Here is a 57,671-nt window from a genome sequence, read left to right as displayed (position 1 = left end):
CGTACGGTTCCGCTCCTGGTCCGGCTGGACGGCTGAGGCGGGCGGGGCCGGCGGGCGGGGCTGGCCTCAAGGCTGAGCGAACCCGTACGGGGTGGCAGAATCGAGCTGAGGCGTTCATACGCCATGGCGAAATTCCCCGACGATGCCCCCGCTGCTCCGCCCGCCCCCCTCCGCGAAAGCCGCTGATGCCGCTCACCCTCGCCTCGCTCGTCCAGCACTCGGCGCTCAAGCTCAGCGTCCGCGCGGGGGAGAGCCGCCTCGACACCCCGGTGCGCTGGGCCCACGTGAGCGAGCTCGCCGACCCCGTCCCCTATATGGAGGGCGGGGAGCTTCTCCTGATCACCGCGATGAAGCTGGACGCGGAGGATCCGGAGGAGATGCGCCGGTACGTACGGCGGCTCGCCGCGGCCGGGGTCGTCGGCATCGGCTTCGCCGTCGGCGTCAACTACGACGCGGTCCCCGAGGCCCTCGTCGAGGCCGCCCGGGCCGAGGACCTGCCGCTGCTGGAGGTCCCCCGGCGCACCCCCTTCCTCGCCATCAGCAAGGCCGTCTCCGCAGCCCTCGCCGCCGACCAGTACCGGGCCGTCACCGCCGGTTTTGAAGCCCAGCGCGAACTCACCCGGGCCGCGCTCTCCGCCGACGGGCCCGCCGAACTCCTGGCGAAGCTCGCCGCGCACGTACACGGCTGGGCGGCGCTGTACGACTCCTCCGGCGCGGTCGTCGCCGCCGCCCCGGACTGGGCCGCCCGCCGGGCCGCCCGGCTCACCGCCGACGTGGAACGGCTGCGGGAGCGGCCCGCCCCCGCCAGCGCCGTGGTCGGCGGCTCCGAGGACCGGGTCGAACTCCAGTCCCTGGGCACAGGACGGCGGGCCCGCGGCGCCCTGGCCGTCGGCACCGGAGCCCCCCTCGGCACCGCCGAGCGGTACGCCGTCCACTCCGCGGTGGCCCTGCTCACCCTCACCACCGAACGCTCCCGGTCCCTGCACGACGCGGAGACCCGGCTGGGTTCGGCGATCCTGCGGATGCTGCTGGCCGGGCAGCCGGAGCACGCGGAATCGGTGGCCGGAGACCTGTACGGCGGCCTCCTCCAGGCCCCCTTCCGCATGGTCATCGCCGAACCCGCGCTGGCCGGCACCGCCCAGCCCGAAGGACTGGCCCTGCTCGCCGACACGGTGGAGGCCGCCGCGGCCCGCACCGCGGAGGCGCTGCTGCTGGTGCCGGAGCCGGGCCGGCTGGTGATCCTCGCCGCGGACGGCGGCGCAGCGGTCCAAGCCGTCGCCGACCACGCGGAAGCCCTCGAATCCCGGCGCGGCCGGGAGGCGGCCGGGCCGGAACCCGACGAACTGGTGATCGGCCTGTCTGCGCCGGCCGCGCCGGCGGGCGCCGCCGCCGCCTTCAAACAGGCCGACCAGGCCCTCGCCGTCGCCCGCCGGCGCGGACGCCCCCTGGTCGAGCACGAGGACCTGGCAGCCGGCTCGGTCCTCCCGCTGCTCGCCGACGAGGCGGTACGGGCCTTCGCGGACGGCACCCTCCGAGCCCTCCGGGAGCACGACGCCACCGGGCGCGGCGACCTCGTCGCGTCCCTCCAGGCCTGGCTGTCCCGCCACGGCCAGTGGGACGCCGCCGCGGCCGACCTCGGCGTCCACCGGCACACACTGCGCTACCGGATGCGGCGGGTCGAGGAGATCCTCGGCCGCTCCCTCGACGACCCGGACGTCCGCATGGAACTCTGGCTCGCCCTCAAGGCCACCACGCCGCCCACGTAGCCGGGGGCGGGGCCGGACAGTGACAAAGCGGCGAAGCCGGGGTCCGGCGTGCTCCACCGCGGACAAGCGCCCAAAACGGCCCCGCCCCCTACCGTGAAGGGGACGGGCAGAGCAGTACGCCCGCACACACCGCACTCACCGCACACACCGAAGGGCCGGGAATCGCCATGACTTCCACCCACGCCTTCTGGCTCGCCGGCCGCCAGGCCACCGGCGAGGACAGCTTCGACGTCCACAACCCGTGGGACGGCCGTCTCGTCGGCACCGTCAGCGTGCCCACCGACGCCCAGGTCGAGGAAGCCGTGGCCGCGGCGTACGCCGTGACGGCGGAGTTCTCCGCGACCCCCGCCCACGTACGGGCCGCCGCCCTGGACCACGTGTCCAAGCGGCTCGTCGAGCGCACCGAGGAGATCGCCCAGCTGATCTCCGCCGAGAACGGCAAGCCCATCAAGTGGGCCCGCGGTGAGGTCGGCCGTGCGGTGTCCGTGTTCCGCTTCGCCGCCGAAGAGGCCCGCCGGTTCAACGGCGGAGACGCCCAGCGCCTCGACACCGACGCCGGCGGCGTCGGCCGTCTCGCCCTGACCCGCCGCTTCGTCAAGGGCCCGGTCCTCGGCATCGCCCCGTTCAACTTCCCGCTGAACCTGTGCGCCCACAAGGTCGCCCCGGCCATCGCCGTCGGCGCCCCCATCATCCTCAAGCCCGCCCCGGCCACCCCGCTCTCCGGGCTGATCCTGGGCGAGCTGCTCGCCGAGACCGACCTGCCGGCCGGCTCCTGGTCCGTGCTGCCCGTCGCCAACGACAAGATGCCGGCCCTGGTCAAGGACGACCGCCTGCCCGTCATCTCCTTCACCGGCTCCGACACAGTCGGCTACGCCATCCAGCAGTCGGTGCCCCACAAGCACTGCACCCTGGAGCTCGGCGGCAACGCCGCGGCCGTGGTCCTCGACGACTGGTCCTCCGAGGCCGACCTCGACTGGGCCGCCACCCGCATCGCGACCTTCTCCAACTACCAGGCCGGCCAGTCCTGCATCTCCGTGCAGCGCGTGATCGCCGACGCCACCGTCTACGACCGCCTGGTCGAGAAGGTCGTCGCCAAGGTCCAGGCCCAGGTCACCGGCGACCCGGCGGACGACGCCACCGACGTCGGCCCGCTGGTCTCCGAGGACGCTGCCAAGCGCGTCGAGTCCTGGGTGGACGAGGCCGTCTCCGCCGGCGCCAAGCTGCTGACCGGCGGCAAGCGCGAAGGCGCCTCGTACGAGCCGACCGTGCTCGCCGAGATCCCCGACGGCGTCACCCTCGCCTGCGAAGAGGTCTTCGGACCGGTCCTGACCCTGCACCGGGTCGAGGGCACCGACGAGGCCTTCGCCAAGGTCAACGACTCGAAGTTCGGCCTGCAGACCGGCGTCTTCACGCGCAACGTGCAGACCGCCTTCCGCGCCCACCGCGAGCTCGAGGTCGGCGGCGTGATCATCGGCGACGCCCCGTCCTACCGTGCCGACCAGATGCCGTACGGCGGCGTCAAGCAGTCCGGTGTGGGCCGCGAGGGTGTCCGCTACGCGATGGACGACTACACGTACGAGCGAGTCCTGGTCCTGACCGGCCTCGACATCTGATCTCGTACGGCCTAAAAGCCGACGGCCGGAGCCTACTGTGCGGGGGCTCCGGCCGTCCCCCTTTGTTTTTGGGCTCGGTTCGCCTCCGGGGGCGCTTTTGCGGGCTCCAGGAGGGCGTGCGTCCTCAGAAACCGCTCGTTCCTCGCGGTTTCCTCCGGGCGCTCGCCCTCCTTCGCCCGCGCGCCCCCTTCGGCTCACTCGCCCGCGCAGGCTGCGCGCCCCCTTCGGCTCACTCGCCCGCGCAGGCTGCGCGCCCCCTTTGGCTCACTCGCCCTTCGGGTCACTCGCCTGGCGGAGGCCATCGGGACGGGCCTGAATTCCCCCGGGCGGACCGCCTGGCTTTTCCCCGCGGCCGCGGCAGGGTACGACTCACAGGTAGCACCCATCGGTAGCACCACCCCCGACTCGGCGGCGAGGTGAGCCCCCGCATGTCCGCAACACAGCCCGCACAGCCCGCGCAACCGGCCCAGCCAGCCCGGCCCACGCAGCCCACGCAGCCCAAGGTGACCGAGCGCGAGGCACGGCAGGTCGCGGAAGCGGCCCGCGAGGCCGACTGGCGCAAGCCCAGCTTTGCCAAGGAGCTCTTCCTCGGCAGGTTCCGGCTCGACCTGATCCACCCCCATCCGCTCCCCGCCGACGAGGACGTCCGGCGCGGCGAGGCCTTCCTGGCCCGGCTGCGGGAGTTCTGCGAGACGGAGATCGACGGCCGGCGCATCGAGCGCGAGGCCCTCATCCCCGACGAGACCGTCCGCGGCCTCAAGGAGCTCGGCGCGCTCGGCATGAAGATCGACCCCAAGTACGGCGGACTGGGCCTCACCCAGGTCTACTACAACAAGGCGCTCGCCCTGGTCGGCTCGGTCAGCCCGGCCATCGGCGCCCTGCTCTCCGCCCACCAGTCCATCGGCGTCCCCCAACCGCTCAAGATCTTCGGAACGCAAGAGCAGAAGGACACCTACCTGCCGCGGTGTGCGCGTACGGACATCAGCGCCTTCCTGCTCACCGAGCCTGACGTGGGCTCCGACCCGGCCCGCCTCGCCACCACCGCCGTTCCCGAGGGCGAGGACAGTTACGTCCTGGACGGGGTGAAGCTGTGGACCACCAACGGGGTGGTCGCGGACCTGCTCGTGGTCATGGCCCGGGTGCCGAAGAGCGAGGGACACAAGGGCGGCATCACCGCCTTCGTCGTGGAAGCCGACTCACCCGGCATCACCGTCGAGCACCGCAACGCCTTCATGGGCCTGCGCGGCCTGGAGAACGGCGTCACCCGCTTCCACCGGGTCACGGTGCCCGCCGCCAACCGGATCGGCCCCGAGGGCGCCGGCCTCAAGATCGCCCTGACCACCCTCAACACCGGCCGGCTCTCGCTCCCCGCCATGTGCGTCGGCGCCGGCAAATGGTGTCTGAAGATCGCCCGCGAATGGTCCGGGGTGCGCGAGCAGTGGGGCCGGCCGGTGGCCCGCCACGAGGCCGTCGGTTCCAAGATCGCCTTCATTGCGGCCACCACCTTCGCCCTGGAGGCGGTGGTCGACCTCTCCTCCCAGATGGCCGACGAGGACCGCAACGACATCCGCATCGAGGCCGCCCTCGCCAAGCTGTACGGCTCCGAGATGGCCTGCCTGATGGCCGACGAACTGGTCCAGATCCGCGGCGGACGCGGCTTCGAGACCGCCGAATCGCTGGCCGCCCGCGGCGAGCGGGCCGTCCCCGCCGAACAGCTGCTGCGCGACCTCCGGATCAACCGGATCTTCGAGGGCTCCACCGAGATCATGCACCTGCTGATCGCCCGGGAGGCCGTCGACGCCCACCTGTCGGTGGCCGGCGACCTCATCGACCCGGAGAAGGATCTCGGCGACAAGGCGAAGGCGGGAGCCCGGGCCGCCGGGTTCTACGCCCGCTGGCTGCCCAAGCTGGCCGCCGGCCCCGGCCACGTCCCCGGCACCTTCCGGGAGTTCCACCCGCGCGGCCACACCGACCTCGCCGTTCACCTGCGCTATGTCGACCGCTCCGCCCGCAAACTCGCGCGGTCGACCTTCTACGCGATGTCCCGCTGGCAGGGCCGGATGGAGACCAAGCAGGGCTTCCTCGGGCGGATCGTCGACATCGGCGCTGAACTGTTCGCCATGAGCGCGGCCTGTGTCCGGGCCGAGCACCTGCGGGCCTCCGGGGACCACGGCCGCGAGGCCTACCAGCTGGCCGACGCCTTCTGCCGGCAGTCCCGGCTGCGCGTCGAGGAACTGTTCGGCCGGCTGTGGTCCAACACCGACGACCTCGACCACAAGGTGGTCGCCGGAGTTCTCACCGGCACCTACGCCTGGCTGGAGGAGGGCGTGCTCGACCCCTCCGGCGACGGTCCCTGGATCGCGGACGCCAGCCCCGGCCCGTCCTCGCACGAAAACGTGCACCGCCCCATCCGCTGACAGCTGCCGCTGACCTGCACTGACTGCTTGCCTCCCGACCCGCTGCCCGAACTCCTCGCCGCAGCGGGCCGGGGGAGGGGGAGGCCGTGTCCGGGCGCGCGCGAGTTCCGGCAACAATGGGGGGATGAGCGACAGCCCAGCCCCCCTCGCCGATCCGCACCTCCTCTTCGACGCCGCGGCCGGCCGCCGGGACATCGTCATCCTCGGCTCCACCGGGTCCATCGGCACCCAGGCCATCGACCTCGTCCTGCGCAACCCCGGTCTCTTCCGGGTGACCGCGCTGTCCGCCGCCGGCGGACGGGTCGCGCTCCTTGCCGAGCAGGCCCGGCAGCTGCGGGTCGAGAAGGTCGCGGTGGCCCGCGAGGACGTCGTACCGGCCCTGAAAGAGGCGCTGAGCGCCGAGTACGGTGCCGAGCCGCAGCCGGAGATCCTCGCCGGGCCCGACGCGGCCACCGAGCTCGCCGCCTCCCCGTGCCACACCGTCCTCAACGGCATCACCGGCTCCATCGGCCTGGCGCCCACGCTGGCGGCCCTGGAGGCCGGCCGCACCCTGGCCCTCGCCAACAAGGAGTCGCTGATCGTCGGCGGCCCGCTGGTGAAGAACCTGGCGAAGCCCGGCCAGATCATCCCGGTGGACTCCGAGCACGCGGCCCTGTTCCAGGCCCTCGCCGCCGGCACCCGCGCCGATGTGCGCAAGCTGGTGGTCACCGCCTCCGGCGGGCCCTTCCGCGGCCGGACCCGCGACGAGCTGGCCCATGTCACCGTCGAGGACGCCCTGGCCCACCCCACCTGGGCCATGGGGCCGGTGATCACGGTCAACAGCGCCACCCTCGTCAACAAGGGGCTGGAGGTCATCGAGGCGCACCTGCTCTACGACATCCCCTTCGACCGCATCGAGGTCGTAGTCCACCCCCAGTCGTATGTCCACTCGATGGTGGAATTCAGCGACGGCTCCACCCTCGCCCAAGCCACCCCGCCGGACATGCGCGGACCCATCGCGATCGGTCTCGGCTGGCCCCAGCGGGTCCCGGACGCGGCCCCCGCCTTCGACTGGACCAAGGCCTCCACCTGGGAGTTCTTCCCGCTGGACACCGAGGCCTTCCCCTCGGTGGGACTGGCCCGGCACGTCGGCTCCCTGGGCGGTACCGCCCCCGCCGTGTTCAATGCGGCGAACGAGGAGTGCGTCGAAGCATTCCTGGCCGGTCGGCTGCCGTTCACGGCAATCATGGATACGGTCGCTGCCGTGGTCGATGAGCACGGGACGCCGGCGCAGGGAACTTCCCTGCGGGTCACGGACGTCCTCGAAGCGGAGACCTGGGCCAGGGCCCGGGCACGGGAGATGGCGGCGAAGGCCGCCGTGGAGGCGCGCGCATGACAGCTTTCATGACGGTGCTCGGCATAGTCGTCTTTGTCGTCGGGCTGCTCGTCTCGATCGCCTGGCACGAGTTGGGGCACCTCTCCACGGCCAAACTGTTCGGCATCCGCGTGCCGCAGTACATGGTCGGCTTCGGGCCGACCATCTGGTCGCGGAGGAAGGGCGAGACCGAGTACGGGATCAAGGCCATCCCGATGGGCGGCTACATCCGCATGATCGGGATGTTCCCGCCCGGCGAGGACGGCAAGGTCACCGCCCGGTCCACCTCCCCCTTCCGGTCGATGATCGAAGACGCGCGTTCGGCGGCGTACGAGGAGCTGCAGCCCGGGGACGAGAGCCGGCTGTTCTACACGCGCAGGCCGTGGAAGCGCGTGATCGTGATGTTCGCCGGTCCGTTCATGAACCTGGTCCTGGCCGTGGCGATCTTCCTCACCACGCTGATGACCTTCGGCGTGAACACCCAGACCACCGTGGTCGCCTCCGTCTCCGACTGCGTCATCCAGCAGAGCGAGAAGCGGGACAAGTGCGCCGCGGGTGACCCGGCGGCCCCCGCCAAGGCGGCCGGCCTGCAGCAGGGCGACAAGATCGTCGCCTTCAACGGCCGGAAGGCCGAGGACTGGGACACCCTCCAGAAGGACATCCGCGCCACCGTCGGCCCCGCCACCATCACCGTGGAGCGAGCCGGCCGGCTGGTGGACCTGAAGGCGAACCTGATCGAGAACAAGGTCGCCAAGACCGACGGCAACGGCCGCTACGTGGAGGGCGAGTACGTCACCGCCGGCTTCCTCGGCTTCGCCCCGGCCGTCGGCTATGTCGAGCAGTCCTTCGGCCAGTCCGTCACCCGGATGGGCGACATGATGCAGGCCGGCGTGCAGTCGCTGATCGACCTGCCGTCCCGGATCCCGGCCCTGTGGGACGCGGCCTTCAACGGCGCCGAGCGCGAGCAGGACGGCCCGATGGGCATCGTCGGCGCGGCCCGGGTCAGCGGTGAGATCGTCAGCCTGGACGTGCCGGCCGAGCACCGGCTGGTGTTCTTCCTGAACCTGCTGGCCGGCTTCAACCTGTCGCTGTTCCTGTTCAACATGCTGCCGCTGCTGCCGCTGGACGGCGGGCACATCGCCGGCGCCCTGTGGGAGTCGGTCCGGCGGAACGTGGCCAAGCTGTTCCGGCGGCCCGACCCGGGCCCGTTCGACGTGGCCAAGCTGATGCCCGTCGCCTATGTGGTGGCCGGGGTGTTCGTCTGCTTCACCGTGCTGGTGATGATCGCGGACGTGGTGAACCCGATCAAGATCACCTGATCAAGATCACCTGGTCGGGGAGCCGGGCACGGTACGTGCCCGGCTCCCCGCGTTCGGGTGGCTGGCCGCCTCGGCCCCCCTCGGATGCATGACCGGCGCGCTGCTTGGCGTAATCTCGAAGCCTGGAGCCCGCCGATCTCGGGACCTTGATCCACACCTTGGGGTTGCACAGCAGATGACTGCCATCTCTCTCGGAATGCCGTCCGTGCCGACGAAGCTCGCCGACCGACGGGTCAGCCGCAAGATCCAGGTCGGTTCCGTGGCCGTCGGCGGCGACGCACCCGTCTCGGTGCAGTCGATGACCACGACCCGCACCTCCGACATCGGCGCCACGCTGCAGCAGATCGCCGAGCTGACCGCCTCCGGCTGCCAGATCGTCCGGGTGGCCTGCCCGACCCAGGACGACGCCGACGCGCTCGCGGTCATCGCCAAGAAGTCGCAGATCCCGGTGATCGCCGACATCCACTTCCAGCCCAAGTACGTGTTCGCCGCCATCGACGCGGGCTGCGCCGCCGTCCGGGTCAACCCCGGCAACATCAAGCAGTTCGACGACAAGGTCAAGGAGATCGCGCGGGCCGCCAAGGACGCGGGCACCCCGATCCGGATCGGCGTCAACGCGGGCTCCCTCGACGCCCGGCTGCTGAAGAAGTACGGCAAGGCCACCCCCGAGGCGCTGGTCGAGTCCGCGCTGTGGGAGGCCTCCCTCTTCGAGGAGCACGACTTCCGCGAGATCAAGATCTCGGTCAAGCACAACGACCCGGTCGTGATGGTCGAGGCCTACCGCCAGCTCGCCGCCCAGTGCGACTACCCGCTGCACCTCGGCGTCACCGAGGCCGGCCCGGCCTTCCAGGGCACCATCAAGTCCGCCGTGGCCTTCGGCGCCCTGCTCTCCCAGGGCATCGGCGACACCATCCGGGTCTCCCTCTCCGCCCCGCCGGCCGAGGAGATCAAGGTCGGCATCCAGATCCTGGAGTCGCTGAACCTGCGCCAGCGCCGCCTGGAGATCGTCTCCTGCCCGTCCTGCGGACGCGCCCAGGTGGACGTCTACAAGCTCGCCGAAGAGGTCACCGCCGGCCTGGAGGGCATGGAGGTCCCGCTGCGCGTCGCGGTCATGGGCTGCGTCGTCAATGGCCCCGGCGAGGCCCGCGAGGCCGACCTGGGCGTGGCCTCCGGCAACGGCAAGGGCCAGATCTTCGTCAAGGGCGAGGTCATCAAGACCGTCCCCGAGTCGAAGATCGTCGAGACCCTGATCGAAGAGGCGATGAAGATCGCCGAGCAGATGGAGAAGGACGGCATCGCCTCGGGCGAGCCCACCGTCGCCATCGGCGTCTAGCCTCCCCGGCCCGGCACCTCCCGGCCTGCCGCCCCGGCCCCGTTACCGCAGCTCGCGGGCGGGGTCGGGGCCTTTTTGTGACCGCGGGGACAGGGCACCGGCAGGCTCCGGCGGGTACAGTTCGGAGATCAGCAGACTTGCATGGTGAGGCCCCCCACGTGTTGACGCAGACCACCACCCGGGTCCTCGAGCCCAGCGATCTCGCGCTCGCGCTCGAGGTGCTCGACCGCGATCCGGTCGCGAACGCCTTCGTCACCTCGCGTGTCCAGGTCGCCGGACTCGACCCCTGGCGCCTGGGCGGCGAGATGTGGGGCTTCTATACCGACGGCGAGCTCCGCTCCCTCTGCTACGCCGGCGCCAACCTGGTGCCCGTCTGCGCCACCCCGGAAGCCGTCCGCGCCTTCGCCGACCGGGCCCGCCGTACCGGCCGCCGCTGCTCCTCCATCGTCGGCCCCGCCGAGCCCACCGGGCAGCTGTGGGGGCTGCTGGAGCCGCACTGGGGCCCCGCCCGCGAGGTCCGCGGCCACCAGCCCCTGATGGTCACCGAAGCGTCCTCCCCGGACATCGCGCCCGACCCGCTGGTCCGCCGGATCCGCAAGGACGAGATGGACCTGATCATGCCCGCCTGCGTGGCCATGTTCACCGAGGAGGTCGGGGTCTCCCCGCTCGCCGGGGACGGCGGGCTGCTCTACCAGGCGCGGGTCGCCGAACTGGTCACCACCGGCCGGTCCTTCGCGCGCATCGAGAACGGCACGGTGGTCTTCAAGGCCGAGATCGGCGCCGCCACCGCCCGGGCCTGCCAGATCCAGGGCGTGTGGGTGGCCCCCGAGTTCCGGGGCCGCGGCCACTCCGAGACCGGTATGGCCGCGGTGGTCGACTACGCGCTGCGCGATGTCGCGCCCGTGGTCAGCCTCTACGTCAACGACTTCAACACCGCCGCCCGAGCCGCGTACCGGCGGGTGGGATTCCGAGAGGTCGGGGCGTTCATGAGCGTCCTGTTCTGAGGCGGTACCGCGAAGTAAGGTCACCGCATGGTGCCTTCCCCCGCCGGTCTCCAGATCGGCCCCCTGGACCTCGCGGCCCGCGTCGACGAGGCGCTGCGGGTCCAGGCCGTGGCCTTCGGCCTGAGCGAGGAGGAGATCGGCATCCGGCGCTACATCGTGCAGCGCCATATGACCTGCCGGGGCGCTCGCGCGCTCGGCGCGTTCACCGAGGACGGGGCGATCGCCGGATTCGTCTACGGGATGCCCAACGACCGCACCCACTGGTGGTCCACCATCGTCGAGCCCTACCTGCGGGCCGGCGGCCACGACCACTGGCTCGACGAGTCCTTCGCCATCACCGAACTCCACGTCCACCCCGGGTTCCAGGGCCACGGCGTCGGCCGCGAGCTGATCACCCGGATCACCGACACCGCCGACGAACCCCGGTCCATCCTCTCGGCCATCGACACCGAGACCCCGGCCCGCGCCCTCTACCGCTCCCTGGGCTACACCGACCTCGCCCGCCAGGTCCATTTCCCCAGCGCCGGTCGCCCCTACGCGGTAATGGGCGCGACACTCCCCTTGCGCCGCCGCTAGCCTCCCCGCATGGCAACGCACTCCACCTCCACCCCACCCCAGCTCCAGCGGATGTCCCGGCTGATGGTCAGGACCCTGCGCGAGGACCCGGCCGATGCCGAGACCCTCAGCCACCGGCTCCTGGTCCGCGCCGGATACGTACGGCGGGCCTCGGCCGGGGTCTGGAGCTGGCTGCCGCTCGGCAAGAAGGTCCTCGACAACGTCTCCCGCATCGTCCGCGAGGAGATGGACGCCATCGGAGCGCAGGAGGTGCTGCTCCCCGCCCTGCTGCCGCGCGAGCCCTACGAGGTGTCCGGACGCTGGTCGGAGTACGGCGACCTGCTCTTCCGGCTCAAGGACCGCAAGGGCGCCGACCATCTGCTCGGACCCACCCACGAGGAGGTCTTCACCCAGCTGGTGAAGGACCAGTGCACGTCCTACAAGGACCTGCCGGTGATGCTCTACCAGATCCAGACCAAGTACCGGGACGAGGCCCGGCCGCGCTCCGGAGTGCTGCGCGGACGCGAGTTCCAGATGAAGGACTCGTACTCCTTCGACGTCACCGACGAGGGCCTGGCCGAGTCGTACCGGCTCCACCGCGAGGCCTACGTACGGATCTTCACCCGGCTCGGGCTGGACCACCGCATCGTCTCGGCGGTCTCCGGCGCGATGGGCGGCTCGGCCTCGGAGGAGTTCCTGGCCCCCGCGGAGGCCGGCGAGGACACCTTCGCGCACTGTCCGGCTTGCGGGTTCGCGGCGAACACGGAAGCGGTCACCTTCCCGCTGACCCCGGTCGACGCCGGCGCCGAACACCCCGCCCTGGAGGAGCTCGACACCCCGGACACGCCGACCATCGAGACCCTGGCCGGGCTGCTCGGCGTACCGGCCTCGGCGACGCTGAAGAACCTGCTGGTCAAGGTCGATGGCGAGATCGTCGCCGTCGGGGTGCCGGGGGACCGCGAGGTCGACCTGGGCAAGCTCGCCGAGCACCTCGCGCCGGCCGTGGTGGAACTGGTCACCGCGGAGGACTTCACCGACCGGCCCGACCTGGTACGCGGCTACGTCGGCCCGCAGGGCCTGGGCAAGGTCCGCTACCTGGCCGACCCGCGGGTGGCGCCGGGCACCGCTTGGGTGACCGGGGCCAACCGGGCCGACACGCACGCGCGGAACGTGGTCTGCGGCCGGGACTTCGAGGTGGACGCGTACCTCGACGTGGTCGTGGTGCGGGACGGCGACCCCTGCCCGTCCTGCGGGGCGGGGCTGCGCCTGGACCGGGCGATCGAGGTGGGGCACATCTTCCAGCTGGGCCGGAAGTACGCCGACGCGTTCGGCCTGGACGTGCTGGGCCGGGAGGGCAAGCCGGTCCGGGTCACCATGGGCTCGTACGGCATCGGGGTCTCCCGGGTGGTCGCGGCGCTCGCCGAACAGACGGCCGACGCGAAGGGGTTGTGCTGGCCGGCCGCGGTCGCGCCGGCGGACGTGCAGGTGGTGGCGGCGGGCAAGGCGGTCCAGCTGGCGCTGGCCGAGCAGGCGGCCGAGGAACTCGCCGCCGCCGGCCTGCGGGTCCTGCTGGACGACCGGCCCGGCCTGTCGCCGGGGGTGAAGCTCACCGACGCGGAGCTGATCGGCGTCCCGTGGATCGTGGTGGCCGGCCGCAAGTCCGCAGACGGCATCATCGAACTCCAAAACCGCGCAACAGCCACCCGCGAAGACCTCCCCTGGCCCGAAGCCCTGACCCGCCTCACCCGCTAGCCCCCCGGCACACGGTGCCGTGCCTCTGCCCTGCCCGGCGCGGGGCGCGGGCCCCACACACGGCGCCGGCCGAGGCCCTGGCCGGCGCCGGGCCCGGGCCGCGCCCTTGCCCGGGCCGGGCGCAGCCCCCGCACGGGGACGCGGCGAGGCCCTGGCCGGCGCCGGGCCGGGGGCGGAGCCCCCACGCGGGGCTCGGGGCTGGCCCCCATGCAGGCCCCGGGGCGCAGCCCCGGTGTACAAGGCGGCTCGGCGTTGGCCGGGGTGCGGGGTGGAGCCGCCCCCACGTGGGCACGGGGCGCAGGTGCCGGGCGGAGCCCTGGCATACGGGGTCCGGGGCGGAGCCCCGGTTTCGGGAAGGGGCGGGGTGGGGGAAAGCCCCGCGCAGCGGCGGCCCCGCCCCGGCCCCGCTACGCGGCCGGGGCCGCAGGGCTCGCTGGGTCTTCCGGGTCCGGCGGGGCCGAGGCCGCGGCCGGCGGGAGCTCCTCCGGCGAGTCGCCGACGCCGACCGCAGACCGGCCCGGCTCCGCAGCCACCGCTGGCCCCGGCTCCGCCGCCCGGCCCGGCTCCACGGCCCGGCTCGGCTCCGCAGCCACCGCTGGCCCCGGCTCCGCAGCCTGTCCCGGCTCCGCCGCCGGAGCCGCAGGCGCCGCCTGGCCCGGCTCCGCCGCCGGCTGTGCCGCCCGTTCCAGGAAGCGGAGCAGTTCCACCGGGAACGGAAGCACCAGCGTCGAGTTCTTCTCCGCGGCCACCGCCACCACCGTCTGCAGCAGCCTCAACTGCAACGCCGCCGGCTGCTCCGCCATCACCCCCGCCGCCTCGGCCAGCTTCTTCGAAGCCTGCAGCTCCGCATCCGCGTTGATCACCCGGGCCCGCCGCTCCCGGTCCGCCTCCGCCTGCCGCGCCATCGACCGCTTCATGGTCTCCGGCAGCGACACGTCCTTGATCTCCACCCGGTCGATCTGCACGCCCCACCCGATCGCCGGACTGTCGATCATCAGCTCCAGCCCCTGGTTGAGCTTCTCCCGGTTGGACAGCAGATCGTCCAGGTCCGACTTGCCGATGATCGACCGCAGCGAGGTCTGCGCCATCTGGGAGACCGCGAAGCGGTAGTCCTCCACCTCGATGATCGCGCTGGCCGCGTCGACCACCTTGAAATACACCACCGCGTCCACCCGCACCGTGACGTTGTCCCGGGTGATGCCCTCCTGGGCCGGCACCGGCAGCGTCACGATCTGCATGTTCACCTTGCGCAGCCGGTCCACCACCGGAACCACCGTCGTGAACCCGGGCCCGCGCACGCCCTGCCGCAGCCGGCCGAAGCGGAACACCACGCCTCGCTCGTACTGCTTGACCACCCGGGCCGCCGCAGCGAAATAGACCGCGACACCGGTAGCGGCGGCGACTCCCGCCGCCAGCAGTTCTTCGACCATGACGGCCCCCTGCGCGTACGGAACTTCGTACGGAACCCCGTACGGAACCTCGTACTCAACGGTATGCCCTACAACCAGGCCGCGAACTCCAGCAGCAGTTCCGAATCCCGGCGGCGCCCCACCGACAGCGCCCGCAGCCCCGACTCCACCGCCCGGAACAGGGTCCAGCCGCGCAGCCGGTCCCGGTCCACCTCCAGGGAGTCCGCCAGCCGGTTCACCCGGCGCCTGGCGCCCGCCGGACCCGCCGAGGAGGCGACCTGGTCCTCCAGCCGGTCCCGGACCAGCCGGGCCAGGTCGTACGCACGCTCGCCCACCAGCGGCTCCGGGCCCACCGTCAGCCACGGCGCCCGCTCGCCGGCCAGCACCTTGCCCTGCCGGAAGTTGCCGTGCAGCAGCAGCTCCTCCGGGGGTACCGCCGCCAGCTCGTCCCGCATCTCCAGCGCGGTGCCGGCCAGCGCCAGCAGCTCCGCCGGTGCCGCCTTCAGCCCGGCCGACTGGCGCTCGGTACGCTCCGCAACCGACTCGAACCCGTGCCCGGCCGGCGGGGCCACCCACAGCCGCCGGATCGTGCCGGAGGCCTCCAGCAGCGCCTTCGCCTCCGGCAGGGAGCGCAGCGACACCTCCGGCTGGAGGCGTTCCAGCAGCAGGGCGCCGTCCTCGTGACGGGTGTCGAGCAGGCGTACGGCGCCGAAGCCGCCCCAGTGCGCCAGCGCGGCCAGCTCCCGGTCGGGGCGGGCGGCCGGCGGGGCCAGCTTCAGTGCGGCCGGGGTGCCGTCGGGGAACCGGACCAGGACCACCAGACTGCTGCGCCCGCCCGGTGCCTGCACCCGCTGGGCCTGTACCCCGCGCCGGGCCAGTGCCTCCTCGGTGAGGCCGGGGAGCCGGGCCAGCCAGTCCTCGTGCTGCGCCGTGTCCGGCTGTTCGCCGAGCGCCCGTACAAGCCGCTCCGGCGGTTCAAAAGCCATGCGTGCGTGGTCCCTTTCAGCTGTGCTGGGCCGGTTGCGCCTGTCCCGCTCGTTCCGTCAGCCCAGGGAAGGCTACGCCGGTGCCGCGCCAGCGTGCTGCGCGGACCGCCGCCGCGGTCAGGGCGTCGGCCGCCTCCCGGCGCAGCGGACCCTCCGCCGCACGCACCAGATCGGAGTACGCGCCCGCCACCCGGTCCTCGATGTCGGCGGCCAGCCGCTCGGCATCGGCGGGCGTGCGCACGGGAAAGGGCATCCGGTACGCGGCCTCGGCCGGCTGCGGGGCGCCGCCGAGCTCGCGGACCGTCCGGGTGAGCGCATCGCGCCGGGCGAGGTGGCCGCCGTACGCCTCCTTGGCCTCGGCGCTGCGGGCGGCGGCGGTCCGGGCGCCGATCACCCCGTACCCGTACGAGGCCGCGTGCTCGGCGGCGAGGGCGGCCTGGGCGGCGGCCAGGACCCGGTCGGATCCGGGTCCGCGGCCGGTGCCGACACCAGGGGTGGGCGTGGGGGAGGGGGCGGACGTCATGCGGTGGCTCCGGGGGTGGTCAGCAGGTGGTGGTGGACGGCTCCGCAGGCCGCCACCGAGGCGAGCAGCCGGGCCAGCTCGCCGGGGGCCCCGGCCAGTGCGACGGTGCGGTTCTCGGCGAGGCTCCGCTCCGCGTCGGCCAGGGCGGCGACGGCGTCGGCGGGTTTGGGAGGCACCACCGCGCGGGGGGCACCGGACGGCGTGGGCCGGGCCGAGCCGTCTGGCCCGCCGGAGGCCTCGGGCGCACCAGCCGCACCAGCCGCACCAGCCGCCTCCGGGCCCAGTGCCGCCACGTGCGCGACGACGGCCGCGCGGAACGGCGCCAGCCGCCCGCTCAGCGCCGGATGGGCCGCGAGGGTGGCGTCGTAACGTTCCAGCAGCGCCCGACTGTCACGGACGGCCGCTTCGCGCATCCGCCGTTCGAGTGAGGCTTCGGGGCTCGCGCCGGTCCGCCCGCCCGGTTCCGGCTCCGAACACCCGGAGAGCAGTGCGGCGCCCACCACCCCGGCAGTGCCGGTGAGCAGGCTTCTTCGCGAGGGCAGGGTCCAGGGCACGGCGGATCCTCGGGAGCGGAGCGGCAGGGACAGGCTGTGATCACGGTACCCGGGGCACCGCCCATGGGGCGGACGGCAACACCCCCTGCGACCGGATACCCTTTGACCTGACACGCGATCCACGCGACGGAAACCACAACAGCACACGCGGCCGAGGAGTCACCCGGATGAGCACCCCCCAGAGCGACAGGCTGCGCGGACTGCTGGAGCCGCTGGTCGCCGCGAAGGACCTGGACCTGGAAGACATCGAGGTGTCCCGGGCGGGCAAGCGGCGGATGCTCCGGATCATCGTGGATTCCGATGCGGGCGTGGAGCTGGACACCTGTGCCGAGCTGAGCCGCGAGATCTCCGACACCTTGGACGAGACCGACGCGATGGGCGAGGACGAGTACGTCCTCGAAGTCAGCTCCCCCGGCGCGGACCGCCCGCTCACCGAGCACCGCCACTACGTGCGTGCCACCGGCCGCCTCGTGAAGTTCCAGCTCGCCGACAGCGGCGACCTCGTCGCCCGGATCCTCGGCGTCGACGAGGAGGGGCTGGACCTGGAGGTCCCGGGTGTGAAGGGCCGCAAGGCCACCGCCCGCCGCATCGCTTTCACCGACATCGCCAAGGCGCGGGTCGAAATCGAGTTCAACCGTAAAGACAAGAACGGCATTCAGGAAGAAGAGGAGGCGTAGCCGTGGACATCGACATGAGTGCCCTGCGGGGTCTGGTCCGGGAGAAGGAGATCTCCTTCGACCTGCTCGTCGAAGCGATCGAGTCGGCCCTCCTCATTGCGTACCACCGCACCGAGGGCAGCTACCGGCGGGCCCGCGTGGTGCTCGACCGCACCAACGGTCACGTGGTCGTGTGGGCGACGGAAGACCCGAGGGATCTCGAAGAGGGCCAGGAGCCCAAGGAGTTCGACGACACCCCGTCGGACTTCGGCCGGATCGCGGCGACGACCGCCAAGCAGGTGATCCTGCAGCGTCTGCGCGACGCCGAGGACGACCTGACCTTCGGCGAGTTCGCCGGCCGCGAGGGCGATGTCATCACCGGCGTCGTCCAGCAGGGCAAGGACCCCAAGAACGTCCTGGTCGACATCGGCAAGCTGGAGGCCATCCTGCCCGTGCAGGAGCAGGTCCCCGGCGAGGAGTACACCCACGGCCTGCGTCTGCGCACGTACGTCGTCCGGGTGGCGAAGGGCGTCCGCGGTCCGTCCGTGACCCTCTCGCGCACCCACCCCAACCTCGTGAAGAAGCTCTTCGCGCTGGAGGTCCCGGAGATCGCCGACGGCAGCGTCGAGATCGCCGCGATCGCCCGTGAGGCCGGTCACCGCACCAAGATCGCCGTGCGGTCCACCCGCTCCGGCCTGAACCCGAAGGGCGCCTGCATCGGCCCGATGGGCGGCCGGGTGCGCAATGTCATGGCCGAACTGCACGGCGAGAAGATCGACATCGTCGACTGGTCGGACGACCCGGCGGAAATGGTCGCCAACGCCCTGTCGCCCGCCCGGGTGAGCAAGGTCGAGGTCGTCGACATGGCCGCGCGCTCCGCCCGGGTGACCGTGCCCGACTACCAGCTGTCGCTGGCCATCGGCAAGGAGGGCCAGAACGCCCGCCTCGCCGCCCGGCTCACCGGCTGGCGCATCGACATCCGCCCCGACACCGAGCCCGCGGACGACGGTTCGGCGGAATAATCCGTACCGGTCCGGGGTTCCGGGCCGGTAGACAGGTGGCGTCACGAAGACGACCACGATAGAGACAACGTCCGTTCGATTTTTCGCCTGAAGGGGTGAGGTCGGTACGGGGAGGTAGACTGAGCGTGTCTGGCCGGACGCATGCCCGCGCATGCCCTGAGCGCACCTGCGTGGGGTGCCGGGAGCGAGCGGCCAAAAGCGATCTGCTGCGGATCGTGGCGGTCGGAGACGAATGCGTCCCCGACCACCGCGGTACGCTGCCCGGCCGGGGTGCATACGTGCACCCTGCCGTGGTCTGCCTCGACCAGGCGGTGCGCCGCCGGGCGTTTCCCCGGGCCCTCAGGGTTCAGGGGGCACTCGAAACCGCCGCCCTGCGGACGGTCATCGAGGCGACACCGTAAGAAAGAAGTACGGCACGGAACCCCGTGCGGTCAGGTACCTCGCGAGTTGGAAGTAGGTCGAGATTGCGATGAGCACTCGATGAGTACGCGATGAGTACGCCCATGAAGTAGCGACGGTCCGGCGTAACCCGGACCTAAAAGGAGCGAAGTGGCTAAGGTCCGGGTATACGAACTCGCCAAGGAGTTCGGAGTGGAGAGCAAGGTCGTCATGGCCAAGCTCCAAGAACTCGGTGAATTCGTCCGTTCGGCGTCCTCGACGATCGAGGCGCCCGTTGTACGCAAGCTGACCGACGCATTGCAGGGACCCGGCGGAGGCGCCGGCAAGACCGCTGCAAAGCCCGGCGCGCCCCGCAAGGCTGCGCCCGCCAAGCCCGCTGCGCCGTCCCCGGCTGCCGCGGCACGTCCTGCTGCCCCGAAGCCCGGCGCCCCGGCCCCCAAGCCGGCCGCCGCAGAGGCTCCGGCTGTCAGCGCCCCGGTGACTCCGGCCGCTCCCGGCCCGCGTCCCGGTCCCAAGGCTCCGGCCCCGAAGCCCGCTCCGGCGGCTCCGGCCCCGGTCGCGGCCGAATTCCAGGCTCCCCCGTCGGCTCCGGCCGCCCCGGCGGCCCGTCCCGCCGCGACTCCGGGCCCGCGCCCGGCGGCGCAGCGTCCGGCCGCTCCCGGCCAGGCCGGTGCCCGTCCCGGTGGCGCCCGTCCCGCAGGTGCGGCTCCCGGTGGCCAGGCTCCCCGTCAGGGTGGGGCCCAGGCTCCGCGTCCGGGCGGTGCCCGTCCGGCCGGCCCGCGTCCCGGCAACAACCCCTTCACCTCCGGTGGCTCCACCGGCATGGCGCGCCCGCAGGCCCCCCGGCCGCAGGGTGCCCCGCGTCCCGGTGCCCCCGGCGCCGGTCAGGGTGGCCCGCGTCCGCAGGGCGCCGGCCAGGGTGGTCCCCGTCCGCAGGGTCCCGGCCAGGGCGGTCAGCCCGGTGGGCGTCCCTCGCCGGCCGGCATGCCCCGTCCGCAGGGCGGCGCCCCGCGTCCGGGCGGTGCCCCGGGCGGTAACCGTCCGAACCCGGGCATGATGCCGCAGCGTCCCGCTGCCGGCCCGCGTCCGGGCCCCGGTGGCGGCGGTCGCGGTCCCGGTGGTCCCGGCGGTCGTCCCGGTGGCGGCGGCGGTGCCGGTCGTCCCGGTGGCGGCGGCTTCGCCGGCCGTCCGGCCGGTCCGGGCTCGCGTCCGGCCGGTGGCGGCGGCTTCGGCGGCCCGCGTCCCGGTGGTGGCGGCGGCTTCGGCGGCGGCCCCGGTGGCGCCGGCGGTGGCGGTCGTCCCGGCTTCGCCGGTCGTCCCGGCGGCCCCGGTGGCCGTGGTGGCACGCAGGGTGCCTTCGGCCGTCCCGGCGGTCCGGCCCGTCGTGGCCGCAAGTCGAAGCGGCAGCGGCGCCAGGAGTACGAGGCCATGCAGGCCCCGTCCGTGGGCGGCGTGATGCTGCCTCGCGGCAACGGCGAGGTCGTTCGCCTGTCGCGCGGTGCATCCCTCACCGACTTCGCGGAGAAGATCAACGCCAACCCGGCGTCGCTGGTCGCGGTCATGATGAACCTCGGCGAGATGGTCACTGCCACGCAGTCCGTCTCCGACGAGACGCTCCAGCTCCTCGCGGGCGAGATGAACTACGAAGTTCAGATCGTCAGCCCGGAGGAGGAGGACCGCGAGCTGCTCGAGACCTTCGACATCGAGTTCGGCGAGGACGAGGGCGGCGAGGAGTTCCTCGTTGCGCGTCCGCCGGTCGTGACCGTCATGGGTCACGTCGACCACGGTAAGACCCGACTGCTGGACGCCATCCGCAAGACGAACGTCGTTGCGGGCGAGGCCGGCGGTATCACGCAGCACATCGGTGCGTACCAGGTCTCCACCCAGGTCAACGAAGAAGACCGTCGCATCACCTTCATCGACACCCCGGGTCACGAGGCGTTCACCGCCATGCGTGCCCGTGGCGCCAAGTCGACCGACATCGCGATCCTCGTGGTGGCGGCCAACGACGGTGTCATGCCGCAGACGATCGAGGCGCTGAACCACGCCAAGGCGGCCAACGTGCCGATCGTGGTCGCGGTCAACAAGATCGACGTCGAGGGTGCCGACCCGGTCAAGGTGCGCGGTCAGCTGACCGAGTACGGCCTGGTGGCCGAGGAGTACGGCGGCGACACCATGTTCGTCGACATCTCCGCCAAGCAGGGTCTGCACATCGACTCCCTGCTGGAGGCCGTGGTCCTCACCGCCGACGCCTCGCTCGACCTGCGGGCCAACCCGGAGCAGGACGCGCAGGGTATCGCCATCGAGTCGCACCTCGACCGTGGTCGCGGTGCCGTCTCCACCGTCCTCGTCCAGCGCGGTACCCTCCGCATCGGTGACACGATGGTGGTCGGCGACGCGTACGGCCGAGTCCGCGCGATGCTCGACGACAAGGGCAACAACGTCGAGGAAGCGGGTCCGTCGACCCCCGTCCTGGTCCTGGGTCTCACCAACGTCCCCGGCGCCGGCGACAACTTCCTCGTCGTCGACGAGGACCGCACGGCCCGCCAGATCGCCGAGAAGCGGGCGGCGCGCGAGCGCAACGCCAACTTCGCCAAGCGCGTCCGCCGGGTGTCCCTCGAGGACCTCGACAAGGTGCTCAAGGCCGGTCTGGTCCAGGAACTCAACCTCATCATCAAGGGCGACGCGTCCGGTGCGGTCGAGGCTCTCGAGTCCTCGCTGCTCCAGCTCGACGTCGGTGAAGAGGTCGACATCCGGGTCCTGCACCGCGGTGTGGGTGCGGTCACCGAGTCCGACATCGACCTGGCGATGGGCTCCGACGCCATCGTCATCGGCTACAACGTCCGTGCGGCCGGCCGTGCCGCGCAGATGGCGGAGCGCGAGGGCGTCGACGTCCGGTACTACTCGGTGATCTACCAGGCCATCGAGGAGATCGAGGCGGCCCTGAAGGGTCTCCTCAAGCCGGAGTACGAAGAGGTCGAGCTCGGCACGGCGGAGATCCGCGAGGTCTTCCGCTCGTCCAAGCTGGGCAACATCGCCGGTGTCCTGGTCCGGTCGGGCGAGGTCAAGCGCAACACCAAGGCGCGCCTGCTCCGCGACGGCAAGGTCGTCGCAGAGAACCTCACCATCTCCGGTCTGCGCCGCTTCAAGGACGACGTCACCGAGATCCGCGAAGGCTTCGAGGGCGGTATCAACCTCGGAAACTTCAACGACATCAAGATCGACGACGTCATCGCGACCTACGAGATGCGCGAGAAGCCGCGCGCCTAAGCGGTTGCCTTGTGCGCCTGGTGACCGGGGCCGGTCGGCGGAAATTTCCGTCGATCGGCCCCGGCCGTTCCGTGTACGGTTCTGGTGTCCCTGCCACCCGACTGGCTGGCAGGTCACCGAACCCGAACCGGCGGGACATCCGGAACTGCATGTACGTGGGGACTCTGTCCTTCGACCTGCTCCTCGGCGACGTTCATTCGCTGAAGGAGAAACGCTCCGTCGTCCGGCCCATCGTCGCCGAGCTCCAGCGCAAGTTCTCTGTGAGCGCGGCCGAGGTGGGCGACCAGGACCTCCACCGCAGAGCCCGACTGGGGGTCGCGCTGGTGGCCGGGGACGTGGGGTTCGTATCGGACGTACTCGACCGCTGTGAGCGGCTGGTCGCGGCACGTCCGGAGGTGGAGCTGCTGTCGGTGCGACGGCGGTTCCACGGTGATGAAGACTGATTGCAAGACGAAGAAGGAGACGGACCAGTGGCCGACAACGCGCGGGCGAAGAAGCTGGCGGACCTCATCCGGGAGGTGGTCGCCCAGAAGCTGCAGCGAGGTATCAAGGACCCGCGCCTCGGAACGCACGTGACGATCACCGACACCCGGGTCACCGGTGACCTGCGGGAGGCCACGGTCTTCTACACGGTGTACGGCGACGACGAGGAGCGGGAGGCCGCGGCGAAGGGCCTGGAGAGCGCCAAGGGCATCCTGCGTTCGGCGGTGGGCCAGGCCGCGGGCATCAAGTTCACGCCCACCCTCACCTTCGTGGCGGACGCCCTGCCGGAGACCGCGAAGACCATCGAGGACCTCCTCGACCAGGCGCGCGCCTCCGACGCCCAGGTGCGGCAGGCCTCCTCGGGCGCCACGTACGCCGGCGAAGCCGACCCGTACAAGAAGCCCGACGAGGACGACGCAGCCGAATGAGCAAGCACGCAACCCCGACGCCGGACGGCCTTGTCATCGTCGACAAGCCGTCCGGCTTCACTTCGCACGACGTGGTCGCCAAGATGCGCGGGATCGCCAAGACCCGCCGGGTCGGCCACGCCGGCACCCTCGACCCGATGGCCACGGGCGTGCTCGTTCTCGGCGTCGAGAAGGCGACCAAGCTGCTCGGTCACCTCGCGCTGACCGAGAAGGAGTACCTCGGCACGATCCGGCTCGGCCAGAACACGCTGACCGACGACGCCGAGGGCGAGATCAGCTCCGCCACGGACGCCTCCAAGGTCACCCGTGACGCGGTGGACGCGGGCATCCGCAAGCTGACCGGCGAGATCATGCAGGTGCCGTCCAAGGTCAGCGCCATCAAGATCAACGGCGTGCGGTCCTACAAGCGCGCCCGCGAGGGCGAGGAATTCGAGATCCCGGCCCGCCCGGTCACCGTCTCGTCCTTCCAGGTCTACGACATGCGCGAGGCGACCGCCGAGGACGGCACCCCGGTGATCGACCTGGTCGTCTCGGTGGTCTGCTCCAGCGGTACGTACATCCGCGCGCTGGCCCGCGACCTCGGCGCCGACCTGGGCGTCGGCGGACACCTGACCGCGCTGCGGCGCACCCGGGTGGGCCCGTACAAGCTGGACAAGGCGCGCACCCTGGACCAGCTCCAGGAGGAGCTGACGGTGATGCCGATCGCCGAGGCGGCGGAGGCGGCGTTCCCGCGCTGGGACCTGGACGCGCGGCGCGCCGCGCTGCTGGGCAACGGGGTGCGGCTGGAGATGCCGGACGAGTACGAGGCGGGGAAGCCGGTCGCCGTGTTCGGCCCGGAGGGCCGGCTGCTGGGCCTGGTGGAACCGAAGGGCGGCAAGGCGAAGTCCCTGGCGGTCTTCGTCTAGCCGACGCGACACCGCACCGCACGGTTGCTTTCGGGCCGACCCGGCACCCCCGGGCCGGCCCGCTGCCTTTCCCGGCCGGGTCGGCGGAGCCCCGGCCCGCCGGGGGAGCCCCGGCCCGTCCCTGCTCCGGCTGCCGGCCCCGCGCCTTCGCGGCTTCGGTGCTTCCTTCGGCCCGGAGCCGGCGGTCGGATACCGCGGGGCGCTCGGCGAGCGGCCGGCCGGGTCGCCCGGCGGCAGCGCCGGGCGTTGCGATTCAGGCGGGCTGCCCAAGCCCTGGCACCGCTCCACGTTGACGTGGAGCGGTGAGCGCATCGGGCCCGACGCCGTCGGACTGCTGCTCACCGCTCCACGCCCCCCTCGGACCCCCCTCGGGTAGGTCTCTATCCATCCGGACCCTGTTATTCACCCGTCCGAGCAGGCGCTCGGAGTGAATGGAGGGAGCGCAAGGGGGCGCGTTCCGTTCGCCTGCTTTTCCGGCTGATCTTCGTCGACCTACGGTCGTGTCATGGAGGTCACGGGGGAGCTCGTCAGAATCTGCGATTTCGCCGGGCGTCCGCGAGGCAGCGGCTTCGTGGCCGACGACCGGGGGACGGTGATCACCAGCCATGAGGCCGTGGCCGGCCCGGGCCGGGTGGTGCTGCACGGCCCGGGGGAGCGCAGCTGGCCGGCCGATGCGGAGGCGGTGACGCTGCTGGCCTCGGCCGGGCTGGCGCTGGTACGGACGGACGGGCTCGGGGTGCGGCCCCTGCCGGTGGCGGCGGTGGAGCGGGTGCCGGCCGGGGCGTACGTACGGCTCAGCGCGCGGGGCTGGCGGCAGGCCAGGGTGCTGGGCGAGGCGGAGGTCACGTACACGGCGCCCGACCGCTCGCACCGGCTCGGCGGCGCGCTGGAGCTGGCCATCGGGACCGACGGGATGGACGCGCTGCGGCTGGGCGGGGAGACCTGCGGGGGGCCGGTGCTGGACGCGGCCACCGGGGCGGTGCTCGCCGTCCTGGGCACCGCTCTCCACGCGGAGCACCGCTCCGGAGGGTTTGCAGTGCCCTTGCGCGCGGCGGCTGCGGCCGACCCGCGCGGCCCGCTCGCCGCCCTGTTGGCCCGCAATGCGGCGACCGTGCCGGGGTACGGCGCGGACCTGAACCTGGCGGGAGCCCTCCAGCTGACCGGAACCACCCTGGGCACCGCCCTCGCGGAGGCGGCCGGCGCGGTCGAGCGCCGGGAGGCGGCCGAGGTGCTGGACGCGTTCACCGAGAGCCCCGCTCTTGTCCTCGCCCTGGTCGGCGACCCCGGTACCGGCCGCACCACCGAACTCGCCGCCCTGGCCGCGCGGCGCGCCCTCGGCCCGCTCCCGTCGCCCACGATCTGGCTCCGCGGCGCCGACCTCGCGGCCTCCGTCACCTCCCTCGCGGACGCCCTCACCCGAGCCCTGACCACCGCCACCCGCATCACCACAACCGCCCCCACGAACACCCCGCCCGCGCGGACCCGGCCCGAGCCCCCGACCCCCGCCGCGCCTGGCCCGACCCCGGCCCCCGATGCCGGCGGTGGCGAGCCCGGGCCGGAGGAGGTGGCTGCGTTGGCGGTGGGGGCCGGGGGGCGTTGCTTGTGCTGCTGGATGCGCCCGAGGAGATGCCGGCCCGGCTTGCGCAGCGGCTGGCCGAGTGGACCGCCGGTACCGCCCGGTGGCTGCGCGAGAACTCCGTCCGGATGGTCATCGCGAGCCGGCCCGAGTACTGGGAGCGGGCCGCGGAGTTCTACCCGGACGGCGCGCTCCACGCCCCCGCCCGCCCGGCTCCGGGCCTCCCCCCGGCGTACCGGCTCGGCGAGTTCACCCCGGCCGAGGCCGAGGAGGCCCGGGCCCGCTACGGCATCCCCGCCACCGGCGTCCGCGAAGCCGACGCCCGGCACCCGTTGACCCTCGGTCTGCTCGCCGGCATCCGCGCCGCCGAGGTCACCGCCGGCCGCCCCGGCCGGGACGAGGTGTTCGACGCCCACCTCGACCTGATGTGCCTGCGGACGGCGGTCCGTATCGCCGCCGGCGGCGCCGACGGCAGCGGCGTGCACGGCCCCGGCGTGCGGCGGCTCGCCGCACGTGTGGCCAGCCGGGTCCACGAGGCCGCGCGGCGCTGCCTCGGCCCCGGCCAGGGCGAACTGGACCGGGCCTCCTTCGAGGAGCTCTTCCCCTGGCGCACCGGCTGGGCCCCCGCCGTACTCACCGAAGGCCTGCTGGTCCCCGCCGGAGCCGGCTACCGCTTTGCCCACGAGGAGCTCGCCGACTGGCTGCAGGCGGCCCACCTGGACGTCCCCGCTGCCCTCGACGCCCTGGTCCACCGCACCACCCCGGCGGCCGGCCCGCCCGTACCCCGGCACCGGATCGGCCCGGTCCTGGAGGCGCTGCTCCTGCTGCCCCCGCCCGTCCTGACCCCCTACCTCAGCGCCCTCGTGGCCGCCCTGGACCGGTTCGCCGAGTTCACCGAAGTGCCCGGCGAGCGCGCCTGGTGGGCCGGCCGGCTGCTCCGCGAAACCCTGCTGCGCTCGCCCGACGCCCGGCCCTTCCGCCCGGTGCTCGACGCACTCGCCGACCACGCCGCCGCCCGCGGCGACGGCACCGCCGAGTTCGATGGCTGGTTCTGGAACCGGCTGCGGCTGCCCGAGCCCGAACGGCTGGAGCTGCTCCGCCGGCTGCTGCCCGCCGACCACCGCTGCCTCGACGCCGTCGCCCGCCGCCTCTCCCGCGATCCGCAGCGCGTCGTCCCGCTCCTCTGCAACTGGTTCCGCGACGAGCGCCGACTGCGCGGCCGGCCCGGCGCCACCGTGGCCACCGCCGCCCAGGCCCTGCTCCACACCCACCGCCGATCGGCACCCGACGACCTCGCCGAGGCACTCGTCGCCGCCGCGCATCCTCGCGCCGACGAACTGCTGACCGTCCTCGCCGAGGAGGAACCCTCGGCGCTCTGCCGGTCCGTGGACCGGTGGGCCCGGGACGAGCGGCCCGAACGCCGGGTCGCGTCCGCCGCGTACGGTCCGGTCGCCGCCGCCCACCTCCCCGGCACCGCACCCGGCCGGACCCGGCTCCGCCACGCCGCGCTCGCCCTGCTGGACCGGCCAGGAGACCAGAGCCTGCACGGCGCCGCCCTCGGCATGCTGCTCTGGGACCCGCAGACCCGCGAGGAGTACCTGCCCGCCGCCCTGGCCTGCCCGCAGGTGCCCGCCCATGCGCTGGTCGCCGTCGCCGGGGCGCTGCCCGGCCGGACCGGCGAGGTCCTCGACGCCCTGCGGGACCGCGCCGACGGCGAGGTACTGCGCGCCCTGGCCGCACTGACCGACCCCCGGCCGGCCGCCCGCGCGGCCCGCCTCGTACGGGAGCACCTGGCGCGGCATCCCCAGGACGCCCCGCACGCCGCCGCCTTCGTCGACCGGCGTCTGGACCACGGCCCGGCCGCCGGGCCCGCGCTGCGCCCGCTCGCCGCGGAACTGCTCCACGGGCCGGCGCCGGCCCGGGCCGCGTTCGCCGCCGTGCTCGGCACCCTCGGGGCCGAGGCCTCGCGCCCGCTGCGCGGCGAACTGCTCGATGCGCTCCTCGACGCCGAAACCGACCCCGCCGTGCTGTCCGCCCTGCTCGGGGCGGCGGCCGGGGACACCGTCGCCCGCGGGGAACAGCGGACCCGGGAGCTGGTCCGGCGCACCGGACGGCGGCTGCTCGGAGTGCCCGGCGGCGTGCCCGGCGGAGCGGCCGTGTTCGAGCGCCGGATCGTCGAGCTGGCCCGCGAGTTCCCGCCCTTCGGCCGGCTGATCGAGCGCTGGCTGCGCGAGGAACCACGGGAGGCCGCCGCACTGCTCGGCCCGAGCGCCCGCCGAATGGTCGAGACCCTGGCCGGAACCCGTCCCTCCGCCGATGCCGTGCACGCCGTCCCCTGCCGGAGGTGATGTGTCCCCGGCCCGGGCCCGGCCGTGGCTCCCATGCCGATGCGGGGGCCCGTGCGGCGGCATGGCAGTCTTAGACCTGCAATCTCAACTACGCACTACACGGGTTCGGGCGAGGAGCGGTCACAGTGCAGCGCTGGCGTGGCTTGGAGGACATCCCCCAGGACTGGGGACGCAGCGTCGTCACCATCGGCTCCTACGACGGGGTGCACCGGGGCCATCAGCTGATCATCGGGCGGGCCGTGGCCTGGGCCCGGGAGCTCGGCGTGCCGGCCGTCGTGGTCACCTTCGACCCCCACCCGAGCGAGGTGGTCCGCCCCGGCAGCCACCCGGCGATGCTGGCCCCGCACCACCGGCGGGCCGAGCTGATGGCCGAACTGGGCGTCGACGCCCTGCTGATCCTGCCGTTCACGGCGGAGTTCTCCCAGCTGTCCCCGGCCGACTTCATCGTGAAGGTGCTCGTCGACAAGCTGCACGCCCGGGGCGTCATCGAGGGCCCCAACTTCCGCTTTGGCCACCGGGCCGCCGGCAACGTCGCGTTCCTGGCCGAACTGGGCGGCACGTATGACTACGAGGTCGAGGTCGTCGACCTGGTGGTGCGCGGTGAGGCGGGCGGCGGCGAGCCGTTCTCCTCCACCCTGGCGCGCCGGCTGGTCGCCGAGGGCGACGTGGAGGGTGCTGCCGAGATCCTCGGCCGGCCGCACCGGGTCGAGGGCGTGGTGGTGCGCGGCGCGCAGCGCGGGCGCGAGCTCGGCTACCCGACGGCGAATGTCGAAACGCTTCCGCACACCGCGATCCCGGCCGACGGCGTGTACGCGGGCTGGCTCACCGCGGACGGCGAGCGGATGCCGGCGGCGATCTCGGTCGGGACGAACCTCCAGTTCGACGCGACCGAGCGGACGGTGGAGGCGTACGCCATCGACCGGGTGGGCCTGGACCTGTACGGGCTGCACGTGACCGTGGATTTCCTCGCCTATGTGCGGGGCATGGCCCGGTTCGAGTCCCTGGAGGGGCTGCTGGACGCCATCGGCGACGATGTGAAGCGGGCGCGGGCGCTCACCGAGGGGTACGACGCCGCGCGCTGAGCGCATGGAACGGGCGAGGGCCCGTACCGTCCTGGGGACGGTACGGGCCCTCGGCGTTCACTGACCGCCCTGCCGCGGATCCTGCGGTGGCTGCTGCCAGCCCTGGCCGGGCTGCGGATGCTGCGGCGGGCCGTACGGGGACTGTGGCGGCTGGGCCCCGGGGTGGCCCGGCTGGGGTCCGTACGGCTGCTGCGGCTGCTGCGGGTAGGGCTGCTGGTACGGCGGCTGGCCGTGCGGCTGCGGCTGGGGCTGCTGCGGGTACGGCTGCTGGCCGTGCGGGGGCTGGGGCTGCTGGGGCTGCTGCGGGTGCGGGTACGGCTGCTGGCCCTGCGGGGCCGGGGCTCCCCAGTGGCCGCGCGCCTGCTGCGCCCGTACGAAGTCCTCGGCGACCAGCGCCGAGAGGTTGAAGTACGCCTCGCGGGTCTTCGGCCGCATCATGTCGAGGTCGACCTCGGCACCGGCCGCGAGGTGCTCGTCGAAGGGCACCACGACCACACCGCGGCAGCGGGTCTCGAAGTGCTGGACGATGTCCTCGACCTTGATGGTCTTGCCGGTCTCGCGGACCCCCGAGATCACGGTGAGGGAGCGCGAGACCAGGTCGGCATAGCCGTGCGCGGACAGCCAGTCGAGCGTGGTGCTCGCGCTGGACGCGCCGTCGACCGACGGGGTCGAGATGATGATCAGCTGATCGGCCAGGTCCAGGACGCCGCGCATCGCGGAGTAGAGCAGTCCGGTGCCGGAGTCGGTCAGGATGATCGGGTACTGGCGGCCGAGCGTCTCGATCGCGCGGCGGTAGTCCTCGTCGTTGAAGGTCGTGGAGACGGCCGGGTCCACGTCATTGGCGATGATCTCCAGGCCGGACGGGGCCTGGGAGGTGAACCGCCGGATGTCCATGTACGAGTTCAGGTACGGGATGGCCTGGACGAGGTCGCGGATGGTGGCGCCGGTCTCGCGGCGCACCCGGCGGCCGAGGGTGCCGGCGTCCGGGTTCGCGTCGATGGCGAGGATCTTGTCCTGGCGTTCGGTGGCGAGGGTGGCGCCGAGGGCGGTGGTCGTCGTGGTCTTTCCGACGCCGCCCTTCAGGCTGATGACGGCGATGCGGTAGCAGGACATCACCGGGGTACGGATCAGGTCCAGCTTGCGCTGACGCTCCGCTTCGGCCGCCTTTCCGCCGAACTTGAAGAGGGAGGAGCTGCCGCCGCGGTTGCTCTTGGGCTTCTGCTTGTTGCGCAGCAGACGGTCCGAGGAGAGCTCCACCGCGGCCGTGTAGCCGAGCGGGGCGCCACCGCTGGGCGCGGCCTGGTACCGCTGGTCCTGCGGGCCGGGACCGCCGGGGCCACCCGGGCCACCGGGCCCGGTGGGAGCGCCGGGTCCGGCCGGTCCGCCGGGGCCGGCCGACTGCGGCCACTGCTGGCCGAGCCGCGGATCGGCCTGCGGCTGCTGCTGGGGCTGTCCTTGTACGGGCGGCTGAGGCTGCGGCTGGGCCCCCCAGGGCGCCCCGGCCTGCGGCGCCGGCTGCTGATGCGGCTGCGGGGCTGCGGGCGGGAAGCCGTACCCGGCGTCGGGCTGGGGGACCGGCGGCGCGGGCGGGAAGCCGTACCCCGCCTGGGGCTGCGGGACCGGCGGGAAGCCGTACCCGTCCGGGGCGGGCGCGGGCGTGGGCTCGGCCGGGCCATCGGTCGCGGACGGGGTGAACGCGGGCGGCAGCGGCGGGAGTTCCGCCTGCGGGGCGGGTACGCCCCACGGCTGCTCGGGCACCGCCGGAACAGCGTCCCGCGGCTCCTCGCCGACCGCACCGGCCTCCGCGTCCTGGCTCCCCGAAAGGGGTGACTTCGCAAGAACCGGCGCCCCGTCACCCTGCTCCTCCGCCGGAGCGGCCGGAATCACCGTTCCGCTCGGCGGGGTGGCCGAGTACCCGGGTACATCGGCGGGCTCGGCCGGCGCCACCGGGTACGCCGTACCCCCAACCGGCGCCTCGGGCGCGGGCGTGAAAGGCGTACCCCCAACGGGGGTCTCAGGCGCGGGCGCCGCGGGGTACGGCGTAGCCCCAACGGGCGCGTCGGGCGCGGGCACCGCCGGGTACGGCGCGCCCCCGACCGGGGTCTCAGGCGCGGGCGCCGCGAGGTACGGCGTACCCCCGACCGGCGTTTCGGGCGCAGGCGTCACGGGGTACGGCGTACCGCCGACCGCCGCCTCGGGCGCGGGTGCCGCGGGGTACGGCGTACCCCCGACGGGGGTTTCGGGCGCGGGCGCCACCGAGTACGGCGCGCCCCCGACCGGGGTCTCGGGCGCAGGCGCCGCGGGGTACGGCGTACCGCCGACCGGTGCCTCGGGCGCGGGCGTGTACGGCGTGGCCCCAACGGGGGTCTCGGGCGCGGGCGCCGCGAGGTACGGCGTAGCCCCAACCGGCGCGTCAGGCGCGGGCGCCACCGGGTACGGCGTCCCCGCGAGCGGCGACTCGGGTGCAGGCGGCAGCGGGACAGCATCGGCCGGAGCCGGAGCCGGAGCCGGAGCCGGAGCCGGAGCCGGGACACCGGCCGCCGGGGTGGCCGGGCGGGCCGGTGGGGCCAGCCGGGTGGTCGAAGGCGAGTCCACGTCGTCCACGCGGTGCGGCTCGAAGCCGCTGCCTACCGGCAGCTCCGGCACGGCCGGCGGCGTCGGCGCGTTCTGCGTGTACCAGGCCGGCGGCGTGTAGTCGATGGTGAACTCGCCCGTGAGCTCGGGCTCCGCGTCGGACTGATCGTCCGTCGGGACGTCCCACGTCCCGTCGCGGCTCTCGTTCCGATCGCCGTTCACTTCTGTCCTCCTGGTCTGTTCGAGCACGGGCGCCCGGCGTCGCGTCGGCGCCGCGCCCACGGTCAGCCTAATGGCGTCGCACCCGGACGCGCGGCCCACGGTCTCCCGGGAGGCCGCGCACCCAGGGGCAACGGTCTCAGTCGATCCGCCGGGCCGGGCCCAGCAGTCCGGCCTCCGCCTCGGTGCCCTGGGTCATGACGAACTGCCGGTCCCGGGCCGTGCACCACAGGGTGACCCCGTCCCCCAGCGTCGGCAGCGAATCCACCGCCGGCCGGGGCAGGTTCATCAGCCGGCCGATCTGCTCCGCCTCGTCGGGGGAGACCCGCTGCACGCCCACCAGCGAAGCGTTCTGCAGCAGGCGCGGGGCCGTCGGGCTGAGGTACGGCAGCAGGGTGAGCACCGACTGCCAGGGGCCCGCCACCACCCGCCCGCGCGGCGGCCGCATTCCGCAGTCCCGGATCACCAGGACCGGGCTGCCGGCCGACGCACCCTGCGGGGGCACCCGGCCCACCTCGTGCAGGGTCACGCACTGCTGCCCGCCGCCGGCGGCCTGCGCCAGCGCCGACCACACCTGGGCCCGGCCGGTCTCCACGGCCACCCGCGCCCCGGTCGCCGCCGCCCGCAGCCCCAGCACCTGTGCCGTCCACAGACCCCCGATCAGGGTGACCTCGTACGGCATCGGGCGGTTGATGCCGAGCACCGCCGGGCGGCCCTCGGAGTCGACTCCGATCACCACCCCGTCGTCCCCGACCGGCAGGGACAGCCCGTCCAGCTCCGCGGCCGGCATCGCATGGCGTTCCCGCCGCGGCCCGATCAGTCCGTACCCCACGCGTCCCACGCTCATCGCGCACCTCCCAGCGGCAGCGAGGCCAGCACGCCCGGCACCTGCTCCCGGTCCAGCCGGACCAGACCGGTCCGGATCCCGCGGGCGGTCCGCTCCAGTTCCCTTCGGGCCGCCACCAGTTCCTCGTCGCTGCGCCCGGTGACCCGGACGTGCCCGGTGACCGTGACCCCGTGCCGGTCGGCCGGCGCCAGTGTCAGGCTGAAGTTGGTCGCCAGCGCGGGCAGCGAGGTCAGCAGCGCCACGAACTGCGTCAGCGGGGCTGCCGCGCCGCCGAGCTGCGGCCAGCGGCCTATCCAGTAGGTGGTGTGCCGCCGGTCGTCGCACCGCCAGGCCCGCGAGGTCTCCTCGGTGCGCCGCCCGCTGCTCGCGGACCGGCCGGCCTGGGTGATGGCCATCGGGTTCGCACAGGAGGACGTCGCCAGGGCCGCGGTCAGTTCCTGCTCGGTCAGCACGGTCGCCCGGAAGCCGGCGCCGGCCAGCCGGCTCGCCAGCTGGTCCGCCACCCGCACCACGCAGCGCTGCGCGCCGGTCATCCCGCCGCCGCGCGCCTCCACCGCCTCCGGGCACAGCTCCGGATCCAGCTTGAGGGCGACCCAGGTCAGCCGGACCGCCGGAGTGCCGGTCTGGGCCTGCAGGGGAGCGTAGTTACGGGCGGCCATGGCCTGGGCCGGCAGATGCGGGGCGGGCGCCGGCTGGGTGTGCAGCACGAGCTGCGCCGACTCCAGCCGGATGCCGTCCACTTCGAGGACGTCGCGGATCAGGCCGAGCGGCAGCGGCCGGGCGGCCCGGTCGGGACGCAGCGCGGTGGCGTCCATGTCGACCTGGACCACCACGGTCAGGAAGGTGCCGTCGCCGATCAGCCCGACCGGGCGCCGGTCGCGGTCGCTGAAGGTGTAGGTCCGCAGGGCCGGTTCGGCCTCCACCACCGGCGCCAGACCCGGTTCCGTGCCGGCCGGCACGGAGAAGGCCGCGGCCCGGCGCCGCCGGGCGCGCAGAGCGAGCGCCGTGCCGATCCACTCGGGCAGCGAACGCTGGTGCCGGCGGACCACCGCGAGGACCAGCAGAACGGCCGCCAGTACGCCAGCGGGCACCAGCAGCATCGGTTCGACCACCCAGGCCACCAACAGCAGGGCTGCCGCCACCTGGAGGAGAACCAGCTGTTGCAATCGGAACGGACCGAACCGCCCCGGGCTCGACTTCGGATGCGGCGTCACTCCGCCGCGTGCCGGCGCAGCCGCGGCGGCACGCTGTTCCGTCGCGATGGCCATCTCCCGGACCCCTCCCCTTCCACGATCCTGACCCGTGCCCGCCGGTACGGTGCGGCCGGTGCCGGCACCTCCCCGGAATCTCCCCAATTCACCCCAACGAGCTCCGATTACCCTGACTCGGAAGGGGCTCGGAAGGCGTGGAGTGGCACTGGGCGGCGGCCTCACCCTACCCGCCCCCTACGAACCCTCCGTCAACAGGCATAGTAGGTGCCCGGTCAGACAATCGAGGCCCGGGGACCGTACCCACCGACCGGGCCGGGCGGGGAGAAGCAGGCGGTCATGGCATCACGACGTGATGAGCTCAACGCGTACACCTTTGCGAAGCGGCGTACGGTGGCCGCCTTCCTCCAGCCGTCCGCCACGGGCACGGAAGAGGGCGCTCCGCGACCGCTGCGTGCGGTGGTGCCCGGACTGGTCGTCGGCGCCCTGATCCTCGCGGGCTTCGGCGCGTGGGGGCTGCTCGACCCCAAGGCCCCCAAGGGCTGGGACGCCCCCGGCACCAAGGTGATCGTCGGCAAGGACTCGACGACCCGGTACGTCGTGCTGAAGACCGGCGACCAGGTCCGGCTGCACCCGGTGCTCAACCTGGCGTCCGCGCGGCTGCTCCTGGACCCGGGCAAGTTCGCCGTGATCCAGGTCGACGACAAGACCCTGGACGGCGGCACCCCGCCGCGCGGCCCGATCATCGGCATCCCCTACGCACCGGACCGGCTGCCGTCCGCCAAGGACGCGGGCGCGGCCAAGCGGTGGGCCGTCTGCCAGCAGCCGGGCGGCAACGGCAAGGGCGTGCAGACCGCCGCCTTCGTCCTCGCCGACCGGGAGGCGGGCCTGATGGACGACAAGCGCCGGCTCACCGACGGCCAGGTGCTGTACGTCCAGACCAAGGTCCCCAACGGCGACGGCACCGAGACCACCAGCCGCTACCTGGTCGACGCGGCCGGGACGAAGTACAAGTTCCCGGAGAAGACCTCCGATTCGGCCACCCTCACCACCGCCCTGGTCGGCAGCGGCACTCCGCAGCAGGTCAGCCAGCAGTGGCTGGACACCCTCAACACCGGTGAGGAACTGGCCTTCCCGAAGCTGGACAACGGAAAGCCCGGCGACGACGCCAAGGTGCCCGGGCTGGCCACGGACGACAACAAGGTCGGCATGGTGCTGCTGGCCCAGACCGGCTCCGGCCCGCAGCACTACGTGGTCCAGGCCGGCAAGGTGTCCCGGGTCTCCCCCTTCACCGCCTGGCTGCTCATCAACGCGCCCGCCACCGAGCGGCTCAACATGAACGGCCAGGCGAAGGAGGTCGACCTCCAGTCGCTCCGCCCCGACGGAAGCCAGTTCTACGAGAAGAAGCGCTGGCCCAAGGCTCGGTCCGGCCAGGTCAACGGGAACACCGGGGCAGCCGCGGCGACCGCCTCCCAGGGCGGCAGCGTCCGCAACACCGTCTGCAATGTGCTGCGTTCGGTGGACGGCCAGGGCCGGACCACCATGAGCACCTGGGCCGGCCCCGGTTTCCCGGTCGACATCTCCGCCAGCGGCACGAGTTCCTACGTCACGCCCGGCACGGGGCTGCTCTACACCCAGTTCCAGGGCAAGCAGGCCAAGGGCGGGGGCGCCCTGTTCCTGGTGACCGACACCGGCCTGCGGTACGCCGTCCAGGCCAACGGCGACAGCGACGCCGAGCAGTCGGAGATCGGGGCGTCCCCGCAGCCCGGCGCGGGGGAGGGGAAGACGGACGGCCCGCCGGAGGCCAGCCAGGCCCAGGCCCGGCTCGGCTACAAGGACGTGACTCCGGCGCTGGTGCCCATCGTGTGGTCGGAGTTCCTGTCGAAGGGGCCCCGGCTGGACACCAACGCCGCCCGCCAGCCGCAGGGTTCGTGAGATGCCGATGACGTACCGGTCCCGCACTGCACCACTGCTGTCCGCCGCCCTCGCGCTCACGGCAGCTCTCGGCGCCACCGGAGCGGCGGCACCGACCTCCGGCCCGGCAACCGCCGCACCCGGCCCCGCGCTCCGGCTCGCCGGCGCCGGCGAGTGCTCCTTCCCGATGAAGAAGCAGATCGCCGGCCGCCCCTGGGCCCTGCAACGGCTGCTCCTCGACGAGCTGTGGGCCGGCGGCAAGGGCAAGGGTGTCCGGGTCGCGGTCATCGACACCGGTGTGGACCGGGCCAATCCGCAGCTCAGCGGCGCCCTCGACACCGGAGCCGGCAAGGACTTCATCGACCCCAAGGGCGACGGGACCACCGACACGGTGGGCCATGGCAGCAAGGTCGCCGGGCTCATCGCGGCCCGCGAGCAGCAGGGCACCGGCTTCGTGGGCCTGGCCCCCGAGGCCACCGTCATACCGATCCGGCAGAACGACGGACAGGGCAAGGGCAACACCGAGAGCCTGGCCAAGGCCATCGAGCACGCGGTCGCCAAGGGCGCCCACATCATCAACATCTCCCAGGACACCGATGTCCCGCTGACCGAGTCCTCCCAGCTGGGACAGGCGGTCAAGAAGGCGGTGGACGCCAAGGTGCTGATCGTCGCCTCGGCCGGCAACGACGGCCTCAACGGCCGCAAGCGCAAGACCTATCCGGCCGCCTTCCCCGACGTCCTCGCGGTCGCGTCCTCGGACCGGAACAACGAGCGGGCCCAGTTCTCCCAGCCGGGCAGCTTCATCGCGGTCGCCGCGCCCGGCGTCGACATGGTCTCCACGGTGCCGGGATTCGGCCAGTGCGTGGACAACGGCACCAGTTTCTCGGCCCCTTACGTCGCCGGGGTCGCGGCCCTGTTGAAGGGACAGCACCCGGACTGGACCCCGCGGGAAATCGTCTGGCAGATCCAGCAGACCGCCGAACGGTCGATCAAGGGCCGTGACGACTACGTGGGTTGGGGGGTGGTCGACCCGGTCCGGGCGGTCTCCCAGGACCACGACCGCCCCAAGGAGCCGGTCCCGGATCCGGGGCCGCCGCCCGCCGCGGCACCGGAGGCGGCGGAGATGCCGATGACGGAGACCGCACAGCAGCGGCAGGAACGGCTCGGCACCTATGCCCTCGGTATTGCGGGCGTGCTGATCGCCGTAATCGCCGGAACTGCGACGGTTATCCGGGATGCCCGGAACCGGCGACGCCGTTTGCAGTGAAGCGTCACAGTTCACCCACAGCTCTGCCCTACCGGTGTTGGGCCGGGTGGATGAACTGACTAGAGTGACAACAGCCTTCACGACTGTGATCGGGGGACTGACGTAACCAGCTGCGCCGGTCGGGTCAGTGAATAAAGAAGTGAGGAGCTTCGGATGAGTAACCCTGCAGGCGGTTTCGGACTCGCAGACGATCCGATCGTCCAGGCGAAGAACAAGATCAACCAGACTGCCAACGCCGTGACGAACCAGTCGCGCGAACTGGCCGACATCCTGGCGACCGTGAGCGCGGGCTGGACCGGTTCCGGTGCCGCCGGCTTCGTCCAGGCCCAGACGATGGTGAACGAGGACCACGACGCGATCCGCCGGCTGCTCGGCGTGCTGCACAACGCCGTCGCCGAGACCAAGAACCTGAGCAACGCCCAGGATGACGACGTCCGCGCGGCCTTCAACGCGGTCAAGTCGAACGCCAACTCGTCGGGTCTGAACGGCATCTGACGCGCTGCCGCGTCCACATCACGTCCGCCCAGCGATTGAGGAGAAGAACATGTCTGGTGCCGAAGGCCAGATGAAGGTCCGGTACGAGAGCGTCCAGGAGATGGCGAACCGCCTCCGCGCAACGTCCAAGAAGATCGTTGACGACCTCAGCGAGATGGACCAGGCGCTGAAGGTGGTCACCGACACCTGGGACGGTGAGGCGCACGCCCAGTACGTCCAGCTCCAGGCCAAGTACAAGGGCCGCGCCGAGCACATGCGCGACACCCTGGAGCAGGTCGCCAAGATCATCGAGCAGGGCAAGGGCGATTACCGCGCGACGGACGTCAAGGCCTCGCGCATGTTCACCGAGGGCTTCTGAGCCCGGTAGCGAAGCATGAACGAAGGGGCGCGCCCACCGGGCGCGCCCCTTCAGCTGTCTGCCTTCTGCGTTCGGCCGTCCGTCAGTCGTCCGCCGGCCGCGGCCGGTCGATGTCGAACTCCCCGTCCCTGGCGCCGAGTACGAAGGCCTCCCACTCGGCCGCCGTGTAGCGCAGCACGGTCTCGCGGTCCAGCGAGGACCGCATGGCCACCCCGCCGCCCGGCAGGTGCGCGATCTCCACCCGCTCCTCGTCGGGGCTGGTCCCGGGCGGGCCCTCCCACTCGACCCGGCTGATGTCGAGCGCGTACAGCTCGTCCTTCTCCGCTTGCGTGCCCATGGGCGGCCTTTCCCTCGGTGGTGCGGCGCTCGCGCGCTGTGTGGGGCCGATTATTCCGTCTTCCGGTCGGCTGTCAGGCGCAGTTCAGGGTCTTCACCGTCTCCGCCATGTAGGCGCGCATGAACGCGTCGATGGCGGGCCGCAGGTCGGCCTTCTCCTTGGCGGCCCGGGACACGATCACCGTGAGGGTGAAGTGGTCACCGGCCTGCGTCCGGCAGGCCGCGGTGGCGGTCGCGCCTTCGTTGCCGAGGACGGAGTCCTCGAACCCGAGGTTCACCCGCGCCGGATCCGTCAGCCCCACCACACTGCTCTGCCGGGCCGTCGCCAGCAGGTCCTCCGGCGCTCCCGGGTGCCAGGCGAACCGGAACGCGAGCGCCCGCTCGCCGTCCACCGCCACCACGCACGGCGCCGTCTGCGGCTTCTGCCGGTCCACCCGGCTGGACTCGGTGATCTTTCCGTACGGTTCGAGCAGCGGCTTCGACAGGCTCGCCGGGACGGGCGTGCCGCAGAGCGTCTCCGGGACCGCCCGGTCGTCCTCCGAACCGCCGCCGCACCCGGCCAGCGAGGCCGAGAGGACCGCGACCGCCGTGAGCGCGGCGGCGCCGGTGGCCGCGGTCCGCCTCATCCGGCAGCCCCGCTCGGCGGGGTGGTGACGCCCTTGGCGCGGTCCGCTCCGGCCCCCGCAGCCTCGTCGACCTTGGTCTGGTACTCGTACCGGCCGCCGTCCTTGTCGTGCTCCTTCATCCACTCGTCGGTCAGCGCCATCAGCTGGCCGTTCCGCTTCTCGTACGCCTCGTAGGTCTTGTCCGCGTACTTCTGGTCGATCTGCTTCTGCTCGTCCGCCAGCCACTTGTCGACCACGTAGTCGAAGCCGGTCTGGACCTCCGCGTCGTAGGCGGGCAGGTAGCCGATCGCCGTGTCGAACATCCACTTCTCGTCCCAGGCGGCCGTCTCGGCCGGTCCGACGGCCGCGGTGCGGGCCTCCTCCAGGAAGCCCACCGTGCGCCCGGCCCGCAGCAGCGACTCCTCCGGGTGCTTCTGGCCCGCCTCGTGGATGTCGGCGACCATGGCCTGGTTGATCCCGTAGTTCAGGGACCCGTAGGCCTCCTGGTCCTTGGAGACCTGCTTGATGACCTCGTACATGTCGTTCTGCGGCACCGGCAGGTTGCGCATGTCCACGGCGCTGGTGACCTCGTGCACCGTGCCGGAGTGGTTGACCAGGACGTTCGCCATCGGCTCGCGCAGCGACTCGGGAAGCTCGTCGCCGGCTTGGGCGAAGTGGTCGATCGCGTTCTTGAAGACGGCCTTGTTGTCGGCGGTGTGCTCGACGAACTTCGGGTTCTCCGCGGACGGGTCGATGCCGGTGGCACCGGCCTGCAGCGCGGCTGCGAAGCCCGCCCGGTCGTCCTTGTCGAGCTCGGCGGAGTAGTGGACGGCGTTGCCGTGCTCGTTGGCCTGCAGCACCACCTCCCAGTTGCGGTCCATGAGGTGCTTCATCCGGTCCTCGTCCTTGAGGTAGGACGCGGACGCCTCCGGGTTGTGGCTCATCACGCCGAGCAGCCCGTCCATCGGGTCGTTGGCGAACCAGCCGGTCCGCTCCCCGCTGTACTCGCCGCCCTTCATGACCCAGATGTCCTCCCGGCCCTTCTCCGCCTTCATGATGTCGTCGCCCATGTCGTGCAGGAACTGCTTCGAGTAGTCCCCGCCGCCCTGGCTCATCAGCGTGACCAGCGACTGGTAGCCGTACGTCTTCTCCAGGCGCAGGTCCGTGAAGGAGGTGTTGCGGCGCTCCAGGCCCTCCTTCTGCATCTCGGCCCGGAATTTTTTGTAGGTCTCCGACTTCGGGTCCTGCGTCGCCGAGGCGAGCGTGGCCCCCAGGCCCTTCTGCAGGTCCGTGTAGTCGGATTTGTTCGCCGGGTTCTTCACGTGGATCTGGTCGCTGAGCCGGTTCGTCAGCTCGATCGTGCCCTTTGCGCCCAGCCCGTTGATGAACACCTGGCTGAACTCGGGCTTGCCCGAGTTGTCGCGGAAGGACCGCTGGAGCTCCGCCATCTCGGTCGCCGGGATCTTTTCGCCCCCGGCCAGGCGGGTCGCGATGTCCTCCGCGTTCCGCGCCTCGTACACCTCGACGTCGCCCTGCGCCTCGCCGTTGAAGCCGGTGCCCAGGGTGGAGTCGTTCTTCTGGCCGTAGCCGTCCGCGCAGGCCGCCTCCAGCGCGATCTTCACGCCCTGGTCGGCGTCGTCCATGGCCTTGACCGCGCTGTCTATGTGCTGCGACCAGGAGTTCTCGACGTTCTTCAGGTCCGGGTCGTGCCGGGCGGCGTTGGCCGTGCCCGGGTCCGCCTTGGAGAAGTCGAAGGTGCACCGGCCCTGCTCGGACACCCTCATGCCCGCCTTCACCGCGTCGTCGCGGGCGGACTCGACCTTCTTCTTCAGGTCGGTGAACTGCTCGTGCGCATCCCGCAGCAGGCCGGCGATCGCCTTCGCCTGGACCTGCGCGGCGGAGTACTCGTAGCGGGTGCCCGCGAAGTTGGTGTGGGCCGCGCCCGCGCTCACCCCCGACCAGGCCTGACCACCCATGGTGATCTTCTGGACGCTGTCCCGGTAGCGCTCCTCGACCTTCTTGAACTCCCCGGCCATGGATTCCCATTTGGCCGCGGCAGCAGTCAGCTGTCCGAAGTCGGTCGTCATGACCTCGTGGTACGTCAACATGGTTCCGCCCGCCGCCCTAGATCCCGTTCAGTTTCGAGTAAGGGGACGGCTTCAGGAGGCCGAAGTTGTCGCCCGTGGAGATGTCATTGCGCAGGAACAGGTTCGAGGTCCCGCGCAGCGCGGTCTTCTCCGAGGCCAGCCGGCCCATCAGCCCGGTCACCTGCCGGTCCCAGGTCTCCTGCACCTTCTTCAGACCGGAGGCCGTGCTCCAGCCGTCCAGGGCCTTGACCGCCGAGTTCGACGACTCGTCCGCGTGGTCGCCGGCCTTCTTGGTGTTCGGCTCCAGCTCCGTCTCGATGGTGTTCGCCGCCGCCTTCTTCTCCGCGGGCGTCGAGGCGAGGTCCTGGTTTCCGCCGGGGAACAACGGGCCTGGTGGAGGCCCCGAGTTCAACCGCATCGCCGCCTGGTCTGCCGCGGTGGACCGCGCCTGACTCCAGTCCTGCTCGAACCCCATCTCGTACCTCTCCCCGTTGACCGTCTGCGTCAGCCGTCCGGCCGCGTCCCTGTCCGGATCGCCGCGGCCGAAACGTCACTTCGACGCTACCAGGGCCCAGGGAGCCGCCCGGCTCCCTGGGCCCGCGGGCCTACATACCGGGCAGGCGACCCAGTTGGACCAGCGAGGTTCCCCGCTTGCGCGAGGCGAAGTAGCCCCGGCCCGGCGGCATCGGGCGCGGCCGGACATTGCCGATCAGGTCGCCCTCCGACGGGTCGCCGGACAGCACCACGCCCTGCGCGCCCAGCTCCTTGACGCGCTGCATGAACGGCTCGTAGAGGGAGCGCGAGGCGCCCGCCGAGTTCCGCGCGATGATGAACCGGATGCCGGTGTCCCGGGCGAACGGCAGGTACTCCACCAGCGGGGCCAGCGGGTTGCCCTGACTGGTGGCCACCAGGTCGAAGTCGTCGACGATGATGAACACGTCCGGGCCGGTCCACCAGCTCCGGTCGCGCAGCTGCTGCGGAGTGACGTCGTCCGGCGGCTGCCGGCGCGCGAACACCCCGGCCAGCGCCTCCATGTGCATCTGCATCGAGCTCGCCATCGGCGCGTACTCCAGCAGGTGCTCCTCCGGCAGCGCGCCCAGCAGGGTCCGCCGGTAGTCGCCGACCACCAGCCGTGCCTGGTCCGGGGTGTACCGCTCGGCGATCTGCTGCGCGATCAGCCGCAGCAAGTTCGTCTTGCCGGACTCGCTCTCGCCGAACACCAGGAAGAACGGGTCCGTCTCGAAGTCCACGAACACCGGTTCCAGATCGGTCTCGTCGATGCCGATCGCGATCCCGCGGCCCGGGTACTCCCCGCCCTTGGGCAGCTGGTCGGCGTGCAGCAGCCGCGGCAGCAGCCGGACGCCGGGCGCCGCGGCCCCCGCCCAGTTGCCCTTCACCGCCGCCACGAACGCGGCCGTGCCCTCCGAGAGGTCGCCCGCCTCGTGCGAGCCGTCGATCCGCGGCAGCGCGCCCAGGAAGTGCAGCTTCTCCGCGACCTGGCCGCGGCCGGGCATGCCAGGCGGCACGTTCGCGGCGACCTTGCGGTCGAACTCCGAGTCCATGACGTCGCCGAGCCGCAGCTCCAGCCGGTTGAGCATCTGGTCCTTCAGGGCGGCCCGCACCTCCATGTACCGGGCGGCCGTGATCACCACGTGGATGCCGTAGCCCAGACCGCGCGCGGCGATGTCCGTGACCACCGATTCCAGGCCCTCGTACTCGCCCCGGAACCCGCCCCAGCCGTCCACCAGCAGGAACACATCGCCCCACGGCTCGCCGGGCAGCTCACCGGCCGCCCGCCGCCGCCGGTAGGTGGTGATGGAGTCGATGCTGTTCGCGCGGAAGAACTCCTCCCGGCGGTTCAGGATGCCCGCCACCTCCGCGACCGTACGCCGCACCCGCTCCGGGTCCAGCCGCGAGGCGATCCCGCCCACATGCGGCAGGTCCTGCACCGCCGACAGACCGCCACCACCGAAGTCCAGCCCGTAGAACTGCACCTCGCGCGGGGTGTGCGTGAGCGCGAACGACGCGATCAGCGTCCGCATCAGCGTCGACTTGCCCGACTGCGGGCCGCCGACCACCATCATGTGGCCGGCCGCGCCGGAGAAGTCCCGGTACAGCACCTCACGCCGCTGCTCGAACGGCTTGTCGATCAGGCCGAGCGGGACCACCAGCCCGCCGGGCCGGGTGTACCCCTCGGCGTGCAGACCGCGCGCCTCGCTCGGCGCCAGCGCCGGCAGCAGCTGGTCCAGCGGCGGGGCCTGGTCCAGCGGCGGCAGCCACACCTGGTGCGCCGGAACCCCCTGCCCCTCCAGCCGGCCCACGATCACGTCGAGCACCGTGTCGGCCAGCGCGTCGTCCTCCCGGGACGCTGCCGCAGCCGCCAGGTACGCCGGGTCCGGAGCCGCGTACACCACCGGCACCGGGGCCGCCGTGAACACCGCCGGCCGCCGCTCCACCGGGAACTGCCCGACCGACAGGTCCGGCCCGCCCGAGCGGTACACGCCCGAGACGTACGCCGCCTTGAAACGGGTCATCTCGTCCGTGCCGAACTTCAGATAGCCCGAACCCGGCACCGAGGGCAGGTGGTACGCGTCCGGCACACCGATCGCCGTCCGCGACTCCGCCGCCGAGAAGGTCCGCAGACCGATCCGGTACGACAGGTACGTGTCCAGGCCGCGCAGCTTGCCCTCCTCCAGGCGCTGTGAGGCCAGCAGCAGGTGCACGCCCAGCGACCGGCCGATCCGGCCGATCTGGATGAACATGTCGATGAAATCGGGCTTCGCCGTCAGCAGCTCGCTGAACTCGTCGATGACCAGCACCAGCGAGGCCAGCGGCTCCAGCGGGGCACCCGCCGCCCGTGCCTTCTCGTAGTCGTGGATGTTGGCGTAGTTGCCCGCCGAGCGCAGCAGCTCCTGCCGGCGCTGCAGCTCGCCCCGGATCGAGTCGCCCATCCGGTCGACCAGGGTCAGGTCGTCCGCCAGGTTGGTGATGACCGCCGCCACGTGCGGCATCTGCCCCATGCCGGTGAAGGTCGCACCGCCCTTGAAGTCGGCGAGGACGAAGTTCAGCGTCTCCGAGGTGTGCGTGACCGCCAGGCCCAGCACCAGGGTGCGCAGCAGCTCCGACTTGCCGGAACCGGTCGCGCCCACGCACAGCCCGTGCGGGCCCATGCCCTCCTGCGCGGCCTCCTTCAGGTCCAGCATCACCGGACCGCCGTCCTCGCCCACACCGATTGGCACCCGCAGCCGCTCGCCGGCCGACCGGGGCCGCCAGGTGCGGGCCACATCGATCGAGGCCGCGTCGCCCAGGTTCAGCAGATCCGTGAAGTCCAGGTTGGCCAGCAGCGGCTCGTCCTCGTCACCGCCGCCGGTACGCAGCGGCGCCAGCTGCCGGGCCAGCGCCTCGGCCGCCGGCAGCGACAGCACGTCCGGCGTGCCCTCGTACGCAATGCCCGCGCCCGAGGCCAGCCGCAGCCGGCCCGGCCGCACCACGACCGACAGCCCGCCGCGCGGCTCGTCCAGTTCGCCCGCCACCACCTCGACGATGGTGACGCCCTGCAGGCCCTCGGCCGCCGCGAACGCCGACTCCGGCGGCACCAGGCCACCGCGCGAGTTCGCGTCCAGCACCAGCACGATGTGCGGCTGGTCCAGCACCGGAGAAACGTCACGGCTGAACCGCGGCCGGCCGTCCAGCCGGGCCGTCAGCAGCCCCTCGACCTCGGCCAGGTCATCGCCGAACAGCCGCTTCGTACCGGCCCCGTCCACCTGTCCGGGCGCCTGGGTGTGCGGCAGCCACTTCACCCAGTCCCAGGCCGGCACCGCCCCCGGCGCCGCCACCACGGCCACCACCAGGTCCTCGGGGGAGTGCAGCGTCGCCAGCTGCGCCACCAGCGCCCGCGCCGTCCCGCGCGCCGACTCCGGCTCCCCGGACACCGTCACGTGGTAGAAGGCCCGCATCGAGACCGCCACCGGCAGCCCGTCCAAGGAGGAATGGATCTTCAGGAAGCGCTGCATCGCGCCCGCCGTCAGCGGCTCCAGCTCGTCCACCGGCGCCGTGTCCGGCGCCACCAGCGGAGTCGCCAGCCGCTGCGCGCCCAGCCCCAGCCGGGCCTGCCCGAAGTCCGCGTCGCCGACCCGCCGCTCCCACAGCCGCGAACCCTCCGCCACCACCGACCACAACTGCTCGGGGGCCGGGTGCAGATACAGCTGCGCATCACGCTGCGCCCGCGCCGTCCGCCGCACCTGACGGCGGGTCTGCGCAAGGTACTTGAGGTAGTCCCGGCGGACGTCCGCCATTTGCCCCTGCGTACCCCGCCGGTACCGCATCACCTGGGCGATGACCATCGCCACCGTCGACACCAGCATCAGCACGCCCATGATCTTCATGAACGGCATTCCGGTGGGCATGAAGAAGAACACCACCGACGAACCCATGCCGAGCATCGGCAGGAGCTGCATCGCGATGCCTTCGTCCTGCCCCCGCGGCAGCTCCGGCGGAGCCTCCAGCCTCAGCTCGTCCGAAGGGACTTCGGGCGGCAGGGACCGTGGCGGGCGTTTGACGACGATCTGGCTCACCGGAGCATCAATCCCTCGAAAACGGACGGGAGGTCGATACCGGCGGCCCCCAAGTCCCGGGCAGCGGAGGGGGTCTCCTCCGCGCGACGGAGATCCTACTTGCCGACAGTCACGCATACTCCCGGTAGGGTGTCGCGGGCATCGCCCGCGCACCATGCGCATCCGCGAATCAGTCCGCCAACCACGGGGGTCACACAGGTGAGTACGGCCGCAACGACGGGTTTCTGCAGGGTCACCGTCGTGGCCCCGGACAGCCGCATAGACGTGGCGCTGCCCGAGGACATCGCCGTTGCCGACGTCTACCCCGAACTCCTGCGCCTCACCGGCCAGACCCAGCCCGTCGGCGCCCCCACCGGCTACCACCTGGTCCGCCGGGACGGCTCCGTCCTCGACGGCGCCCGCACCCTGGCCGCCCAGCAGGTCCTCGACGGCGAAGTGCTCAGCCTGCGCCCGTTCGCCGAATCCCTGCCGCCCGCCGTCTTCGACGACGTCTCCGACGCCGTCGCCTCCGCCGTGGTCCGCGACCGGCACCGCTGGAGCGACGACATGCTGCGCGGCGCCGGCCTCACCGCCGCCGTGGTCCTCTTCGTCCTGATGGGCTTCGTGCTCTGGTACGCCGACCCCGTCCGGCACGACATGCACGGCCTGGCCGGGATCATCGCCGGCGCGGCCGGCCTGCTCCTCACCGCCGCCGCCGGCGTCCGCGCCCGGGTCTACCGCGACCGCGGCTCCGCCGTCGCCCTCGGCCTCGGCGCCCTCCCGATGCTCCTGATCGCCGGCTCCGGCATCGTCGCCCCCGCCGCCGGCGAGGGCCCCGGCCGGCTCCAGTTCCTGCTCGGCTGCGTCTGCGTGCTGGTCGCCGCCGTGACCCTGGTCGCCCTCACCCCCAGCGGGGACGCCGTCTTCGTCGCGGCCACCTTCCTGGCCGTCACCGGCACCTTCGCCACCTTCCTGGCCATCGTCACCGAGGCCTCCGCCACCGGCACCGCGGCCGTCTGCGCCCCCGTCGCCATCGGCCTGGTCGCCTTCCTGCCCGGCCTCTCCGCCCGCTTCGCCCGGCTGCCCATCGGCTACGCCGCCCCGCAGAGCGCCGTGGACGACCACCAGAACCCGGACCCGTACGAGAGTGACGCGTACGCCGACCCGTCCGCCGAGGGCTCCGAGCCCGTCACCCCGCTCGACGCCGAGCTGATAGCCGCCCAGGCCCGCCGCGGCCACGAAATGCTGCTCGGCCTGGTCGGCGGCTGCGCCGCGGTCGCCGTCGGCTCCGCCGCCGTCCTCGGCTTCTCCGACAACACCTGGGGCAAGCTGCTGGCCCTGGCCACCGGCCTCGCCATGCTGCTGCGCGCCCGCCTGTTCCGCTACACCTCCCAGGTGGTCTGCGCGCTCGCCGCCGGCCTGGTCGCCATCGCCCTGCTGGTCCTGGGCCTCGCCCTGAACCCGCCCCTGAACCTGGTCACCGAGCTGGCCAAGTACGGCGAGAGCGGCGACCTGGACCTCCGCACCATCTGGCTGTCCGCCGCCGTGGCCGCCGGCGCCGCCCTCCTCGCCGCCATCGGGCTGGTCATCCCCCGCAAGGGTCTGTCACCCTTCTGGGGGCGCCTCCTCGACCTCACCGAGGCCGCGGTCCTGCTCAGCCTTGTCCCGCTCTGCCTGGCCGTTCTCGACGTGTACTCCCGGGCCCGCTCTCTCACCAGCTGAGACACGCCGACGCGGCAGCCTGGTACGCTGTGTGACGGTCGTCTGTGCATGCGCCTCAGTGGCTGCCGCCAGACCCGCCCGCCTCCCGAGTCACCGAAGCTCCCCAGAGAAGCAGACCTGGGGCACTCGGAGGCACCGTACGCACACGAGGAGTAACAGTGTCGCTCGACACCGCCACGAAGAAGCAGATCATCGCTGAGTTCGGCCAGAAGGAGGGCGACACCGGCTCCCCCGAGGTCCAGGTCGCCATGCTCTCCCGCCGGATCTCGGACCTGACCGAGCACCTCAAGGCCCACAAGCACGACCACCACTCCCGCCGTGGTCTGCTGATCCTGGTCGGCCAGCGCCGCCGTCTGCTGCAGTACCTGGCCAAGAAGGACATCCAGCGCTTCCGTACGCTGGTCGAGCGCCTCGGCATCCGCCGCGGTGCCGCGGGCGCCAAGTAAGACGCTGTGAAGGGAGCGGTTCCCAACGCCAGGGGGCCGCTCCCTTTGCTGTACGTGCGGGACGTACCGGACGCTTTGTAGTCTGGACGCAGCGCGCACAACCGAAGCACAACTGAAGAGGGGGAGCGCCCTCCCTACGCACGCCGGTCCTCGGTAGTGGCACCCGGAGAGCCCGTACGGGCCCCGTCCCGGGTGCTTCGATCGAAGACCGGCCCGCACGCAAGGCGCGCTTCTCCTGACCGTCCCCCACCACACGGGTGGAGGACGGAGACGACGAAAATGGAGAAAACGCTAGTGGAGAACGAGACCCACTACGCCGAGGCCGTCATTGACAACGGCTCCTTCGGCACCCGCACCATCCGCTTCGAGACGGGCCGTCTGGCCCGCCAGGCCGCCGGCTCCGCCGTTGCCTACCTGGACGACGACACGATGGTGCTTTCCGCCACCACCGCGTCCAAGAAGCCCAAGGACCAGCTCGACTTCTTCCCCCTGACGGTGGACGTCGAGGAGCGGATGTACGCCGCCGGCAAGATCCCCGGCTCCTTCTTCCGCCGTGAGGGCCGCCCCTCCGAGGACGCGATCCTCACCTGCCGCCTGATCGACCGCCCGCTGCGCCCGTCCTTCAAGAAGGGCCTGCGCAACGAGATCCAGGTCGTCGCCACGGTCATGGCGCTCAACCCCGACCACCTGTACGACGTCGTCGCGATCAACGCCGCGTCCGCGTCCACCCAGCTGGCCGGCCTGCCCTTCTCCGGCCCGGTCGGCGGCGTCCGCGTCGCGCTGATCCGCGGCCAGTGGGTCGCCTTCCCGACGCACACCGAGCTCGAGGACGCCGTCTTCGACATGGTCGTCGCGGGCCGCACCCTCGAGGACGGCGACGTCGCGATCATGATGGTCGAGGCCGAGGCCACCGACCGCACGATCCAGCTGGTCAAGGGTGGCGCCGAGGCGCCCACCGAGGAGATCGTCGCGGCCGGCCTCGACGCCGCCAAGCCGTTCATCAAGGTCCTGTGCAAGGCGCAGGCCGACCTCGCCGCCAAGGCCGCCAAGCCCACCGCCGAGTTCCCGGTCTTCCTGGACTACCAGGACGACGTGTTCGCGGCCCTCTCCGACGCCGTCCGCGGCGAGCTCGCCCAGGCGCTCACCATCGCCGGCAAGCAGGAGCGGGAGAGCGAGCTCGACCGCATCAAGGAGATCGCCGCCGAGAAGCTCCTCCCGGCCTTCGAGGGCCGCGAGAAGGAGATCTCCGCCGCCTACCGCAGCCTGACCAAGGCCCTGGTGCGCGAGCGCGTCATCAAGGACAAGGTCCGCATCGACGGCCGTGGCGTCACGGACATCCGTACGCTGGCCGCCGAGGTCGAGGCGATCCCGCGGGTCCACGGCTCCGCGCTGTTCGAGCGGGGCGAGACCCAGATCCTGGGCATCACCACCCTCAACATGCTCCGTATGGAGCAGCAGCTGGACACCCTCTCCCCGGTGACCCGCAAGCGCTACATGCACAACTACATCTTCCCGCCGTACTCCGTCGGCGAGACCGGTCGCGTCGGCGCCCCCAAGCGCCGCGAGATCGGCCACGGCGCCCTGGCCGAGCGTGCGCTCGTCCCGGTGCTGCCGACCCGCGAGGAGTTCCCCTACGCGATCCGCCAGGTGTCCGAGGCCCTCGGCTCCAACGGTTCGACGTCCATGGGCTCCGTCTGCGCCTCCACCATGTCGCTGCTGAACGCCGGTGTGCCCCTCAAGGCCCCGGTCGCCGGCATCGCCATGGGCCTGATCTCCCAGGAGATCGACGGCGAGACCCACTACGTCACCCTCACCGACATCCTCGGTGCGGAGGACGCCTTCGGCGACATGGACTTCAAGGTCGCCGGCACCAAGGAGTTCGTCACCGCCCTCCAGCTCGACACCAAGCTGGACGGCATCCCGGCCTCCGTCCTGGGCGCGGCCCTCAAGCAGGCCCGCGACGCCCGCCTCCACATCCTCGACGTGATGATGGAAGCGATCGACACCCCGGACGAGATGTCCCCGAACGCCCCGCGGATCATCACCGTCAAGATCCCGGTGGACAAGATCGGTGAGGTCATCGGCCCCAAGGGCAAGATGATCAACCAGATCCAGGAGGACACCGGCGCCGAGATCACGATCGAGGACGACGGCACCATCTACATCGGTGCCGCCGACGGCCCGGCCGCCGAGGCCGCCCGCGCCACGATCAACGGCATCGCCAACCCGACCATGCCGGAGGTCGGCGAGCGCTACCTGGGTACGGTCGTCAAGACCACCACCTTTGGTGCCTTCGTCTCCCTGCTCCCGGGCAAGGACGGCCTGCTGCACATCTCGCAGATCCGCAAGCTCGCCGGTGGCAAGCGCGTGGAGAACGTCGAGGACGTGCTCGCGGTCGGCACCAAGGTCCAGGTCGAGATCGCCGAGATCGACCAGCGCGGCAAGCTCTCCCTGATCCCCGTGATCGAGGGCGAGGCTGTCGCCGACGACGCTGACAAGGACGACTCCGACAAGTGATGTCGCGTAGTTCCCGTGTGACGGCCCGCCCCTCTTCGGAGGGGCGGGCCGTCGCCCGTACCCAAACCCTCCTCCAGGGCGAGAACGGCATTGGCACCGTCCGGCGCACCGTCCTCCCCGGCGGACTGCGTGTCGTCACCGAGACGCTGCCCTCCGTCCGCTCCGCCACCTTCGGGATCTGGGTGAACGTCGGCTCGCGCGACGAAACGCCCACCCTCAACGGCGCCACGCACTACCTGGAGCACCTCCTCTTCAAGGGCACCAAGAAGCGGTCCGCCCTCGACATCTCCGCCGCTGTCGACGCGGTCGGCGGCGAGATGAACGCCTTCACGGCGAAGGAGTACACCTGCTACTACGCGCGGGTGCTCGACACCGACCTGCCGCTGGCCATCGACGTGGTCTGCGACATGCTCACCGGCTCCCTCATCCTGGAGTCCGACGTCGACGCCGAGCGCGGGGTCATCCTCGAAGAGATCGCGATGACCGAGGACGACCCGGGCGACATGGTCCACGACCTGTTCGCCCACACCATGTTCGGCGACAGCCCGCTCGGCCGGCCGGTCCTCGGCACCGTGGACACGATCAACGCGCTCACCGCCGACCAGATCCGCCGCTTCTACAAGAAGCACTACGACCCCACCCACCTGGTGGTCGCCGCCGCGGGCAACGTCGACCACGCCAAGGTGGTCCGCCAGGTCCGCGCCGCGTTCGACAAGGCCGGCGCCCTGAGCCGCACCGAGGCCGTGCCCACCGCCCCCCGCGGCGGCACCAAGCGGCTGCGCACCGCCGGCCGGGTCGACCTGGTCAACCGGAAGACCGAGCAGGCCCACGTGGTCCTCGGCATGCCCGGCCTGGCCCGCACCGACGAACGCCGCTGGGCGCTGGGCGTACTGAACACCGCCCTCGGCGGCGGCATGTCCTCCCGCCTCTTCCAGGAGGTCCGGGAGAAGCGGGGCCTGGCCTACAGCGTGTACTCGTACACCTCCGGCTTCGCCGACACCGGCCTGTTCGGCGTGTACGCGGGCTGCCGCCCCAGCCAGGTGCACGACGTACTGAAGATCTGCCGCGACGAACTCGACAAGGTCGCCTCCGAGGGCCTCACCGACGAGGAGATCAAGCGGGCCGTCGGCCAGCTCTCCGGCTCCACCGTCCTCGGCCTGGAGGACACCGGCGCGCTGATGAACCGCATCGGCAAGAGCGAGCTGTGCTGGGGCGACCAGATGTCGGTCTCCGACATGCTGGACGCGATCGCCGCGGTCACCCCGGAGGACGTCCGGGCGGTCGCGCAGGATGTACTGGCCCAGCGCCCCTCGCTGTCGGTGATCGGCCCGCTCAAGGAGAAGCAGGCCGCCCGCCTCGACGAAGTGGTCGCGTAGTCCCGTACGGAGTGAAGGAAGCGAAGACATGAGCAAGCTGCGCGTGGCGGTCCTCGGAGCCCGGGGCCGGATCGGCGCCGAGGCGGTCAAGGCCGTCGAGGCCGCCGAGGACATGGAACTGGTCGCCGCCCTGTCCCGCGGGGACCGGCTCGAGACCCTGACCGAGACCGGTGCCCAGGTCGCCGTGGAGCTGACCACCCCGGCCTCGGTCATGGACAACCTCGAGTTCTGCGTGCGCCACGGCATCCACGCGGTGGTCGGCACCACCGGCTGGACCGAGGACCGCCTCGCGCAGCTGAACACCTGGCTCTCCGCCTCCCCGGAGACCGGTGTGCTCATCGCTCCCAACTTCTCCATCGGCGCCGTGCTCACCATGAAGTTCGCGGCCCAGGCCGCGCGCTACTTCGAGTCCGTCGAGGTCGTCGAGCTGCACCACCCCAACAAGGTCGACGCCCCCTCCGGCACCGCCACCCGCACCGCCCAGCTCATCGCCGAGGCCCGGTCGAAGGCAGGCTGCGCCCCGCAGCCCGACGCCACGACCACCGCCCTCGACGGTGCGCGCGGTGCGGACGTGGACGGCGTCCCGGTGCACGCGGTCCGCCTGCGCGGCCTGCTGGCCCACCAGGAGGTGCTGCTCGGCAGCGAGGGCGAGACCCTGACCATCCGACACGACTCCCTGCACCACAGCAGCTTCATGCCGGGCATCCTGCTCGGCGCCCGCCGCGTGACGCAGACCCCGGGCCTCACCTTCGGCCTGGAACACTTCCTCGACCTGGGCTGATGCCATGCGCGCGAAGATCACGTACCTCATCACGGCCGCCGTGCTGGCCGTCTACTTCGTGCTGGCCGGAGGCCGCGGGCTGGCCCTCATCCGGATCGGCACCCCACTGACCGTCACCTTCGGCGTGATGGTGCTGATCCTGCCGGTCATCGGCATCTGGTTCCTCTGGAAGAACACCCAGTTCGTCAAGAAGGCCCACCAGCTGTCCACCGAGCTGGAGGCCGAGGGCGGGCTGCCCGTCGACGAGCTGGAGCGGGACGGGTACGGGCGGATCCTGCGGGACTCCGCCGACGAGGTCTTCGCGCGCCGCAAGGCCGAGACGGAGGACGCGCCGGGGGACTGGCGCACCTGGTTCCGGCTGGCCGTCGCCTACCACGACGCCCGCGACACCCCGCGGGCCCGCAAGGCCATGCAGCGTGCCATCGCCCTGCACGACAAGAAGCCCGTACGGGTCTGATCGCCCCGTACGGGCTTCGTCCGGCGACCGGCTCAGGGCCGGCTCAGCGGGCGGCCGGGACCGTCCGGTACTCCTCCGCCCAGGCCTCCACGGTGTCCGCGGCCCGCTCGAAGGCCTCCGCGCGCGCCAGGAAGTCCGCGTCGTGGTCGGTGAGCAGAGCCGGCAGCGGGGACGCACCCTTCGCCGTCACGGTCAGCGCCTGGCCCTGCACCGTCCTGGGCAGTCCGAGCCAGCGCACCGGCTGCTGGACGGTCCGGATCGCCTCGACCTGGTTCCAGGTCACCGAGCGGGTCCCGAGGAAGGACACCCGGCGCAGCCCGTCACGGCTCACCCAGACCCCGGCCCGCAGCATCCGGGCGGTGCCGCCGACCACGGTGAGCGCGGCGGCCAGGCAGACGGCCGCGCCGGTCCACGCGCCGGCGAAGGCGATGATCATCGTGGCCAGCAGCATGAACGAGGCCACCAGGAGCAGCACCGCCCCGATGGCCACGCGCCAGGGGCCGGGCCGGTAGGGCCGCCGCCAGCGGTCGTGGTCGTCGTGGGGCAGCGCGACATCGTCCAGGTCGGCCGTCAGGAAGGACAGGGGCACGGCTGATCCTCACTCATTTGCACATGGGCGGGAGGCCGTCAGCGCCCCTGGGCCGCCTCGGACTGCTGGGCCTTCTCGGGCGCCTTGTGCGGCTGCAGTGCGGGCATGCCGAAGAGGAGCGAGCCGACGAGCCCCGCCACCACGGTCAGTCCGACCAGGGTACGGGCGGCGAGCTGGGTCGTGCTCAGACGCTCCCTCGGCGGGGGAGTGACGTTACTGCGGAAACGGTCGGCCTCGGCGACGAAGGCAAACGGGACGGGCTCGCGCCGGCGGAACATGTCGGGCCTCACTCCTTACGATGTCACGATCTGTTGCTACCCGGTAGGACGAACGAACGGCCCGATCGGTGCCATATTCCGGCATATTGCCGAAAACATCTGGCTGTACGTCAGGAAGGGGAGGTCCGGGACGAGCTCCGGGCGCGCGTAAAGTGGGCGCGGCACGGCCGATGTGACCTGGTGTGACCTGGAAGGACCTCGTGAGCGAGACCCCCGAGCTGAAGATCGACTTCCGAAGCGACGTGACCGTCGACTTGGTGAAGCACTCCGCCGCAGACTCCGACGTGCTGTGGGCCGCCCGTGTCTCCACGGCCGGCGAGCAGTCCCTCGACGAGCTGCAGAAGGATCCCGAGCGCTCCAAGGGCCTGATCAACTACCTGATGCGGGACCGGCACGGCAGCCCCTTCGAGCACAACTCGATGACGTTCTTCATCAGCGCCCCGATCTTCGTGTTCCGCGAGTTCATGCGGCACCGGGTCGGCTGGTCCTACAACGAGGAATCCGGCCGCTACCGGGAGCTCCAGCCGGTCTTCTACGTGCCCGACGCGGCGCGCAAGCTGGTCCAGGAGGGCCGCCCGGGCAAGTACGTGTTCGTCGAGGGCACCCAGGCCCAGCAGGAACTGACCGGCCGGGTCATGGAGGACTCGTACCGCCAGGCCTACGAGGCGTACCAGGAGATGCTGGCGGCGGGCGTGGCCCGGGAGGTTGCCCGTTCGGTCCTGCCGGTCGGACTTTTTTCCTCGATGTACGCCACCTGCAACGCCCGCTCGCTGATGCACTTCCTCGGTCTGCGCACCCAGCACGAGCTGGCGGCGGTGCCGTCCTTCCCGCAGCGGGAGATCGAGATGGTCGGCGAGCAGATGGAGGAGCACTGGGCCCGGCTGATGCCGCTGACCTACGCGGCCTTCAATGCGAACGGCCGAGTGGCCCCGTAACCGCACTCCCGGACGGATGTACGAAGTCAAGTCCGAAGTGTCCGTATTGCGACGTTTCGTGAAGTTCATCTAGGCTGATCAAACGGACCCGGCACTGCTTGAACCCCCGAGCAGGCAGTGCCGGGCTCCACACCCTGTTGACGTCCCCCGAGGGGACACCGCGAGCATGGCAGCGAGTAGCGTGTTACCCATGGCTCCGATCTCGACTCCGCAGACCCCCTTCGGGCGGGTCCTCACCGCCATGATCACGCCGTTCACGGCGGATGGCGCACTCGACCTCGACGGCGCGCAGCGGCTCGCCGTCCACCTGGTGGACGCAGGCAACGACGGCCTGATCATCAACGGGACCACCGGCGAGTCCCCGACCACCACCGACGCGGAGAAAAACGACCTCGTACGAGCCGTGCTCGACGCGGTCGGAGACCGGGCCCACGTCGTCGCCGGCATCGGCACCAACGACACCCACCACACCCTCGAGCTCGCCCGCCAGGCCGAGCGCGCCGGCGCACACGGCCTGCTCGCCGTCACCCCGTACTACAACAAGCCCCCGCAAGAGGGCCTGTACCGACACTTTTCGGCCATCGCCGACGCCACCGAGCTGCCGGTCATGCTGTACGACATCCCCGGCCGCAGCGGCGTCCCGATCAACACCGAAACTCTGGTACGGCTGGCCGAGCACCCGCGTATCGTCGCCAACAAGGACGCCAAGGGCGACCTCGGCCGCGCCAGCTGGGCCATCGCCCAGAGCGGCCTGGCCTGGTACTCCGGTGACGACATGCTGAACCTGCCGCTCCTGTCGGTCGGCGCGGTCGGCTTTGTCTCGGTCGTCGGCCACGTGGTCACCCCGGACCTGCGCTCCATGCTGGAGGCCCACCTCGGCGGCGACGTGCAGAAGGCCACCGAGATCCACCAGAAGCTGCTCCCCGTCTTCACCGGAATGTTCCGCACCCAGGGCGTCATGACCACCAAGGCCGCCCTGGCCCTGCAGGGCCTCCCGGCCGGCCCGCTGCGCCTTCCGATGATCGGACTGACCGACGAGGAGACCGCGCAGCTCAAGATCGATCTTGCCGCCGGCGGGGTACAGCTCTGACACCAGACTTCACAACTGAACAAGCAGTCCACACACACAACAGCAAGTGCACGAATGTCATGCGCGCCACGTGCCTTAAGGGGTACGTGGCGCGTGTGGTGAGGAGAGACTTTTGAGCCATCCGCATCCGGAACTCGGCCCGCCGCCGAAGCTGCCCAAGGGCGGCCTTCGCGTCACCCCTCTGGGTGGCCTGGGCGAAATCGGCCGGAACATGACCGTCTTCGAGTTCGACGGCCGCCTGCTGATCGTCGACTGCGGCGTCCTCTTCCCCGAAGAGGAGCAGCCGGGAATCGACCTGATCCTGCCGGACTTCTCGTCCATCAGGGACCGCCTCGACCAGATCGACGGCATCGTCCTCACGCACGGCCACGAGGACCACATCGGCGCCGTCCCCTACCTCCTCCGGGAGAAGCCGGACATCCCGCTGATCGGCTCCAAGCTGACGCTCGCCCTCATCGAGGCGAAGCTCCAGGAGCACCGCATCCGCCCCTACACCCTCGAGGTGAAGGAAGGGGACCGGGAGCGCCTCGGCAACTTCGACTGCGAGTTCATCGCGGTCAACCACTCCATCCCGGACGCTCTGGCCGTCGCCATCCGGACCCCCGCGGGTCTGGTCGTCGCCACCGGCGACTTCAAGATGGACCAGCTCCCGATGGACAACCGCCTCACGGACCTGCACGCCTTCGCGCGGCTGAGCGAGGAGGGCATCGACCTCCTTCTCTCGGACTCGACGAACGCCGAGGTCCCGGGCTTCGTCCCGCCCGAGCGCGACATCTCCAACGTGATCCGCGGCGTCTTCGCCGGGGCCCAGAAGCGGATCATCGTCGCTTCCTTCGCCAGCCATGTGCACCGCATCCAGCAGATCCTGGACGCGGCCCACGAGTACGGACGGCGGGTGGCCTTCGTCGGCCGCTCGATGGTCCGGAACATGGGCATCGCCCGCGATCTGGGCTACCTCCGGGTCCCGGCCGGCCTCGTCGTGGACGTGCGCTCGCTGGACGACCTGCCCGACGACGAGGTCGTGCTGGTCTGTACGGGTTCCCAGGGCGAGCCGATGGCCGCCCTGTCCCGGATGGCCAACCGCGACCACCAGATCCGGATCGTCCCGGGCGACACGGTGATCCTCGCGTCCTCGCTGATCCCCGGCAACGAAAACGCGGTCTACCGCGTGATCAACGGCCTGACCCGCTGGGGCGCCAACGTCGTCCACAAGGGCAACGCCAAGGTCCACGTCTCGGGCCACGCCTCGGCCGGCGAGCTGCTGTACTTCTACAACATCTGCAAGCCGAAGAACCTCATGCCGGTCCACGGCGAATGGCGCCACCTGCGCGCCAATGCCGAGCTCGGCGCACTGACGGGTGTCCCCAAGGACCACATCGTCATCGCCGAGGACGGCGTGGTCGTCGACCTGATCGACGGCCGTGCCCGGATCACCGGCAAGGTCCAGGCCGGGTACGTGTACGTCGACGGCCTCTCGGTCGGCGATGTCACCGAGGTCCACCTCAAGGACCGCCGCATCCTCGGCGACGAGGGCATCATCTCGGTCTTCGTGGTGGTCGACAGCACGACCGGCAAGGTCATCGGCGGCCCGAACATCAACGCCCGCGGCTCGGGCATCGAGGACTCCGCCTTCGTGGCGGTGCTCCCGAAGATCGAGGAGGCCATCGCCAAGGCCGCCTCGGACGGCGTCGCCGAACCCCACCAGCTGCAGCAGCTCATCCGCCGCACGCTGGGCAAATGGGTCTCCGACGGCTACCGCCGCCGCCCGATGATCCTCCCGGTCGTCGTCGAGGTCTGACCCTCGCCGTAGCGACCTCACCGGAGCGGGGCAACCGGATTTGCATCCGGGGGCCCCGCTCCAGTACGTTGACGTCTCCACCCCAGCAAGGACCGCGGCACAGACATGTGCCCGAACGGTTCGGCGGCGGGTGGAAATCAGACCGGGGAAACCTGATATGGTCTGAACCGCCCGAAAGGGAAAAGGCCCCCAACGGCCACCGGAATTCGAATCCCGAAAGGGAAAACGGATCTGGTAAGGTTGGAACCGCCGGAAAGGGAAAGCGCGAAAGCGAGAACCTGGAAAGCGCCGAGGAAATCGGGTCCGAAAAGATCTGATAGAGTCGGAAACGCAAGAACGAAGGAAGCGCCCGGAGGGCCCGGAAACGGGAACAAAGGAAGCGTCCGCACCTTGAGAACTCAACAGCGTGCCAAAAATCAACGCCAGAAGTTGATACCCCGTCCACCTCGGTGGATGAGGTTCCTT

The 57,671-nt window shown here is 71.9% G+C and carries 45 protein-coding genes and 1 pseudogene (1 of these 46 running past the window's edge); 32 read left to right on the top strand and 14 right to left on the bottom strand.

The window, feature by feature from the left end; all coding sequences use genetic code 11:
* The 10 genes from ABT123_RS24540 to ABT123_RS24495 all read left to right on the top strand — a co-directional run.
* On the top strand, window positions 1-36 hold the end of the coding sequence (locus tag ABT123_RS24540; protein ID WP_502971032.1) for an ATP-binding protein. The gene continues 2,187 nt to the left of window position 1, outside the view; 36 of the gene's 2,223 nt are visible here — the last part of the coding sequence; its start codon lies off the left edge, out of view; it ends in the stop codon at window positions 34-36.
* A 149-nt stretch (window positions 37-185) separates the two neighbouring features.
* Window positions 186-1,766 (top strand): PucR family transcriptional regulator, encoded by a 1,581-nt coding sequence (locus ABT123_RS24535; protein ID WP_351318311.1) that lies wholly within the window; start codon window positions 186-188, stop codon window positions 1,764-1,766.
* Between the two features lie 167 nt (window positions 1,767-1,933).
* On the top strand, window positions 1,934-3,379 hold the full coding sequence (locus tag ABT123_RS24530) for an aldehyde dehydrogenase family protein (protein ID WP_351318309.1): 1,446 nt from the start codon (window positions 1,934-1,936) through the stop codon (window positions 3,377-3,379).
* Between the two features lie 428 nt (window positions 3,380-3,807).
* Window positions 3,808-5,796, top strand: a complete 1,989-nt coding sequence (locus tag ABT123_RS24525; protein ID WP_351318307.1) for an acyl-CoA dehydrogenase family protein — start codon at window positions 3,808-3,810, stop codon at window positions 5,794-5,796.
* Window positions 5,797-5,920: 124 nt separating this feature from the next.
* On the top strand, window positions 5,921-7,171 hold the full coding sequence (gene dxr / locus ABT123_RS24520; protein ID WP_351318305.1) for a 1-deoxy-D-xylulose-5-phosphate reductoisomerase: 1,251 nt from the start codon (window positions 5,921-5,923) through the stop codon (window positions 7,169-7,171).
* Window positions 7,168-8,469 (top strand): M50 family metallopeptidase, encoded by a 1,302-nt coding sequence (locus ABT123_RS24515; protein ID WP_351318303.1) that lies wholly within the window; start codon window positions 7,168-7,170, stop codon window positions 8,467-8,469. Before dxr ends, ABT123_RS24515 begins: the two co-directional genes overlap by 4 nt.
* 175 nt (window positions 8,470-8,644) lie before the next feature.
* Window positions 8,645-9,802 carry a flavodoxin-dependent (E)-4-hydroxy-3-methylbut-2-enyl-diphosphate synthase gene (gene ispG, locus ABT123_RS24510; protein WP_351318301.1) on the top strand — a complete coding sequence of 386 codons (1,158 nt, stop codon included), beginning with the start codon at window positions 8,645-8,647 and terminating at the stop codon, window positions 9,800-9,802.
* Window positions 9,803-9,960: 158 nt separating this feature from the next.
* Window positions 9,961-10,806, top strand: coding sequence for a GNAT family N-acetyltransferase (locus tag ABT123_RS24505; protein ID WP_351318299.1), 846 nt, complete (start codon window positions 9,961-9,963; stop codon window positions 10,804-10,806).
* A gap of 27 nt (window positions 10,807-10,833) precedes the next feature.
* Entirely contained in the window at window positions 10,834-11,382 is a 549-nt protein-coding gene (locus ABT123_RS24500; protein WP_351318297.1) for a GNAT family N-acetyltransferase, read from the top strand.
* Between the two features lie 9 nt (window positions 11,383-11,391).
* Entirely contained in the window at window positions 11,392-13,113 is a 1,722-nt protein-coding gene (locus tag ABT123_RS24495) for a proline--tRNA ligase (protein WP_351318295.1), read from the top strand.
* 407 nt (window positions 13,114-13,520) lie between these two features.
* On the opposite strand, the gene ABT123_RS24490 is transcribed toward ABT123_RS24495, so the two are convergent.
* From ABT123_RS24490 to ABT123_RS24475, 4 genes are all read right to left on the bottom strand, one after another.
* Window positions 13,521-14,543 (bottom strand): slipin family protein, encoded by a 1,023-nt coding sequence (locus tag ABT123_RS24490; protein WP_351318293.1) that lies wholly within the window; start codon window positions 14,541-14,543, stop codon window positions 13,521-13,523.
* 68 nt (window positions 14,544-14,611) lie between these two features.
* A complete protein-coding gene (locus ABT123_RS24485) occupies window positions 14,612-15,508 on the bottom strand; it encodes an aminoglycoside phosphotransferase family protein (protein ID WP_351318291.1) in 897 nt (298 codons plus the stop codon).
* 16 nt (window positions 15,509-15,524) lie between these two features.
* Window positions 15,525-16,031 carry a ferritin-like domain-containing protein gene (locus ABT123_RS24480; protein ID WP_351318289.1) on the bottom strand — a complete coding sequence of 169 codons (507 nt, stop codon included), beginning with the start codon at window positions 16,029-16,031 and terminating at the stop codon, window positions 15,525-15,527.
* Window positions 16,028-16,585: a hypothetical protein gene (locus ABT123_RS24475; protein WP_351318287.1), complete on the bottom strand. Its 558-nt coding sequence runs from the start codon at window positions 16,583-16,585 to the stop codon at window positions 16,028-16,030. Before ABT123_RS24475 ends, ABT123_RS24480 begins: the two co-directional genes overlap by 4 nt.
* A 167-nt stretch (window positions 16,586-16,752) precedes the next feature.
* Here ABT123_RS24475 and rimP point away from each other — a divergent pair, with 167 nt between their 5' ends.
* The 9 genes and pseudogenes from rimP (at window position 16,753) to ABT123_RS24430 (ending at window position 28,754) form a co-directional block, all read left to right on the top strand.
* Window positions 16,753-17,262, top strand: coding sequence for a ribosome maturation factor RimP (rimP, locus tag ABT123_RS24470; RefSeq protein WP_351318285.1), 510 nt, complete (start codon window positions 16,753-16,755; stop codon window positions 17,260-17,262).
* Window positions 17,263-17,264: 2 nt separating this feature from the next.
* Window positions 17,265-18,263 carry a transcription termination factor NusA gene (gene nusA / locus ABT123_RS24465; protein WP_351318283.1) on the top strand — a complete coding sequence of 333 codons (999 nt, stop codon included), beginning with the start codon at window positions 17,265-17,267 and terminating at the stop codon, window positions 18,261-18,263.
* Window positions 18,264-18,388: 125 nt separating this feature from the next.
* Window positions 18,389-18,664: a YlxR family protein gene (locus ABT123_RS24460; protein ID WP_351318281.1), complete on the top strand. Its 276-nt coding sequence runs from the start codon at window positions 18,389-18,391 to the stop codon at window positions 18,662-18,664.
* 148 nt (window positions 18,665-18,812) lie between these two features.
* Window positions 18,813-21,932, top strand: a complete 3,120-nt coding sequence (gene infB, locus ABT123_RS24455; RefSeq protein ID WP_351318279.1) for a translation initiation factor IF-2 — start codon at window positions 18,813-18,815, stop codon at window positions 21,930-21,932.
* A gap of 149 nt (window positions 21,933-22,081) precedes the next feature.
* Window positions 22,082-22,375: a DUF503 domain-containing protein gene (locus tag ABT123_RS24450; RefSeq protein ID WP_351318277.1), complete on the top strand. Its 294-nt coding sequence runs from the start codon at window positions 22,082-22,084 to the stop codon at window positions 22,373-22,375.
* A gap of 27 nt (window positions 22,376-22,402) precedes the next feature.
* Window positions 22,403-22,843 carry a 30S ribosome-binding factor RbfA gene (gene rbfA, locus ABT123_RS24445; protein ID WP_351318275.1) on the top strand — a complete coding sequence of 147 codons (441 nt, stop codon included), beginning with the start codon at window positions 22,403-22,405 and terminating at the stop codon, window positions 22,841-22,843.
* Entirely contained in the window at window positions 22,840-23,748 is a 909-nt protein-coding gene (gene truB, locus ABT123_RS24440; protein ID WP_351318273.1) for a tRNA pseudouridine(55) synthase TruB, read from the top strand. The genes rbfA and truB overlap by 4 nt, the downstream gene beginning before the upstream one ends.
* 505 nt (window positions 23,749-24,253) lie before the next feature.
* Window positions 24,254-27,672, top strand: a pseudogene (locus ABT123_RS24435) (trypsin-like peptidase domain-containing protein).
* Between the two features lie 125 nt (window positions 27,673-27,797).
* Entirely contained in the window at window positions 27,798-28,754 is a 957-nt protein-coding gene (locus tag ABT123_RS24430) for a bifunctional riboflavin kinase/FAD synthetase (RefSeq protein WP_351318271.1), read from the top strand.
* Window positions 28,755-28,811: 57 nt separating this feature from the next.
* On the opposite strand, the gene ABT123_RS24425 is transcribed toward ABT123_RS24430, so the two are convergent.
* From ABT123_RS24425 to eccE, 3 genes are all read right to left on the bottom strand, one after another.
* Window positions 28,812-31,550 (bottom strand): SCO5717 family growth-regulating ATPase, encoded by a 2,739-nt coding sequence (locus ABT123_RS24425; RefSeq protein WP_351318269.1) that lies wholly within the window; start codon window positions 31,548-31,550, stop codon window positions 28,812-28,814.
* A gap of 136 nt (window positions 31,551-31,686) precedes the next feature.
* On the bottom strand, window positions 31,687-32,394 hold the full coding sequence (locus ABT123_RS24420; protein WP_351318267.1) for a hypothetical protein: 708 nt from the start codon (window positions 32,392-32,394) through the stop codon (window positions 31,687-31,689).
* A complete protein-coding gene (gene eccE, locus ABT123_RS24415) occupies window positions 32,391-33,662 on the bottom strand; it encodes a type VII secretion protein EccE (protein WP_351318265.1) in 1,272 nt (423 codons plus the stop codon). Before eccE ends, ABT123_RS24420 begins: the two co-directional genes overlap by 4 nt.
* Window positions 33,663-33,941: 279 nt before the next feature.
* Between eccE and eccB the strand changes: the two genes are divergently transcribed.
* The 4 genes from eccB (at window position 33,942) to ABT123_RS24395 (ending at window position 37,636) form a co-directional block, all read left to right on the top strand.
* Window positions 33,942-35,537: a type VII secretion protein EccB gene (gene eccB / locus ABT123_RS24410; RefSeq protein ID WP_351318263.1), complete on the top strand. Its 1,596-nt coding sequence runs from the start codon at window positions 33,942-33,944 to the stop codon at window positions 35,535-35,537.
* A 7-nt stretch (window positions 35,538-35,544) separates the two neighbouring features.
* Window positions 35,545-36,783 (top strand): type VII secretion-associated serine protease mycosin, encoded by a 1,239-nt coding sequence (gene mycP / locus ABT123_RS24405; RefSeq protein ID WP_351318428.1) that lies wholly within the window; start codon window positions 35,545-35,547, stop codon window positions 36,781-36,783.
* 153 nt (window positions 36,784-36,936) lie between these two features.
* Window positions 36,937-37,278: a WXG100 family type VII secretion target gene (locus ABT123_RS24400; protein ID WP_351318261.1), complete on the top strand. Its 342-nt coding sequence runs from the start codon at window positions 36,937-36,939 to the stop codon at window positions 37,276-37,278.
* A 49-nt stretch (window positions 37,279-37,327) separates the two neighbouring features.
* Window positions 37,328-37,636, top strand: coding sequence for a WXG100 family type VII secretion target (locus ABT123_RS24395; RefSeq protein WP_351318259.1), 309 nt, complete (start codon window positions 37,328-37,330; stop codon window positions 37,634-37,636).
* An 82-nt stretch (window positions 37,637-37,718) separates the two neighbouring features.
* Here ABT123_RS24395 and ABT123_RS24390 read toward each other — a convergent pair whose 3' ends face one another.
* From ABT123_RS24390 to eccCa, 5 genes are all read right to left on the bottom strand, one after another.
* Complete coding sequence (locus ABT123_RS24390) at window positions 37,719-37,973, bottom strand: DUF397 domain-containing protein (protein ID WP_351318257.1); 255 nt, start codon at window positions 37,971-37,973, stop codon at window positions 37,719-37,721.
* A 73-nt stretch (window positions 37,974-38,046) separates the two neighbouring features.
* Complete coding sequence (locus ABT123_RS24385; RefSeq protein WP_351318255.1) at window positions 38,047-38,598, bottom strand: hypothetical protein; 552 nt, start codon at window positions 38,596-38,598, stop codon at window positions 38,047-38,049.
* A complete protein-coding gene (locus tag ABT123_RS24380) occupies window positions 38,595-40,664 on the bottom strand; it encodes a hypothetical protein (RefSeq protein WP_351318253.1) in 2,070 nt (689 codons plus the stop codon). Before ABT123_RS24380 ends, ABT123_RS24385 begins: the two co-directional genes overlap by 4 nt.
* Before the next feature lie 37 nt (window positions 40,665-40,701).
* Window positions 40,702-41,139 (bottom strand): hypothetical protein, encoded by a 438-nt coding sequence (locus ABT123_RS24375; RefSeq protein ID WP_351318251.1) that lies wholly within the window; start codon window positions 41,137-41,139, stop codon window positions 40,702-40,704.
* Between the two features lie 130 nt (window positions 41,140-41,269).
* Entirely contained in the window at window positions 41,270-45,238 is a 3,969-nt protein-coding gene (eccCa, locus tag ABT123_RS24370; protein WP_351318249.1) for a type VII secretion protein EccCa, read from the bottom strand.
* Between the two features lie 198 nt (window positions 45,239-45,436).
* On the opposite strand from eccCa, the gene eccD reads away from it, so the two are divergent.
* The 6 genes from eccD to ABT123_RS24340 all read left to right on the top strand — a co-directional run bounded on the left by eccD (window position 45,437) and on the right by ABT123_RS24340 (window position 52,516).
* A complete protein-coding gene (gene eccD, locus ABT123_RS24365; RefSeq protein ID WP_351318247.1) occupies window positions 45,437-46,939 on the top strand; it encodes a type VII secretion integral membrane protein EccD in 1,503 nt (500 codons plus the stop codon).
* 158 nt (window positions 46,940-47,097) lie between these two features.
* Window positions 47,098-47,385, top strand: coding sequence for a 30S ribosomal protein S15 (gene rpsO, locus ABT123_RS24360; protein ID WP_351318245.1), 288 nt, complete (start codon window positions 47,098-47,100; stop codon window positions 47,383-47,385).
* A 294-nt stretch (window positions 47,386-47,679) separates the two neighbouring features.
* Complete coding sequence (locus tag ABT123_RS24355; protein WP_351318426.1) at window positions 47,680-49,902, top strand: polyribonucleotide nucleotidyltransferase; 2,223 nt, start codon at window positions 47,680-47,682, stop codon at window positions 49,900-49,902.
* Window positions 49,899-51,278 carry a M16 family metallopeptidase gene (locus ABT123_RS24350; RefSeq protein ID WP_351318243.1) on the top strand — a complete coding sequence of 460 codons (1,380 nt, stop codon included), beginning with the start codon at window positions 49,899-49,901 and terminating at the stop codon, window positions 51,276-51,278. Before ABT123_RS24355 ends, ABT123_RS24350 begins: the two co-directional genes overlap by 4 nt.
* A 28-nt stretch (window positions 51,279-51,306) precedes the next feature.
* Window positions 51,307-52,059 carry a 4-hydroxy-tetrahydrodipicolinate reductase gene (gene dapB / locus ABT123_RS24345; RefSeq protein ID WP_351318241.1) on the top strand — a complete coding sequence of 251 codons (753 nt, stop codon included), beginning with the start codon at window positions 51,307-51,309 and terminating at the stop codon, window positions 52,057-52,059.
* A 4-nt stretch (window positions 52,060-52,063) separates the two neighbouring features.
* Window positions 52,064-52,516, top strand: coding sequence for a tetratricopeptide repeat protein (locus ABT123_RS24340; protein WP_150207046.1), 453 nt, complete (start codon window positions 52,064-52,066; stop codon window positions 52,514-52,516).
* A gap of 43 nt (window positions 52,517-52,559) precedes the next feature.
* On the opposite strand, the gene ABT123_RS24335 is transcribed toward ABT123_RS24340, so the two are convergent.
* On the bottom strand, window positions 52,560-53,105 hold the full coding sequence (locus ABT123_RS24335) for an SCO5741 family PH domain-containing membrane protein (RefSeq protein WP_351318239.1): 546 nt from the start codon (window positions 53,103-53,105) through the stop codon (window positions 52,560-52,562).
* Between the two features lie 38 nt (window positions 53,106-53,143).
* A complete protein-coding gene (locus ABT123_RS24330; RefSeq protein ID WP_351318237.1) occupies window positions 53,144-53,383 on the bottom strand; it encodes a hypothetical protein in 240 nt (79 codons plus the stop codon).
* 200 nt (window positions 53,384-53,583) lie between these two features.
* On the opposite strand from ABT123_RS24330, the gene thyX reads away from it, so the two are divergent.
* The 3 genes from thyX to ABT123_RS24315 all read left to right on the top strand — a co-directional run bounded on the left by thyX (window position 53,584) and on the right by ABT123_RS24315 (window position 57,206).
* Complete coding sequence (gene thyX, locus ABT123_RS24325; protein WP_351318235.1) at window positions 53,584-54,318, top strand: FAD-dependent thymidylate synthase; 735 nt, start codon at window positions 53,584-53,586, stop codon at window positions 54,316-54,318.
* A gap of 190 nt (window positions 54,319-54,508) precedes the next feature.
* Window positions 54,509-55,408 (top strand): 4-hydroxy-tetrahydrodipicolinate synthase, encoded by a 900-nt coding sequence (dapA, locus tag ABT123_RS24320; protein WP_351318233.1) that lies wholly within the window; start codon window positions 54,509-54,511, stop codon window positions 55,406-55,408.
* Between the two features lie 112 nt (window positions 55,409-55,520).
* Window positions 55,521-57,206, top strand: a complete 1,686-nt coding sequence (locus ABT123_RS24315) for a ribonuclease J (protein ID WP_351318231.1) — start codon at window positions 55,521-55,523, stop codon at window positions 57,204-57,206.
* Window positions 57,207-57,671: the final 465 nt, after the last annotated feature.

The organism is Streptomyces sp. NPDC002054 (assembly GCF_040296685.1).
GTDB lineage: Bacteria > Actinomycetota > Actinomycetes > Streptomycetales > Streptomycetaceae > Streptomyces.
Note: the sequence above shows the minus strand (reverse complement) of the source record. Positions and strands in the feature narration are given on the sequence as shown.

Bases quoted from the DNA above. Each gene is read 5' to 3' on its own strand.
- eccB (WP_351318263.1), top strand. From the start codon at position 33,942: ATGGCATCACGACGTGATGAGCTCAACGCGTACACCTTTGCGAAGCGG.
- ABT123_RS24500 (WP_351318297.1), top strand. From the start codon at position 10,834: ATGGTGCCTTCCCCCGCCGGTCTCCAGATCGGCCCCCTGGACCTCGCG.
- ABT123_RS24420 (WP_351318267.1), bottom strand. From the start codon at position 32,394: ATGAGCGTGGGACGCGTGGGGTACGGACTGATCGGGCCGCGGCGGGAA.
- ABT123_RS24480 (WP_351318289.1), bottom strand. From the start codon at position 16,031: ATGACGTCCGCCCCCTCCCCCACGCCCACCCCTGGTGTCGGCACCGGC.
- rimP (WP_351318285.1), top strand. From the start codon at position 16,753: ATGAGCACCCCCCAGAGCGACAGGCTGCGCGGACTGCTGGAGCCGCTG.
- ispG (WP_351318301.1), top strand. From the start codon at position 8,645: ATGACTGCCATCTCTCTCGGAATGCCGTCCGTGCCGACGAAGCTCGCC.
- ABT123_RS24530 (WP_351318309.1), top strand. From the start codon at position 1,934: ATGACTTCCACCCACGCCTTCTGGCTCGCCGGCCGCCAGGCCACCGGC.
- ABT123_RS24330 (WP_351318237.1), bottom strand. From the start codon at position 53,383: ATGTTCCGCCGGCGCGAGCCCGTCCCGTTTGCCTTCGTCGCCGAGGCC.
- ABT123_RS24380 (WP_351318253.1), bottom strand. From the start codon at position 40,664: ATGACGACCGACTTCGGACAGCTGACTGCTGCCGCGGCCAAATGGGAA.
- truB (WP_351318273.1), top strand. From the start codon at position 22,840: ATGAGCAAGCACGCAACCCCGACGCCGGACGGCCTTGTCATCGTCGAC.
- eccE (WP_351318265.1), bottom strand. From the start codon at position 33,662: ATGGCCATCGCGACGGAACAGCGTGCCGCCGCGGCTGCGCCGGCACGC.
- ABT123_RS24490 (WP_351318293.1), bottom strand. From the start codon at position 14,543: ATGGTCGAAGAACTGCTGGCGGCGGGAGTCGCCGCCGCTACCGGTGTC.
- dxr (WP_351318305.1), top strand. From the start codon at position 5,921: ATGAGCGACAGCCCAGCCCCCCTCGCCGATCCGCACCTCCTCTTCGAC.
- ABT123_RS24400 (WP_351318261.1), top strand. From the start codon at position 36,937: ATGAGTAACCCTGCAGGCGGTTTCGGACTCGCAGACGATCCGATCGTC.
- ABT123_RS24450 (WP_351318277.1), top strand. From the start codon at position 22,082: ATGTACGTGGGGACTCTGTCCTTCGACCTGCTCCTCGGCGACGTTCAT.
- ABT123_RS24525 (WP_351318307.1), top strand. From the start codon at position 3,808: ATGTCCGCAACACAGCCCGCACAGCCCGCGCAACCGGCCCAGCCAGCC.
- ABT123_RS24385 (WP_351318255.1), bottom strand. From the start codon at position 38,598: ATGAGGCGGACCGCGGCCACCGGCGCCGCCGCGCTCACGGCGGTCGCG.
- mycP (WP_351318428.1), top strand. From the start codon at position 35,545: ATGACGTACCGGTCCCGCACTGCACCACTGCTGTCCGCCGCCCTCGCG.
- ABT123_RS24395 (WP_351318259.1), top strand. From the start codon at position 37,328: ATGTCTGGTGCCGAAGGCCAGATGAAGGTCCGGTACGAGAGCGTCCAG.
- ABT123_RS24390 (WP_351318257.1), bottom strand. From the start codon at position 37,973: ATGGGCACGCAAGCGGAGAAGGACGAGCTGTACGCGCTCGACATCAGC.
- ABT123_RS24375 (WP_351318251.1), bottom strand. From the start codon at position 41,139: ATGGGGTTCGAGCAGGACTGGAGTCAGGCGCGGTCCACCGCGGCAGAC.
- ABT123_RS24340 (WP_150207046.1), top strand. From the start codon at position 52,064: ATGCGCGCGAAGATCACGTACCTCATCACGGCCGCCGTGCTGGCCGTC.
- dapA (WP_351318233.1), top strand. From the start codon at position 54,509: ATGGCTCCGATCTCGACTCCGCAGACCCCCTTCGGGCGGGTCCTCACC.
- dapB (WP_351318241.1), top strand. From the start codon at position 51,307: ATGAGCAAGCTGCGCGTGGCGGTCCTCGGAGCCCGGGGCCGGATCGGC.
- ABT123_RS24535 (WP_351318311.1), top strand. From the start codon at position 186: ATGCCGCTCACCCTCGCCTCGCTCGTCCAGCACTCGGCGCTCAAGCTC.
- ABT123_RS24515 (WP_351318303.1), top strand. From the start codon at position 7,168: ATGACAGCTTTCATGACGGTGCTCGGCATAGTCGTCTTTGTCGTCGGG.
- ABT123_RS24495 (WP_351318295.1), top strand. From the start codon at position 11,392: ATGGCAACGCACTCCACCTCCACCCCACCCCAGCTCCAGCGGATGTCC.
- ABT123_RS24485 (WP_351318291.1), bottom strand. From the start codon at position 15,508: ATGGCTTTTGAACCGCCGGAGCGGCTTGTACGGGCGCTCGGCGAACAG.